At 51.7% G+C, this 57671-nt stretch carries 42 protein-coding genes (1 of these 42 only partly in view); 19 read left to right on the forward strand and 23 right to left on the reverse strand.

What is annotated here, in order from left to right:
* The first annotated feature begins 50 nt into the window (after positions 1-50).
* From NATSA_RS05675 to NATSA_RS05685, 3 genes are all read left to right on the forward strand, one after another.
* Positions 51-1676 carry a glycoside hydrolase family 10-like protein gene (locus NATSA_RS05675; protein ID WP_210511037.1) on the forward strand — a complete coding sequence of 542 codons (1626 nt, stop codon included), beginning with the start codon at positions 51-53 and terminating at the stop codon, positions 1674-1676.
* Between the two features lie 188 nt (positions 1677-1864).
* Positions 1865-3778: a family 10 glycosylhydrolase gene (locus NATSA_RS05680; RefSeq protein WP_210511038.1), complete on the forward strand. Its 1914-nt coding sequence runs from the start codon at positions 1865-1867 to the stop codon at positions 3776-3778.
* 73 nt (positions 3779-3851) lie between these two features.
* Positions 3852-5675: a sodium:solute symporter family transporter gene (locus tag NATSA_RS05685; protein WP_210511039.1), complete on the forward strand. Its 1824-nt coding sequence runs from the start codon at positions 3852-3854 to the stop codon at positions 5673-5675.
* Positions 5676-5863: 188 nt separating this feature from the next.
* On the opposite strand, the gene NATSA_RS05690 is transcribed toward NATSA_RS05685, so the two are convergent.
* The 3 genes from NATSA_RS05690 to NATSA_RS05700 all read right to left on the reverse strand — a co-directional run bounded on the left by NATSA_RS05690 (position 5864) and on the right by NATSA_RS05700 (position 12153).
* Positions 5864-7213 (reverse strand): T9SS type A sorting domain-containing protein, encoded by a 1350-nt coding sequence (locus NATSA_RS05690; RefSeq protein WP_210511040.1) that lies wholly within the window; start codon positions 7211-7213, stop codon positions 5864-5866.
* A 128-nt stretch (positions 7214-7341) separates the two neighbouring features.
* Entirely contained in the window at positions 7342-8892 is a 1551-nt protein-coding gene (locus NATSA_RS05695; protein WP_210511041.1) for a SusD/RagB family nutrient-binding outer membrane lipoprotein, read from the reverse strand.
* A gap of 51 nt (positions 8893-8943) precedes the next feature.
* Positions 8944-12153: a SusC/RagA family TonB-linked outer membrane protein gene (locus tag NATSA_RS05700; RefSeq protein ID WP_210511042.1), complete on the reverse strand. Its 3210-nt coding sequence runs from the start codon at positions 12151-12153 to the stop codon at positions 8944-8946.
* Positions 12154-12506: 353 nt separating this feature from the next.
* Here NATSA_RS05700 and NATSA_RS05705 point away from each other — a divergent pair, with 353 nt between their 5' ends.
* The 4 genes from NATSA_RS05705 to NATSA_RS05720 all read left to right on the forward strand — a co-directional run bounded on the left by NATSA_RS05705 (position 12507) and on the right by NATSA_RS05720 (position 17310).
* Entirely contained in the window at positions 12507-13775 is a 1269-nt protein-coding gene (locus tag NATSA_RS05705) for a hypothetical protein (protein ID WP_210511043.1), read from the forward strand.
* Positions 13776-13790: 15 nt separating this feature from the next.
* Positions 13791-15671, forward strand: a complete 1881-nt coding sequence (locus NATSA_RS05710) for a sodium:solute symporter family protein (protein WP_210511044.1) — start codon at positions 13791-13793, stop codon at positions 15669-15671.
* Between the two features lies 1 nt (position 15672).
* On the forward strand, positions 15673-16983 hold the full coding sequence (locus NATSA_RS05715; protein ID WP_210511045.1) for an acetylxylan esterase: 1311 nt from the start codon (positions 15673-15675) through the stop codon (positions 16981-16983).
* A gap of 126 nt (positions 16984-17109) precedes the next feature.
* Positions 17110-17310: a Sec-independent protein translocase subunit TatA/TatB gene (locus tag NATSA_RS05720; protein WP_210511046.1), complete on the forward strand. Its 201-nt coding sequence runs from the start codon at positions 17110-17112 to the stop codon at positions 17308-17310.
* 42 nt (positions 17311-17352) lie between these two features.
* On the opposite strand, the gene NATSA_RS05725 is transcribed toward NATSA_RS05720, so the two are convergent.
* From NATSA_RS05725 to hisG, 11 genes are all read right to left on the reverse strand, one after another.
* Positions 17353-18438, reverse strand: coding sequence for a tRNA-queuosine alpha-mannosyltransferase domain-containing protein (locus NATSA_RS05725; RefSeq protein ID WP_210511047.1), 1086 nt, complete (start codon positions 18436-18438; stop codon positions 17353-17355).
* An 18-nt stretch (positions 18439-18456) separates the two neighbouring features.
* Positions 18457-20478 carry an FAD-dependent oxidoreductase gene (locus tag NATSA_RS05730; RefSeq protein WP_210511048.1) on the reverse strand — a complete coding sequence of 674 codons (2022 nt, stop codon included), beginning with the start codon at positions 20476-20478 and terminating at the stop codon, positions 18457-18459.
* A 76-nt stretch (positions 20479-20554) separates the two neighbouring features.
* The gene (locus tag NATSA_RS05735; RefSeq protein ID WP_210511049.1) at positions 20555-21976 is read right to left on the reverse strand and encodes an alpha amylase family protein; all 1422 of its coding nucleotides are present in this window, start codon (positions 21974-21976) and stop codon (positions 20555-20557) included.
* Positions 21977-22195: 219 nt separating this feature from the next.
* Positions 22196-23782 carry a phosphoglycerate dehydrogenase gene (gene serA / locus NATSA_RS05740; protein ID WP_210511050.1) on the reverse strand — a complete coding sequence of 529 codons (1587 nt, stop codon included), beginning with the start codon at positions 23780-23782 and terminating at the stop codon, positions 22196-22198.
* 17 nt (positions 23783-23799) lie between these two features.
* Positions 23800-24408, reverse strand: coding sequence for a ribosome biogenesis GTP-binding protein YihA/YsxC (gene yihA / locus NATSA_RS05745; RefSeq protein WP_210511051.1), 609 nt, complete (start codon positions 24406-24408; stop codon positions 23800-23802).
* Positions 24409-24411: 3 nt separating this feature from the next.
* Positions 24412-25911 (reverse strand): amidophosphoribosyltransferase, encoded by a 1500-nt coding sequence (gene purF, locus NATSA_RS05750; protein ID WP_210511052.1) that lies wholly within the window; start codon positions 25909-25911, stop codon positions 24412-24414.
* Between the two features lie 155 nt (positions 25912-26066).
* Positions 26067-26681 (reverse strand): imidazole glycerol phosphate synthase subunit HisH, encoded by a 615-nt coding sequence (gene hisH / locus NATSA_RS05755; RefSeq protein WP_210511053.1) that lies wholly within the window; start codon positions 26679-26681, stop codon positions 26067-26069.
* Positions 26678-27655 (reverse strand): imidazoleglycerol-phosphate dehydratase HisB, encoded by a 978-nt coding sequence (gene hisB / locus NATSA_RS05760; protein ID WP_246481715.1) that lies wholly within the window; start codon positions 27653-27655, stop codon positions 26678-26680. The genes hisH and hisB overlap by 4 nt, the downstream gene beginning before the upstream one ends.
* 113 nt (positions 27656-27768) lie before the next feature.
* The gene (gene hisC, locus NATSA_RS05765) at positions 27769-28854 is read right to left on the reverse strand and encodes a histidinol-phosphate transaminase (RefSeq protein ID WP_210511054.1); all 1086 of its coding nucleotides are present in this window, start codon (positions 28852-28854) and stop codon (positions 27769-27771) included.
* 68 nt (positions 28855-28922) lie between these two features.
* Positions 28923-30251, reverse strand: a complete 1329-nt coding sequence (hisD, locus tag NATSA_RS05770) for a histidinol dehydrogenase (RefSeq protein WP_246481716.1) — start codon at positions 30249-30251, stop codon at positions 28923-28925.
* A gap of 40 nt (positions 30252-30291) precedes the next feature.
* Positions 30292-31161, reverse strand: a complete 870-nt coding sequence (gene hisG, locus NATSA_RS05775) for an ATP phosphoribosyltransferase (RefSeq protein ID WP_336244693.1) — start codon at positions 31159-31161, stop codon at positions 30292-30294.
* A gap of 173 nt (positions 31162-31334) precedes the next feature.
* Between hisG and lepA the strand changes: the two genes are divergently transcribed.
* The 8 genes from lepA to NATSA_RS05815 all read left to right on the forward strand — a co-directional run bounded on the left by lepA (position 31335) and on the right by NATSA_RS05815 (position 43041).
* A complete protein-coding gene (gene lepA / locus NATSA_RS05780) occupies positions 31335-33131 on the forward strand; it encodes a translation elongation factor 4 (protein WP_210511055.1) in 1797 nt (598 codons plus the stop codon).
* Between the two features lie 12 nt (positions 33132-33143).
* On the forward strand, positions 33144-33791 hold the full coding sequence (locus NATSA_RS05785) for a hypothetical protein (RefSeq protein ID WP_210511056.1): 648 nt from the start codon (positions 33144-33146) through the stop codon (positions 33789-33791).
* A gap of 24 nt (positions 33792-33815) precedes the next feature.
* Complete coding sequence (gene lepB / locus NATSA_RS05790; protein ID WP_210511057.1) at positions 33816-34916, forward strand: signal peptidase I; 1101 nt, start codon at positions 33816-33818, stop codon at positions 34914-34916.
* A gap of 186 nt (positions 34917-35102) precedes the next feature.
* On the forward strand, positions 35103-37715 hold the full coding sequence (locus NATSA_RS05795; protein ID WP_210511058.1) for a T9SS type A sorting domain-containing protein: 2613 nt from the start codon (positions 35103-35105) through the stop codon (positions 37713-37715).
* Positions 37716-37801: 86 nt separating this feature from the next.
* Complete coding sequence (locus NATSA_RS05800; protein WP_210511059.1) at positions 37802-38605, forward strand: universal stress protein; 804 nt, start codon at positions 37802-37804, stop codon at positions 38603-38605.
* A 35-nt stretch (positions 38606-38640) separates the two neighbouring features.
* A complete protein-coding gene (locus NATSA_RS05805) occupies positions 38641-40149 on the forward strand; it encodes a BCCT family transporter (protein WP_210511060.1) in 1509 nt (502 codons plus the stop codon).
* Between the two features lie 457 nt (positions 40150-40606).
* Complete coding sequence (locus tag NATSA_RS05810; protein WP_210511061.1) at positions 40607-41632, forward strand: porin; 1026 nt, start codon at positions 40607-40609, stop codon at positions 41630-41632.
* A 131-nt stretch (positions 41633-41763) separates the two neighbouring features.
* Positions 41764-43041: a serpin family protein gene (locus tag NATSA_RS05815; protein ID WP_210511062.1), complete on the forward strand. Its 1278-nt coding sequence runs from the start codon at positions 41764-41766 to the stop codon at positions 43039-43041.
* A gap of 133 nt (positions 43042-43174) precedes the next feature.
* On the opposite strand, the gene NATSA_RS05820 is transcribed toward NATSA_RS05815, so the two are convergent.
* The gene (locus tag NATSA_RS05820) at positions 43175-44593 is read right to left on the reverse strand and encodes a sodium/glutamate symporter family protein (protein ID WP_210511063.1); all 1419 of its coding nucleotides are present in this window, start codon (positions 44591-44593) and stop codon (positions 43175-43177) included.
* Entirely contained in the window at positions 44593-45798 is a 1206-nt protein-coding gene (locus tag NATSA_RS05825) for a lysophospholipid acyltransferase family protein (protein WP_210511064.1), read from the reverse strand. Before NATSA_RS05825 ends, NATSA_RS05820 begins: the two co-directional genes overlap by 1 nt.
* Before the next feature lie 191 nt (positions 45799-45989).
* Here NATSA_RS05825 and add point away from each other — a divergent pair, with 191 nt between their 5' ends.
* Positions 45990-46994, forward strand: a complete 1005-nt coding sequence (gene add, locus NATSA_RS05830; protein WP_210511065.1) for an adenosine deaminase — start codon at positions 45990-45992, stop codon at positions 46992-46994.
* A gap of 6 nt (positions 46995-47000) precedes the next feature.
* Here add and NATSA_RS05835 read toward each other — a convergent pair whose 3' ends face one another.
* Entirely contained in the window at positions 47001-48056 is a 1056-nt protein-coding gene (locus NATSA_RS05835; RefSeq protein ID WP_210511066.1) for an isoaspartyl peptidase/L-asparaginase family protein, read from the reverse strand.
* A gap of 137 nt (positions 48057-48193) precedes the next feature.
* On the opposite strand from NATSA_RS05835, the gene NATSA_RS05840 reads away from it, so the two are divergent.
* Complete coding sequence (locus NATSA_RS05840) at positions 48194-49087, forward strand: hypothetical protein (RefSeq protein ID WP_210511067.1); 894 nt, start codon at positions 48194-48196, stop codon at positions 49085-49087.
* A gap of 49 nt (positions 49088-49136) precedes the next feature.
* Here NATSA_RS05840 and larB read toward each other — a convergent pair whose 3' ends face one another.
* The 3 genes from larB to larC form a co-directional block, all read right to left on the reverse strand.
* Positions 49137-49883, reverse strand: coding sequence for a nickel pincer cofactor biosynthesis protein LarB (gene larB / locus NATSA_RS05845; protein ID WP_210511068.1), 747 nt, complete (start codon positions 49881-49883; stop codon positions 49137-49139).
* Positions 49876-50715, reverse strand: a complete 840-nt coding sequence (gene larE / locus NATSA_RS05850) for an ATP-dependent sacrificial sulfur transferase LarE (RefSeq protein WP_210511069.1) — start codon at positions 50713-50715, stop codon at positions 49876-49878. The genes larB and larE overlap by 8 nt, the downstream gene beginning before the upstream one ends.
* Positions 50716-50798: 83 nt before the next feature.
* Positions 50799-52145 carry a nickel pincer cofactor biosynthesis protein LarC gene (gene larC / locus NATSA_RS05855; protein ID WP_210511070.1) on the reverse strand — a complete coding sequence of 449 codons (1347 nt, stop codon included), beginning with the start codon at positions 52143-52145 and terminating at the stop codon, positions 50799-50801.
* Positions 52146-52498: 353 nt separating this feature from the next.
* On the opposite strand from larC, the gene NATSA_RS05860 reads away from it, so the two are divergent.
* Together NATSA_RS05860 and NATSA_RS05865 are read left to right on the forward strand one after the other, a co-directional pair.
* Positions 52499-53416, forward strand: coding sequence for a DUF362 domain-containing protein (locus NATSA_RS05860; RefSeq protein ID WP_210511071.1), 918 nt, complete (start codon positions 52499-52501; stop codon positions 53414-53416).
* Positions 53417-53441: 25 nt separating this feature from the next.
* On the forward strand, positions 53442-55181 hold the full coding sequence (locus tag NATSA_RS05865; RefSeq protein ID WP_210511072.1) for a 4Fe-4S binding protein: 1740 nt from the start codon (positions 53442-53444) through the stop codon (positions 55179-55181).
* 18 nt (positions 55182-55199) lie between these two features.
* On the opposite strand, the gene rlmN is transcribed toward NATSA_RS05865, so the two are convergent.
* The 3 genes from rlmN to NATSA_RS05880 all read right to left on the reverse strand — a co-directional run.
* Positions 55200-56297: a dual-specificity RNA methyltransferase RlmN gene (rlmN, locus tag NATSA_RS05870; RefSeq protein WP_210511073.1), complete on the reverse strand. Its 1098-nt coding sequence runs from the start codon at positions 56295-56297 to the stop codon at positions 55200-55202.
* A 126-nt stretch (positions 56298-56423) separates the two neighbouring features.
* The gene (locus tag NATSA_RS05875; protein WP_210511074.1) at positions 56424-57368 is read right to left on the reverse strand and encodes a hypothetical protein; all 945 of its coding nucleotides are present in this window, start codon (positions 57366-57368) and stop codon (positions 56424-56426) included.
* A 183-nt stretch (positions 57369-57551) separates the two neighbouring features.
* On the reverse strand, positions 57552-57671 hold the end of the coding sequence (locus NATSA_RS05880) for an OsmC family protein (protein WP_210511075.1). The gene runs 309 nt beyond the window's last position; only the last 120 of its 429 coding nucleotides appear in the window; its start codon lies beyond the right edge, outside the window; the stop codon is at positions 57552-57554.

Genomic DNA, 57671 nt, shown 5'->3' on the forward strand with positions numbered 1-57671 from the left:
CGGCACTTCCTGCACACAGTAAAAATCTTGGATCATAACATTTTTAACACATGAATCAAACGTTACTATGGTTAGTTGCAGCAGCAATCGCATTTGGCAGTCTTGCAGCCTGCTCTGAAATTGAAACACCCGATGACAGAATGGAGCTGCGCGGCGTCTGGATCACCAATGTGGACTCCGATGTGATGTTTGACCGGCAGTCAACTGCCGAAGCCATGGAGTATCTGTCGGAAAGAGGGTTTAATATTGTTTTTCCGGTGGTTTGGAATGCCGGATACACCCTTTATCCCAGTGAGGTTATGGTCGAATATTTCGGAGAGGATTACAGAATTGACCCTCGTTTCACCGACCCTGAACGTGACCCGCTCAAAGACATCATCGTTGAAGCCAGAAAGCACGGGATGGAAGTCATGCCATGGTTTGAATACGGATTTGCCAGTTCGCACGACGAAGGCGGGGGACATATCCTTGAATCGTATCCCCATTGGGCTGCCAAAGACAGTTCGGGCGTATTGCTGTCGAAAAACAATTTTGAGTGGATGAATGCCTTCCACTATGAGGTGCAGGAGTTTATTCTTGCACTCATTGCCGAGGTAATTGAAATGTACGACGTTGACGGAATCCAGGGTGACGACCGGCTGCCCGCTCTTCCTGCTGAGGGAGGCTATTCCGATTATACAAGGGAATTGTACAAGGAGGAATTTGGCGAAGAGCCTCCGCTCGATCCGCGCGAGGAGCCGTTCCTTCAATGGAAGGCAGACCGGCTCAGTGATTTCGGCGAGCAAATGTACGAGATGGTGAAGTCGTACGATCCCGAACTCAGTGTCTCACTCTCGCCAAGCATCTATGACTGGTCAAAGGACGAATACCTGCAGGACTGGACCGAGTGGGTGCGGCGCGGAACGGTTGATTTGCTCCATCCGCAGATATACCGATATGACATTGAGGCTTATCTGGACGAACTTGAGGTACAGCACAATTACTTCCTGGAAGCACTCGAAGAGCGTGATCCTGAAAGCGAACGCGACCATGAAATTTTTCATGCTCCCGGCGTTCTGATCAAGGTAGGTGACAATTATAACGGGCCTGAATATGTAAGGCAGGCCCTGGACCGTCATCATGAGCTCGGTCTCAACGGTGAAGTCTACTTCTTTTATGAGGGTTTGTTTGAAGAAAACGACAACCTGGGCGACAGTATTTATGCCCATCACTACCGAAAACCGGCGTTTCTGCCGCATCGCGATTCTGAGCGCAGGAAACCGTCCTACCGTTTGCCTCATGACTATGCCGATACGACAAACACCGGAACATGGCAGGTGTCCGAACACCCCGGAGCATGGGGCAACAGGCTGATGGTTTCAGATAATGCTGACGCATCGAACCGTCTGCGGCTGTTTGTCTCCGATGAAGGACACTATGACATCATGGTGCATGTTCCTTTTGATAATATGCCGGAAGAGAAGGTAACCTATGTCCTTGAGTTGCCCGAAGAACAATTTGAATATACGCTCGACACCTCCGGTTTGACACAGGGCGGCTGGCATATTCTGGACACCCGGTATTTTGCACAGGGTGAACGCTTTCATATGACAGTCAAACAATCAGAAAATTCTGCCGGAACAGTCTGGTTTGACGGCCTCATGTTTCAGCGTAATCACCATCATGCCATTCGCTGACAGACAGATATTGGCGGGACTCCGCCGAAACGCAATTCCCGAACATGACTGCAAACCGGCCCGGACAGGAAATCATCATATATCATCTCACAAACATCACCTCATAACTCTTTTTTGATATGCGGATTCGCTTTTTACCAACACTGTTGACCGCAGTTTTCATAACGGCGAGCCTCAGCCTGTTTCCTTTGAACACCTTCGCTCAGAACGCAGCGCCCGGGCAGACAGCCGGAGACCTGCCGGAAGAAGTCCGCGGTGTCTGGATCACCAATGTGGATTCCGACGTCATGCGCGAGCGGCGAAAGCTTGAAGATGCAATGGACTACCTGGCGGAAAACGGAATCAATGTGGTATTTCCCGTCGTCTGGAATCGCGGATTTACCCTTCATCACAGCGAAGTCATGGATACCACATTCGGATTTCCGCAGGTCGGGGAGTTCCGCAGGGCCGGACGCGATCCGCTTCGTGAAATAATGACCGAAGCACACAGAGTGGGCATGGAAGTCATCCCGTGGTTTGAATACGGTTTCGCCGGTTCCCATGGCGGCACCAATCACATTTTCCAAAGAAAACCCGAATGGGCAGCCCGGAATATTGATGGAGGCATTGCCATCCGTAACGGCTTTTTGTGGATGAACGGGTTCAAACCGGAAGTCCAGAATTTCATGCTTGATCTCATCAGAGAGGTCATGGAAAATTATGATATCGACGGGATTCAGGGTGATGACCGGCTGCCGGCCCTGCCGCATAACGCGGGCTACAGCGACTATACCGTGCAGCGTTACCAGGATGAGCACGACGGCGAAGATCCGCCTGAGGATATGGACGATCCGGATTTTATTCAGTGGCGCGCCGATATTCTGACGGAGTTCGGCGGACAAATTTATGATATGGTAAAAGATTATGATCAGCATCTTACCGTATCGATGTCACCGAGTATCTTCCCATGGTCCCGTGACAACTATCTTCAGGACTGGCCGGCTTGGATTGAGGCAGGACAGGTGGATATTGTGCATCCCCAGGCCTACCGGTACGAACTCGGTCAGTACCAGTCACTGATCAGACAGATGGTTGGGAGTACACCGGACTCGGAAACCGGCCATGTTCCACAGAAATACAAGCACAAAATTTCACCGGGCATCGTATCCGGCGTGGGCGGCAATCTGAATCCTCCCGATGTCCTTATCGACAAAGTCTCCTACAACCGTGAGTTTGGAATAAAAGGGGAGGTGTATTTCTTTTATGAAACCCTGCGTGCCCGCAATAACCATGCACTGGACAGTATCGCGGCGGTACATTATCAGGAAATGGCGACGCTTCCGACGAGAAACGGAACATTCCGCCGCGTTCCCGGCATCGTGTCCCACCAGGATAACCCGCTGCACGTCGTTCAGGGTGAGTGGGAAGCGGATGAGCTGGCCGAAGGTTCGGTGATGGGATCACTTAAGGCCGAAGCCGGTTTCGAATCGACAATTGAGTATTTCGTGGATGTCCCGGCCGAAGCGCACTACAGGGTATATACCTACATTCCCTATGAGGTGGACGGCAACAGTGAGGTGCGCTATGCAGCGGTTGACGCATCCGGAGATACCACTGCCGTTGTTCTGGATCAGAGCAGCGAGAATATTCAAAAACGCGGCTGGACACCCGTCGGAGAGGTGTATCTGCAAGAGGGGGAACAGCAGGTTGCCCTTCTGGAAGCCTCGGCTTCTTCCGGAGAAAAACCGGTATACGGAGATGCCGTTATGATCATTCTGGACCGAAAGCGCTCACCGGATGTCGAAATATCCCGGGATGTCGCAGGTGAACCCGATGACCGGCAGCAGGAAGTGCCGCAACAGGTGAGCCTTGAGCAGAACTACCCGAATCCGTTCAATCCATCCACCGAAATTCGCTTTGAATTGCCCGAAAGCGGCATTGTCACGCTTGAGGTGTATGACATGCTCGGGCGGAAGGTTACTACGCTCATCGATTCCGAGCATCATGGCCGTGGCGGCCACCAGGTCACATTCGATGCCACCGATCTCTCCTCGGGCGTGTATATTTACCGTCTTCAGACAGAACATGGTGTGCTCAGCCGATCCATGTCATTTGTAAAATAAGTTTGAGAAAATGCAGTGCTGTACACTTTTTTCAGCAGCCAGTTATTGTTCACATTGTTAAACAGGATGTGTTGTGCATACCATTGATCTTATTGTTATAGCCTTATATATGGTGGCGCTGGTCGCCATCGGACTGATTGCCAAACGGAAGGCCGGTGCCAGTGCGGACAGTTATTTCCTGGGCAACAGAAAAATGTCCTGGTGGATGCTCGGGTCATCCGGCATGGCTTCCAACCTTGATGTCTCCGGGACGCTGATTATTGTAGCGTTTATCTATGCCATTGGAATCCAGGGATTGTTTATCGAGATTCGCGGGGGTGTGGTCCTCATCATGGCATTTCTCATGATATTCATGGGAAAGTGGAACCGCCGCGCGCAGGTGATGACCGTTGCCGAATGGATGAAGCTCCGGTTTGGAAGCGGCCCTCAGGGCAATCTCGCAAGGCTGCTCTCGGCAATTGCCAATATCGCTTTTGCTATCGCGACCATCACCTATTTTGCCCAGGGCGCCGGAATCTTCCTGGGAAGTATTCTGGATATTGACCCGCGGCTGGCATCGGTCATGATGATATTCGTCGCTTCTATCTATACCGTTGCCAGTGGTTTGTACGGGGTTATCTACACGGACGTATTCCAGGGGTTCCTGATCTTTTTTACGATTATCTATGTCTGTATTCTGGCATTCGTTCAGTTCGATCTGCCGGAGGAGTTTCTGGTGTCGGTACCCATGCTTGACGGCACATTCAAGTCCATAGAAACAAGCTTGTCAGACTGGGGACAGATTATTCCAAGCTGGACCATGGACCTGCCCGGTGAATATGCCCGCTACAACCTGTTTGGCATTGCCATTTTGTTCTATCTTTTCAAAAGCACTATTGAAGGAAGCGGGGGCACCGGCGGATATCAGATTCAGCGTTACTTTGCTGCAAAAAGTGACAGGGAAGCAGGTCTGCTGAGTCTTTTCTGGATCGGACTGATGGCATTCCGCTGGCCTTTTGTGGTAGCTATTGCCATGCTCGGGATTAACATCGGGCTTGGCGGAAGCGTGATTGCCAATCCGGAAGAGGTGCTCCCGATCGTGATTATGAATGAACTGCCTGTTGTCATCACAGGTTTGCTTGTTGCCGGACTGGTTGCAGCCGCCATGTCGACGTTCGACTCCGTGGTCAATGCCGGCGCCGCCTACTGGGTGAAAGATATCTATCATCGCTTCCTTAACAGGAGGGCTTCCGAGAGGCAGCTCGTCATTCAAAGCCGCGTATCATCGGCGGTATTGATCCTGGTCGGACTGCTGATGACCTTCTTTTTCCGCAACCTCAATGACATTTGGGCCTGGATTACCATGGGACTGGGGGCCGGACTGATTGTCCCCCAGATCATTCGCTGGTACTGGTGGCGGTTTAACGGTTACGGATTTGCTTTCGGCACACTTGCCGGGATGATTCTTGCCATAGGACAGCGACTGGTTGCCCCTGAAATACCGGAGTATATGTCGTTCATATTTATTGCCGGCGGGACGTTTGTGATTTCCATTACGGTGACCCTGCTGACCACACCAACCGAGAGCACCGTGTTGACCAAATTCTACAAAATCACCCGGCCCTTCGGATTCTGGGGCCCGGTCCGCAGCTGCTTCCGCTCGCAGGACATTCAGAAGATCAATGCGGAGAACAGGCGCGATATCCTTGCCACATTCATTGCCGTACCCTGGCAGATCATTCTGTTCCTTACCCCCATGTCCTTCATGACACAGCAGTGGGGTAACTTTTTTGCACTTACTGCCGTACTGCTGGTGCTTTCTGTCGGACTCTATTTCGCATGGTTCCGTCACCTGTCAACCATAGACCGGGGACGTGAGGAAGAGCCGGTTCCTGTCAGCAAAGCTCCTCTGAAGTAAATTCCAGGTACTGAATTACCGGTGCTAATTTACCGGCGCCAATTTATTTGTTCAAAGGTTCAAGGCACAAAAAAAGCCATCCCGCATATTCAGGATGGCTTTTTTATGAACTCTCAGCCGGATTCCCTCCAGACTCGCTGCCCGGGGAACGACGGCTCGGATTACTGTTTATTCATCAACAGCGGACATTACTTGATCAGCATCATGGTGCGTGTCAGTGTCTGGTTGCCGGCCTGAAGCTGGTATATGTAAGTGCCGCTTGACAGGTGAGATGCATCAAATTCCAGGCTGTGCGAACCCGCATTCTGCATGCCAGCACTGATGGAAGCAACTTTCTGCCCCGTAATCGAATACACGTTAACTGCTACATCTGCAGCACGATCAAGCGTGTAGGTAATGGAAGTGGTTGGGTTGAACGGATTGGGATAGTTTTGCTGAAGCGTTATGCCGGCCGGCAGATCCCGCACCGCTTGTTCGGCGGAAGTTTCCATTGCCCCGATGCCGAGCTCGAAATACATCAGCGGATTATTCGACGACATGACAACGGCATTACCGCTTCGTGTGAAGTGTACAAATCCGGTAAGCTGCACATTCTCTACAGCCTGCTCAGCCGGAAAGATCACAAGGTGGCGAAGAAACGGATCGTCCACATCGGAGACATCAACCACGGAGAAGGGAGTATCCGGGTAACGGGGGCCGGCAATGATAAAGCTGCCCATGTCGGTCTCGATATAGTCTATGTCATAGTGATCCCGGTTGATTATCCCTTCATCGACACTGGCAACAACCTCCCCGGTTTCGATATTGACGATGCTGGCCTCAATTCCGGCACCGTTGGTCCAAACGGTATTGCTGCTGCCGGGTATTTCCCCGAAACCATTGCCGAAGCCGAAGCTGCCCATGTCAAACTTGTCCTTGAACTCAAACTGGCCGTCATTCCATTCCATCACCAGAATGTTGGGGTTTTGAAAGCCGGACACGAGGGCCGTGAGGTTTTCACCTTCACCGATGACGCCGAACCCCTGTCCCCACTGACCAAACTGACCTGCATTGGGCATGTTCCTTGCCTCGTTGTAAACGACGACCGGATCCGACGATTCGTCTTCCCACATATAAATACGGATGGCAGCTTCCATGACCTGGTTAATTCCGAAAATACGGCCGTCCCGGGTCGTGGTCACTTCAATAAGCTCCAGAGTTACATCGCCGCCTCCAACTTCTTCGGTCATGGGCAGATAATCAATGAAGGAGCCGTCTTCTGAGTCAATAATGGCTACCTGGGGATCGCCGTCGATTACAGTCGGGATCAGAATATTGCTTGTCCCTTTGTTGTAGGTCCCGCCCTGATTGACATAAGCAGGGTCACCGTCCTCGTTGAAGTCATAAAGAAACTCAACATCCGCAGGCATGATACTCCAGACGGGATCGATGAGTTCAAAATCATCAGCAACGGTTTGTGCGGATGCAGATAATGTTAAACCCAGGACAAGTGCAAGGCTGATGCCTGTGCGTTTAAAAGTGGTAGTAAGATGTTTCATAGGGTCTCCGGTTTGGTATTTTTGTAAGGTTTCGTTTCCGGCCATCTGATCCTGAAGGGAGCCGGATGGTCGATTTGGTGATAATGTGGAAAGCAGGCAGCCTCGCTGGCTGCCTGCCGCAATCGATATTACATTTCATCTACGGTGATATCGGGATTGGCATCCCACCACATGCGGCGTGTCGGATGCATGCGGAAGTCAGACGGATCGCCGCCCTGACGTTCTATCGCTTCTCTCAGCTGATCAGGATTCAGACCCTGCTCTTCACTTGGGTAGCGTACCCTGCGGGGCAACTGTCCGTCAGTTTCTCCGCCACCCGGAGCCATGATCGGATAGGGCTCGGGATAACCGGTCCGGCGCATCTCTGCCCATGCTTCCAGTCCCTGTCCGTAAAGAGCCAGCCATTTCTGGGTCATGATCTGCTCAAGCTGCTCGTTGAAGCTGCCACCGGAATTATATGCCACTCCCGGCTGACTGATATAGTCATCGATTTCATCCTGGGTGATCTTGTCATCATCGAGATCGCGTTCAACATGATCTATGAGCCGGTTCAGGTGCTCCATATGTGCCCGTATTCCCTCTTCGTAATGAGACGCCGGGCTGCCGGTGCCCCATCCGCGAAGAGCGGCTTCGGCCTCAAGAAACTTGACCTCGGCGTAAGTAATGAACGGGATGGGGGTGTCCTGCTGCACGAAAACAGCACCCTGAGTTGAATAGTTGCGGTCGGGATGGTCACCCAGCTGACTGTCGGAAAGACCGTTGGGCAGGCCGGCATACTGTCTGCGGACATTCGGGCGGGCAAAAATGCGCAGCCTGGGATCATCATGTTCGGTAAGCCGGTCTATCATGTGCTCACTGACACGGTATTCGTCAAAACTGAATATCCAGTACATGGGGTTTTCATGGACAAGATCACCTGTGCCGCCTCCCGGGTCCATTTCAAGCATGGCATTGTCATTGTTGCTTGTCATGATCAGACCTTCGGAAAGAACTTCATTGACATGTTCCTGAGCAAGGCCCGGATCGGCATAGGCAGTTCTCATGGCCAGCCGCAACCGCAGGGAGTTTCCGAACCGCCGCCACTTGTCCAGGTCATCGTGGAAGAGGACATCGGCGTTTCCGGTGCGGTATTCCAGTCCTTCATCAAGCTGATCCACCGCATCGCGCAGATCCTCAAGAAGCGAGCGGTAAATTTCTTCCTGGGAATCGTATTTTGGCCGCAGATTCCCCCTCAGGGCTTCTGAAAACGGTACATCACCAAAAAAATCGGTAAGTCGGTGCATGGTGAATGCCCGCCAGATACGCGCCTGCGCATTCAGATTCGCCAGCTCCGGATCATCTTCGGTAAACCGGATCGCTTCGGCAATATTGATACCGAAATTGGAGTAGGATGCCGCCCAGAAAGAGGTCAGCCAGTCCTGACGCGTTTCATAGCGGTCCGTTCCCCAACCGGTCTGGGTGTTGGCAAAGTACTGGGAATACCGGTTCCCGTGCAGATCTTTCCCCCTCTGATAGACATCGTAACGAAGGGCGCCATAAACTAGCCCCCGGGTGAAAAGCATGTCCGGGGGTACTTCGGTAACTGTTGTGGGACTGGTATTGATCTCCTCGAACTGATCGGTGCAGGCCCCGCTCATCAGAAAGAGAAGAAGTATGCCGGTGATAACTTTGTATTTCATAATGATTGATCGACGTGTTTAGGAAAATGGTGGTGTTTGCTGCCCCGGGCTTTAAATACGGACATTAATATTAAAGCCGACGCTGCGGGTTTCCGGAAATCCGAAAGCCTCGATTCCCTGAGCGTTTCCGATATTGAAGCTTCCCTGGGCAGGACTGAAACCGGGTGTGTCTTTGTAAATGTAGAACAGGTTCCGTGCGATGGCAGAAACTTCCAGAGCAACAATGGGCAGCCGCTCAACAATATGCGGTGGCATGAAATAGGAAACAGCAAGCTCCCGGAACCGGACATAAGTGGCATCATATATGAACTCTTCGGTAACCGGCGAATAGCCTCCGACGTTACTCCAGTAGGTCTGTGGGTTTACAGCAATGTCGTTTTCAACCCATACGGTGTTGCCGTCGGCATCAGTAGTTTCAATGACTCCGTCAGCAACGAAACCCCGTGGTTCGGCATCAGGATTGCCGTCAAGCTCGGCCTGATACGCATACCACTCGCTCCGGCCTTCAAGCGTGATTTTCGAGTTTCCGCGTTGTGCCATCAGGGCATTGGTCAGTGAATAAACCTCCCCGCCATAAGAAATGTCGATCAGGGTGCTGAGACCGAAATTTCGGTAGCGCAAATTGTTGCTGAACCCGCCGGTCCAGTCCGGATTGAAATTGCCAAGGACATGATCACCGTCATCAACTACCGGAATCCCGTTGTTGTCAATAATCCGGCGCCCGTCTTCATTTCGTTTGTATCGGGTACCGACAATATCACCAAATGGATCACCGACAGAAGCCCGGACAATGGCTCCGTCAATGCTGCCCAGAAAGTAATTGGTCACATCCTCATGCAATTCCCGGATCTCGTTGCGGTTTACACCAAAGGTGATTCTGGAATCCCAGCGCCAGCCGGTGCGGGAGTCTAAAGGGATACCGCTGACAACGGCTTCAAATCCACGATTCTGGATTTCACCGGCATTTACTGTCGCGGCATTGTGTCCGGATGCTTTTGTCACCGCAACACTCAGAATCTGATTGCGGGTTGTCTCGGTATAGGCACTCATATCCATGGAAAGGCGGCCTTCGAAAAACCTGAGATCGAGTCCGATTTCATACGACCGGGCAATCTCCGGCTTTAAATCAATGGCGGGAAGTGTTCCCGGCCCCTGTGCAAACGGCTGACCAAAATGTCCGGGATTCACCGTATAAACAAAGTTGGTGAGATAAGCCGGACCGCCGGCGCCAACCTCTGCCGCGGAAAGCCGCAGCCGGCCAAATGTGAAGGTTTCCGACTCCAGCCCGAAAGCCTCACTCCAGACAAGGGTAGCCGACAAGGAAGGGTAAATAAAAGGCAGGTTGTCAACCGGAAGGGTGGATACCCAGTCTACCCGATTCGTTGCCTCCAGAAATGCATAATTGCGAAATCCGATTTGTGCTGACCCGAAAACCGAATTTTCCCTCTGCCGGCTGATGCCGAAGATGTTGGCAACGGTCTCGGCATTGCTGACACTGTAAAACTCCGGAATATTCAGTCCGATTCCGCGATGACCGACTTCCTGAACATCAAGGTTCCTGTAGTTCCCCCCAACGTTCATTTCCAGAGTCCAGTCGTCTGCAAGTGCACGGTCTACTGTGACAATACCGGTGACATTAAACTCCTCAACCGTACGCGTACGAATGGTGAAAGAGGGCTGGTCTTCGTAAGGTGTGTTCGTTGCTCTCCGGTGCTGCCGCGTTTCCTCAAAAAAGTCAAGCCCGCCGCGCACCATCACACTCATCCAGTCGGTAACATTGTAGTCAAACTGGGCAAAACCGTATGCACGGTCCCGCTCATCATCATTGATATTCAGATTATAGGCCCAGTATGGGTTCATGTTTCTTGTCGAGCGCTGCCCCTCATCACGGAGCCAGGCGCCATCCCATGTTCTTGCAAGGCCATCGGCTGTCCTGAAGTTCTCAAGATCTTCCAGACGCTCACTGCGCGGCATCCGGACAAGCGCCTTGACCGGGTTGTCAGGGTCGCGAGCCTGCGGCGGGCGGTTGAACCCGTCCTGGTTGACATAGCTGAACCGGCCTTCGGCACGCAGCCTGTCGGAAAATTGCTTGTGGGCCCGGAGAGAGATGCTGTTTCTGATGACTTCACTGTCGGGATAGATCCCCTGATTGGTCATATTGGTATAGGATAACCGGTATCCGTGATCGGTCCCTCCGCCGGTCATGGTAATGGTCTGGTTGCTGGTAACTCCTGTGCGGAAAAAATCCTGCACGTGATCTGACTGTGCCGAGTACGGGCGGACTTCCCCCGTCCAGTTACGGACCATGATATTGTCAGACATCCGGGGACCCCAGCTGTTCTCTTCGGTGTTGTCGATGATATAGAAGTCCTCGTCGGCATTGTAGTCATTGAATGTGCCGCCGGAGCCGCGGCCGAACTCGTTTTGAAAATCCGGAGTGATTGCAGGTCTTTCAAAGGTCACGTTGGATGTGTATTCAACCCCGATGCCGTCAACGCCTCGGCCGCTTTTGGTAGTAATGATTACCGCGCCGTTGGCCGCCCTGGATCCGTATAGTGCCGCGGCATTGGGACCCTGAAGAATGTTGATGGATTCTATATCATTGGGGTTGATCTGGTTCAGTCCGGTGCCGTAATCAAACCCGCCCCATTGTCCGGCACTCATTCCGCCTGAGTTGTCGATAGGCATACCGTCAACGATGATCAGCGGCTGGTTGGCATCGCCCGGCCGCAATGACCGGTGTCCCCGGATGATAATCCTTGCGGATCCGTCAGCTCCGGTGCCGAGTCCGGTAATGTCAACATTGGCAACCCGGCCCTGAAGTGATGTCATGGGGTTCATGTCATGTGTTCGGAGAAAATCTTCGGAATCGATCTGCTGAACGGTATATCCGATAGATTTCTCCTGGCGTGTCATGCCCATTGCCGTGACCACCACATCATCACCTTCAAACACCACCGGACTGAGCCGCACGTTGATGGTGGTTCGGTCAGCGATTCTGACATTTCTTGTCTCGAAGCCGATGAATGAAAAGACAAGCCGCCCGGCGTCTTCCGGTACTTCAAGTTCGTAATTTCCGTCTGTATCACTTGTGGTGCCAATTGTCGTTCCCTCCACAACGATGTTGACACCCGGCAGCCGCGATTCATCTTCAGCGTCATAAACGGTACCGGTAATAGTACGGGTTTGTGCTTCAGCAACTGATGTCCAGGCCAGAATAAGACAGAGGATTAAACCGGCTGAGTACGTGCGTTTTTTCATAGTGAGATGGTTGGATATGGTAAAAATTGCAAAGACTTGGTGAAAAATTGTTAAATCGCATACAGATGCATATTGCGGCCTATGACAGGATATGGTGTCCCTTGTAAATAAACGCGGTTTGTGACCCGCGGAACCGCTTACATATTTTAATGTTTATTAATGAAAATGTCTACAATTTTTGTATCTGTGTTCTGTTGTTTTACATTTTTTGCGGTCAGACCTTTTCGGGTGAAAGAGTGGGGGACGGGAAAAACTTTGTCAGACATAATTTGTCTGATTTCATATATTGGCCATTGGAATTCATTTGATTTGCCATTAACCAGGGACAAAATTCCTCTCAAAATTTTTTTGCCATGAATGCCTTATCCTGCAAACACAGAAAACCCTTTCTGATCACGATGCTGGTTTTGATGATGTGCGCATTGCCATTTGCTTGTGATGTTACTTCATCTGATGATGATCCTGACGATGATGCTCCCCCGCTGCAGCCGCCGGGACCCCGATTCATGGGTGCCTCGTCCGGTGACCTGCTGACATTAAATGATTTCGAACTCGGAGAACTGCCGCGTATCCCATACCAGCGTATACCCAGAGAGGGAGCCGCGCTTGCCTTTTCCGACATGCCGGAATATTTCAGAACCGGCGCAGGCATCGCCATGCAGGAGTCGCTGGAACCCGGTCCGAATCGCCTGTATGTCTATCATGTGATCGGACAGGGAGAAGGCTCGGGCGTAATTACATCCGTGCTGGAGAATACGGGATCGGAGACAATGAACGTAGAGTTCAAGGCCTATGCTTTTCCCGAAATTTCCGGAAACTACCTTCATATCGGGAAAACGGGACTGGCCGACTTTTTCAACAGCAGGTATCTCAACGGGGATGTCCCCTCATCCTTTACCATAGAACCGGGTGAACGCAGGGTCATTGATGAGGAAATGGATTCACAGACATCATCCTACCCGCAGCTGGTCCACGGATTTTATGAGTTTGAAATTGACCAGCCGGGTGAGGTGAGTGTTCTGATGCGCCGTGAAGGAGATGACAGCGGGGAAGCTGTTGATGAACTGGAGCTGCTGCCCAGGCGCCTTCCCGGACATTCAAGCAGTGGTGCCGGCCGCGGGCTGTTTGAGGAAGCCGATTTCGACATCATAAATGATGATGAATTTATCCTGGACAGTGGCGATGGCGTCCAGAAACTGGTTGTTGCTGACGGCAATGATGATCCCTGGGTCAAAGGATGGGACAGCATCGCCGGGGATGAATATGAAAACCGGGGCAATTACGGAGTGTTCTATCACCTGTCGATAGAACGAAAAAGCAGTGACAACCGCGGAATCGCGGTCTTGATGGGCAACCGCTATGCCGTCGGACCGGATGATGAAGACAATCCCTGTATGAACCAGTCCGGCGCCGTGTTTGTGGATGCCGGGGCCGATCCGCGCGGCGTGGTGCAAATTCCGGAGGAAGAAACCTTCTTTAATACCAAAGGGGAATATGTCCTGCTTCAGGCCTACCGTCCGCTCGATGAAGGGGAAACCGATACCATCAATATTATTTACTCTCCGCCGGGTGCATCCTGCCTGCCGACCCCCATTGTTTTTGTGCCATTTGAACGTGAATAAAACCGGGTTTTATCATTGTATCTCCATACCGTTGACATCGTCATCATCATTGTCTACTTCGCAGGCATTTTAGGTCTGGGCTTCTATCTCTCGAAACTGGCATCCAAAAACCTGGATGCCTACTTTTTGGGAGGCAATAAAATACCATGGTACTACCTCGGCCTGTCCAACGCATCCGGGATGTTTGACATTTCCGGAACCATGTGGACCGTCTCCATACTGTTCATTTACGGTCTCAAAAGTGCCTGGCTGCCCTGGCTCTGGCCTGTATGGAACCAGGTCTTTCTGATGATTTTTCTTGCCATCTGGCTTCGCAGGTCCAATGTGATGACCGGTGCCGAATGGATCAAAACCCGGTTCGGGGACGGGCAGGGCGCGCAGCTCTCCCATATCATCGTGGTCGTTTTTGCCGTCATCACCGTTATTGGATTCATCGCCTACGGATTTGAAGGCATCGGTAAATTCAGCAGCATATTTTTTGCCTACGACCTGTCGTTTACCTTCCTGGGAATGGACTTTACCTCGGAAGAGGGATACGGCCTCATTTTTATGGGTCTGACAACGCTTTATGTCATCAAGGGCGGTATTTACAGTGTGGTCGGAACCGAAGTGCTCCAGTTTTTTATCATGACCTTCTCCTGCATCGTCATCGGGATCATCGCCATGATGACCGTGAGCCCTGAGCAGGTGTATGCCTTTGTCCCGGAAGGCTGGGATGAATTCTTCTTTGGCTGGCGGCTCGACATGGACTGGTCGGGAATAATGAACTCGGTCAATTACCGCATCGAGCAGGATGGATTTGAACTCTTTGGGTATGCACTCATCCTCATGATCCTCAAGGGCATTATGGTCAGCATTGCCGGACCCGTTCCCAGTTACGACATGCAGCGTGTTCTCGCTACGGGAACGCCCAAAGAGGCAGCAAAAATGAGCGGACTGGTCATCCTTGTACTCTTCTTTCCCCGCTATTTCATGATCGCCGGTCTCACCGTTCTGGCTATCATATTCTTCAGTCCCGAACTCAGCGCCATGGGACATGATCTCGATTTTGAGATGATCCTTCCCTATGCGATCAACAACTTTATTCCGGTCGGATTCATGGGAATCATGCTGGCCGGACTCATAGCAGCGTTCATGTCTACCTTTGCGGCATTCGTCAATGCCGCTCCCGCATATCTGGTCAATGACATCTACAAAAAATACATCAATCCAAATGCCTCCGACCGGACATATGTCAGGCTAAGCTATGCCGCATCGCTTACGGTTGTCATCGTAGGTATACTTTTCGGATTTGTGGTGGAGACCATTCATGAACTGACCGTCTGGATTGTCGGCGGCCTCTACGGCGGGTACATTGCTGCCAATCTGCTCAAATGGATATGGTGGCGGCTGAACGGATACGGCTACTTCTGGGGGATGCTGGCCGGTATTGTAGCTGCTCTGACAACACCCACCCTTTTTCCCAACCTGACCGCCCTGTTTGCTTTCCCAATCGTTTTCGGATTTTCACTCGGAGGCACCATCATAGGTACACTGCTTACTCCCCCGACCGAGTCAGCCGTGCTCAAGCGATTCTATACGGATGTGCGCCCGTGGGGATGGTGGAAACCCGTTCAGGAGGCGTGCATGGCAGAAAACCCGGCCATCAAGCCGAATACGGACTTCAAACGCGACATGTTCAACTGTGCCGTCGGTGTGGCCTGGCAAATGGCCATGGTGGTCATGCCGATATACCTGGTACTCGGTGAATATGGAAAAATGGGTGTGAGTATCGCCGTTTTTGCAGCCACTTCCGTAATTCTCAAATTCAACTGGCTCGATAAAATTGAAGACTACCCCGAAGGCACCCAGCTCAAAGAAGATGAAATACGCGGGCGGATGAAAACGGAGGATTGAAATGAAAGCCAGCAAAGACCATAATTTGCTGTTGCCGGGATTGTTCATTTTGACATTTTTTTTGCTTCTGCCGCTGCCGGAGGCAAACGGAGAAGACGCTTTCCGCTATATCGATGCGCTGTTTGACCCGGCACTTGATGGCGGTGAGCCGGAACTGATTTTGTTCCCGGCGGATGATGCCCCTTTGCCGGTACCGGTCTGGATCCGCGCATACGTTCTTGACGATGATGACCAGCCGGTCACCAGGGCCTCTCAGCTGCTGACCGTAAGCGACACGATGCGCTATACATTACCGGTGGAGTCCGGCCGTGAAATTGTCGGTATTTCCGTCCAGAAGGAGGAAGAGTCAGAATCGCCCTGGTTTGATTTTCGCGCTCTGTATCTGGACGGCAGTCCGGTCATTGATTACAATGCCGAAGAGGTGAACACCAGGCCGGACGATTTTTACAGGTACTGGGAGGATGCCCGTGAGCGGCTCAGTCAGACAGACCCTCAGCCGCAAATAGAAGAAGTCCCCGATTTCGAATCGGAAACCGGACGCCTTTACCGGGTTACACTGCAATCCTGGGACGATGTGCCGGTCGTAGGATGGTTTGTCGTTCCGGAAGATGCAGGTGAAAACGGCAAGACCTATCCTGCCATTCAGATCATGCCGGGATGGGGAGCCGAGCAGCCGCCTATGGACCGTACGGCAGAAGGCTTTGTGACCTTTTCGCTTAACCCCCGCAGCCACGGACCAAGCAGGGAGTATTTCGAAACTCCGGTAGCACATCATCTCTGGAATATCGATCAGCCCGAAGAGTACTACTACAGGGCGGCATATATGGACGGTGTGCGCGGACTGGATTTTCTGAGCGACCGTCGTGAGGTTGACGCCGAACGTATAGCCGTGGAAGGAGGCAGCCAGGGCGGTGCATTTGCCATTGCTCTCGCCGGACTGGACAACCGGGTTGCCGCAGCTGTCGCCAATGTCCCGTATATATCCAATATCCCTGATTATATCCGGTTGTCGACCAGCGGATCCGGCGGAGAGTTTCTGGAAAAGGTCAGGAACCCCGAAAACGGAGAAACAGCAGCCCGGTCACTGGCATACATTGATGCCGCCAATATCGCATATGATATCAATGTGCCGACTCAGATTATCGTCGGTGAACAGGATGTGGTTACACCCCCGCTGAATGGCGTTGTTGCCAGAAACCGTATTCCGGAACACGTGCCTGCCGAACTGCTGCGGGAATTTTCTGCCGGACATGAAATCACAAATTTTATGAGAGAATCCAACCTGCGCTGGTACAGGGAGCATCTTAAATAATTAAGTCCTTTATTTTAAGGTTCACTCCCAAAAAATGATTATACTGATTACATTGATGCGTTTTATCTGCATGTAAAGCAGAAAGGTGCCTCGCAGCAGCAAACAAATTATAGCAGTGGAAATATTATGGGTTTTTTAGGTGGATTTGAATGGCTGATAATTATCGTAATACTCATATTTCTTTTCGGCGCCAGAAAAATACCGGACATGGTCCGCGGTATCGGCCGCGGGATTTTCGAGTTTCGAAAGGCTGTAGATGAAGGAAAGAATGATAAAAACGAGGAAAAGGAGAGTCACCAGGATGCCGGGCGTAATCAGAAGGATTAGAATGAAAATCCGGAATGAAGCGGGCATATTCTGAAAATTTGCTCATAACCGGAACAGCTGACTCCAGCGCTTTCGCAGATCCGGTCCCGTCCATGATGAAACATCCAAAGGGTCGGGCATATTGCCGGTCAGCCATTTTTCCATTTTGTACGCCAATGCCTTATGATCTCCCGGCGGATAACGGTACTGCACCGGGTACATTTCAGGATAACACAAATGGTCGGGAACCAGAGGGCGGACTTCCGCACTGGCCGCTTCCAGCATGGCAAGTCCCTGGAATTCATGTATGGCTGAACTCACAGCTATTGAAGCCCGGCTCAAAATCTGGCGGTAGGTCTCCGAATCAGCTTTCTCATCTGCGATAATGTAATCCGGGTAGGATGCGCGAAGCTCGAGCAGGGCCGGATGCGGCTTCGAAGAACGGTCACCAAGCAGCGCCAGACGAAAAGACACTCCTTTTTTTGCAAGCAGGCGGACGGCTTTTAAAAACACCTGGGGGGCTTTGTCATATTCCCAGCGATGGTTCCAGAGAATCAGTGCGGGATCTTTTTCGGGTGCCGGTGAAACAGGGGCGACCGGAATCGGCAGCACACTGCACTTCGGCTTCAGTTTACGGCAAATTTTGTCGGCATCGACCTCGGACTTTTTCTTCAAAAGCCCGCGAATTCCTTTCAGATATGTTGTGCGGTTGAACTCCGAGTTAAAAAACAGACGATCAGCAGCCAAGCCTGAATAGATCTGCACCATTTTATGATCCAGGGACGGTGTCTGACGTTCGTTTTTGGGATAGGCAAATTGATTTTCATGAAAATAGCACCAGGCAGGAACATCCGACAGTCCTGGATTTATCCCTTTCAGGCATGCAAGATCAACCATGGATGTGGCCAGGATCAGATCAGGTCTGGAATCCGGAAGTTGGTCAATCCAGGACAGCGGATTACTCCGGATGCGCCACCGGAAGTGCTGCCCCGGCAGTTCCAGCAGGTGCCACCGGACATTGTCATGATGTGTCGTTAGCCAATCGGCCCAGCAGCCATGACTGTCAGCACGATAGGCAGACAACAGCCAGACTGCAGGCTTGCTGTCTGCCGGTTTGTTCGGGAAATTTGTGCGCTGTCCATCATCCACTATTCCGCAAACCTGTGTCTATCTGTCGTAACGGTCCGGTACGATGGATACCGGCAGATTCTCAAAAGGGTTGAAAGCCTGATCCACGACTTGTGCAAATGCCTTTCGGGTAATCGCTTCATCAGGCTGAAATGTATCGCCAATAACCCAGTTATCGGTCCAGCCGGACTCAACAGCATATGCAACGGCAATGCTGGTGGTCTCGTCGGCGATGTCGTCAAAACCATGCGCATCGGAGTCCTGCGGACTCGGTGATCCCAGCATCTCCCAGACGGTCTGTATCATTTCCGCCCGTGTTGCCGGGTTTTCATCTTCCTCCCAGGCGTAGTGGTCAAACGCATAATCCTCGGTGGCGCGGCCAAGAGCCCCGGCTGCCTGCTGGCGTGTCATAATGCTGTCGGGATAGATCCAGGTCTGGTTGGCCCATTCGAAGGGAACGCCTTCTCCTTTGAGCACGCCGCTGAGACCGATGCGCTGAATCGGCTGGAAAAACCATTCCTCAGGTGTTGTATCAATGAATGGCAGGGCCCAGCAATCGTTGTCAAGAAGGTGCTGCTGCAGTTCACGGACCGAAAGATCGCGGGGCTCTATGTTCTGCCGGACAGCCATTGCCGCGGCGGCACCGGCAGCCTGACCGATGGTCATCACGGCCGGCTGCAACCTGCTGGATCCGTTTGCAATACTGCTCACGGAAATACTCTTTTCAGCAACCAGCAGTCCGTCCGTATCTTTGGGTATCAGACTTCCCAGGGGGATTGAAAACGAGGGAATGGGCGGAAAAGCATCATAATGCGTTTCGAATTCGTAAGGCTCGCGGTCACCTTCTTCCAGCAGTTCTGCAGGAGGTGAAGGATTGAGCTCACGGTGATGGTCCAGAGGATAGTCGCCGACACCGATGGCGGTCTGATAGAGGTCATTTTCCACGGCATAAGGATCGATGAGCTCGTTCATGGTAAGCATGGTCAGGCCGTCCAGCCGCCGGGTTTCCCTGTGATAGGGGCTGTACGGAAACAGATCTTCGGTGCTGTATTCGTCATCGGCAAATCCAAGGTTGCTGTACCCGCCTTCGGTCTGGACGAAGTAAATGAATTGCCGGGTGCGGTTTTTCGCCTCTTCATAGAGCAAGCGGCGCTCTTCGTGCTCCATTTCCAGCACATTCAGGTAATAGTCATTACCCTCCAGCGGCCAGTTGATCAGGTACTTGTCATTCGGAAGCTTTGCATACTCCAGCATCCGGTCGCAATCCACACCGTCAAAAGTCTCGGGATCGGCACTCAGCTCCTTGCAGGCTCCTTCAAAAATAGCGGGCTGATAGTTGGGAGGACGCGGAATGGTCATATCGGCATCCGGGCCGTAATCTTTCAGGATGGCGGTGTAGGTCAGGTCCTGAATGATGTCATTGCCGTGCGTGGGGGCTATTTCCTCCCCGGTCCGGTCGCGCGGATCCAGTCCGATAAAATAATCAGCTCCGGCCCGTGCCATCAGGTCGCCGTACTCGGAAGCATCAATGCTTATGCGGGCTTCCACAATCAGCCGGTCCCCGTCCTTGCTGTAAAATGAGGCACCATGCACTCTGCCGGCATCGGCCATGGCTTCGTCAATATAATATCCATGATACCGGGTGATATTGGGCAGCTCATCCATCATTTCATTAAAGAACTTGTTTCCGATATGGGGTTCGAAGAGCGTGTTGCTAACCCAGCCGGTTTCCACCTCGTCTGCTCCGCCGTAATGGTCACGAAGCATCTGCCTGAACTCTCCCCAGATACCGGATGGCAGATTGTGATTGCCGTCGGTTGCGCTTACACCGGAGGAAGTGAGCATGCCGCCCAGCCAGGGGGTCGGTTCTACCACAACGACATCAATACCGTCACGGGCCGCCTGAATGGCAGCAGTCACGCCGCTTGTACCTCCGCCGTAGACAAGCAGGTCGGTAGTTACGGTTTCCCCTTCAGCCGCCGTGTCATCGCGATCGGGTGATTCGCAGGCAGTGAAGCCGATGAGTGAAATAATCAGAGTAAAATAGACAATGTTCCGCATGGCTTGAGATTTGGTAAAAGGATAAAGTTGAGTTTGAATTCTGAATATGTCTGGAAAGAGGCCGGGCAAGTTTGGGTCAGTGCGAGCCGTTCATACCCTCTTCAAGGACATCCCACCAGTCATAGTTTATGATGTGGATGATGTCAAATATCATAAGCCCGTCCGACTCTTCCCGGCACTTTCGGGATGCCCGCACAAACTGATCCGGATGCTCATCATATTGCTCCACATAAAGGCCGCAGTATATCGGAGTGTCTCCCATAACGACCTCCCGGGTGATCCGGGCTGACCCCTGTACGGAATACCAGAAATCCAGAGTGGTGCCCATGCCGGCTTCATGGCGCTCGACCTCCTCCTCATTCAGGGCTTCGACCTCCTCTTCCGTCACTTCAAAGAAATAGTTTCCGGTAGTGAAAAGATCGAGCAGCGCGGCAAAGCCGTATTTACGATAATCTTCGTTTGCCCATTCGTATTCCTCAGACGGGTCATACTGCTGACTGGCGTAATTAACGCCCACTTCATAATAGACCGGGTACCAGGCACCCGTGTAATTGCCGAAAATGATGTCCGGATCGGTTTCTTTGGCGACTTCGCGCGCCCGCTTCATAAAGTCGTAGATCACCGATGTCCGCCATGCCAGCCAGTCCTGATATTTGGGTCCGGGCTCCCGTTTGTGTTCGGCGCCATTGTCACCGTTGTCCGGATGCTCTTTTTCCACCCACTCGTAGATATCTTCCGGAAACCGCTCAAGTCCCGTGCCGAGGTATTCTTCAAAAGCCTTTCGGGAAACATCGCTGAAATCACTCTGGATTCCGTCAAAGCGGACCCGGTCAAGTATCACTCCGTCAAAGTCGTACATTTCGATGATTTCCCGCATCACATCCAGGTTGAACTGCTGCACATCAGGATGAGACGGAATCAGCATGGCCGAATACTTTTCGTCAAAATCGGTAATGGGGCGAAAACCGTCAGGCGTATAATTGATGGCCTGCCAGTCCTCCTTATCCGGATCATCATATACCAGGCCGGTGTTATGGAAGTTGTGTCCGCCGACAAACACGTTAATCGAGAAATGGCTGGTCAGGCCCCGTTCGCGGGAGGCGTCAATGAAATACTGCACCACATCCGCATCGGTGTCCCGGGTGTAACCGCTTTGGTGATGGGTGGTCATTTTCGGGGCGTATTCGCTTTCGTAGAGAACTTTTCCGGAAATGGGTTTCAGGTCAAGCACCACATCGGTAACCCCGGCATCGCGGGAACGATCGAGATAATAGTCGATCGAGTCGGGATAGCTCAGCCATTCAAAATTGGCGGATGCATCAAACCAGAGGATGTTGCGTCTTGGTGCTTCTTCAGCAGGGCCATCAGAAATGGCATGTTCTTCACCGATATGTTCCTGGTCTGAATCGTAGGTGTCTTCAGCGTCACATGCTGATAAAAGCGCTGCCAGTGCGAATGTTGTCAGGATGGCAGTGCCTGCCGTAACGAATTTGTTCATGCAGCAATGATTTATGTCCCTATGTCAATTGGCAAGTGTAAATACAGCAAATATTATAATGACATCGGACATTATTTCCAATGAAAAACGACGGGGTCAGCAGCAAGGCAACTGACCCCGGTAAAAGCTGGAGACAAAGCTGTCAGTGATGATTCAGACACTCATCCGGAGAAGCCGGCCAACCGGAAACGTAATTCACCCGGTGAACCGGCCTGCCGTTCAGAGGCTGATGTATTTTACCACGTTCACACCGTCGATGTCATCAATGTACTCCAGATCGGTATCGTCCAGCTTGGTGTCCACCGTAAATGCCGTTATGGCCTGGGCATTTTTCAGATCCCTGCCGAGACTGAGTGAGGCGATGTTGATATCGCGCTGGGCAAGCGCACCGCTGGTGGCCGCAAGCATACCCGGCTGGTCAATATTGCGATAGATGATGATTTCACCTTCGAGATTGATTTCAATACTGAACCCGTCAATGCTTACAATCCGATAGTCGCCATCACCGAACGGAGTGGCTGAAAGTTTTCTGTAATCGGCACTGCTGCCCAGGTCGACTGTAATCAGGTCGGAGTAGGTCTGCGGCTCCTTGCTTTGTGTTTCGGAGAGTTTCAGACCGCGCGACTCGGCATGAAACCGGGCATTGATCAGATTGACCACATCATCCACACTGCCTTTTAAAAAGCCGCTGAGCAATGAGTCGGTGATCACCTGGGAGTGGCGTGCACAGGTTCCGGAGTAGGTAATGGAAAGTTCATTGATATGCCGCGGTGCAATCTGCGATAGCAGCCGGCCAAAACGCTCCGCCAGCTCCAGAAACGGTTGCACCTCCTTGTTGGTGCTCAGTGCGATCGACTTGCCGTTGATGCTTCCCTCAAAGCCTTTCTGTTCGATGGCATCAGCGATTTGTGCGGCAATTTGTTCGGCTACCTTGCCTTGCGCCTCCTGGGTGGAAGCCCCGAGGTGCGGCGTGCATACAATGCCCGGATGTTTCAGAATTTCGGCAACCTCCTCGGAGGGTGGTTCCTGGCTGTAGACATCCAGGGCAGCCCCTTTGATGATGTTCCGGTCGATCAGTTCGGGGAGGTCTTTCTCTTCAAAAATTCCGCCACGGGCACAATTGATCAGGAACATTCCCTGTTTGATTTTTCCTGCGTTTTTAAGACTGATCAAACCGCGTGTCTGGTCCGTAAGGGGAGTGTGTACGGTGAGGTAATCCGCCTGAGCGAGAATGTCATCGATTTCCATCATTTTCACGCCCATTTCATCGGCGCGCTCATGTGTGGTGAACGGATCGTAGCCGATCACATTCATTCCGAAGGATTTCATGCGGGCCGCAACATTTGACCCGATTTTTCCAAGCCCGATCACACCCAGGGTTTTCCCGTGCACCTCGGTTCCGAGATACTTTTTCCGGTCCCACCGGCCCTCTTTCAGGGAAGCCACAGCAGCCGCTATGTTGCGCGATACGGCAAGTATAAGCCCGCATGTGTGCTCGGCCGTGGAAATGGTATTGCCGTCAGGTGTATTCATGACCAGCACACCGGAGCGGGTGGCTGCATCCAGGTCGATATTGTCAACACCTACACCGGCTCTGCCCACAACTCTTAAATTTTTTGCCTTTGCAAGCAGGTCGGCAGTTACTTTGGTTGCGCTCCTGACAACCATGGCATCATAATCCCCAATAATGCTTTCAAGTTCATCCGGAGGAATTTTGCCTTTGTCGGTGACCTCGAAACCCCTTTCTTTAAGTATTTCCCCGCATACGGCATCTACGCCGTCAAGTAATAATGCCTTGTAAGCCATTAGATTATAATTTTTGGTTATGGTTTGATTGCATCCTGCATGAAGTCCATGGCAAATGCAAAAAAGTCATCAATAGTTTCCGGTGTCTGCGCTGATACTGTAAACACAGGCACCTCAATATTCATGTTTTCAAGCAGGGCCGAAACAGCGGCTTTTTGCTGAAGTACCCTGGTTTTCGAAATTTTATCAGTTTTGTTCAGGATAATGCAGAATGGAATGCCGTTTTCGGCCAGCCAGAACATGAACTCTTCATCAAGCACCGATGGCTTGTGACGAATATCAACAATAACAACCACCAACTCAAGTGTTTTTCGCTCCAGCAGATAGCGCTTCATCTCACGTCCCCACCGCGCCTGCTCTTTTTTGGAAATTTTGGCATAACCGTATCCCGGCAAATCAACCAGATACCAGCTGTCATCGATCACATAGTAGTTCAGATTGCGGGTCTTGCCCGGCGAATTGCTGGTATGCGCAAGCCGTTTGCGCCGTGTCAGGGCATTGATAAGTGATGACTTGCCGACATTGGAACGCCCGGCAAAACAGATTTCGGGTTTATCGCCGGCCGGACAGTGATCCAGGTCCGGAGCACTGAGCAGATATTCGGCTTTTTTGACAGGTTTGGCCATGAGTCAGTAGTACTCGTTTTCCTCTTTCAGCATGCGTGAACTGACGGGTACAGGATACTTTCCGGTAAAGCATGCGGTGCAGAATCCCCGTCCTTCGGGGTTCGCTTCACGGACAGCGTCAACCAGTCCTTCGGGTGACAGATAGTGGAGGGAATCTGCTCCGATGGAGCGGGCGATATCCTCAATATTGCCGCGATGAACATTGGCGATCAGCTCTTCCGGACTCGGAAAATCCATGCCGTAATAACAAGGGTGCATAATGGGAGGTGAGCTGACCAGAAAGTGGATCTCTTTCGGTCCGGCATTGCGGATCATATTGACCAGGTGCGCTGATGTGGTTCCGCGCACAATGGAGTCATCGACCAGAAAAACAACACGGTCTTTCAGCACACCTTTGACCGTATTGAATTTGGTGCGGACTTTTACATCCCGCGAGGCCTGTCCGGGTGCAATGAAGGTGCGTCCGACATAATGGTTCCGGATGAGCCCGATCTCGTACTTGCAGTCATTGCCCTGTTTTTGATTTTCGTGGGCATACCCGAGGGCGGCCGTATTGCTGGAGTCGGGCACCGATATGACAATGGGCACCTTGTCGGTCCGGGTAGATGTCACATCAGGTATGGGGAACTCTTTGGCCAGATACTTTCCGATTTTTCTGCGGACTTTATCGGTGTTTTCACCGAAAATGCGGCTGTCCGGACGCGAAAAGTAGACATATTCGAATATGCACTGGCTGTCGCCGGTTCCGTGTATGGGTTCCAGATGCAGTGAACGCGGCATTCCGCTTTCCATCGTCTGCCGGTCAATAATGAGCACTTCGCCCGGTTTGATGTCACGGATCAACTCAACCTGGTTTATGTCAAACGCACAGGTTTCGCTGGCTACAACCCAGCTTTCATCCTTTTTGCCGAGTACCAGCGGACGAAATCCGTTGGGGTCTCTGACGGCGATCAGTTTTTCATCGGTCAGAAGCAGAAGACAATATGCTCCTTCTATCTGGCCAAGTGCGTCCAGAATCTGATCAAGCTGGGTCGATTTGTCACTGTGTGATATCAGGTGGAGAATCAGCTCGGTGTCGGATGTGCTTTGAAAAATGACACCGCGCTCTTCAAGCATCTTCCTCAGTGCTGCCGCATTGGTCAGGTTCCCGTTGTGGGCAATGGCCAGGTTGCCGTTTTTGTAATGCACCCGAAAAGGCTGAATATTCTGCGCATTGGCGGCGGCACCGGATGTGGAATACCGGTTGTGTCCGATGGCAGCATGTCCGAGGAGCTTCTCGGTAAAGATTTTCTGGTTTTCAAATACATTCAGAACCAGACCGAAGCCCTTGTGCTGGGGCATGACCGGAATACTTTTTTCCGGATCGAACCAGGAAGTTACAATACCAGCTGATTCCTGTCCCCGGTGCTGCAGTGCATGAAGTCCGTAATAGGTGTGTACGGCAGCCTCGGGATGGTTGTAAATCCCGAAAATTCCGCAATAATCGTGAGGTTTGTCGGACATTCCGAACAGAGGGTCAAGTGTGTACAGTCAAAGAAATAAAAGATACAAAATGATGCTTCCAAAATCCGGACAGAATAGCACCATTTGTGATTCATCCGTCAGCAGAAACAAACCATTCCTCACAATACAGAAACGACGCACAGAAGCAGATTCTGTTATTGTTTTTTCTCAGAAATCCTTCCGTAAACGAGATCCAGAAAATTGCCCAGAAGCTGCTCACCCGGCTGACCGGATTTTTCCGGATGAAACTGGACCCCCATAAAGTTGTCCCGCACTGCTACAGCTGCAAATGGCGCAGTGTAATGTGAAACGGCAACCGTATGACCGGTAACCGGTGCATAATAGCTGTGCACGTGGTAAAAGTGAGTATCAGGTGCAATATTATGCATTATCGGATGGGGATTGCTGACGGTGACCTGGTTCCAGCCCATGTGAGGAACTTTACCAAGATCAGGTTTGAATTTTATCAGCTTCCCCGGGATGATCCCGAGTGTGCGTGTCGGCCCTTCTTCCGTCTCATCGTACAGCAGCTGCATGCCGAGGCAGATTCCCAGTACCGGTTTGCGCGTCTGCTGAAGCCAGCTGTCCAGGCCGTTTTCCTGCAAATCTTTCATGGCAGAGCCTGCATGGCCCACGCCCGGAAAAATCACGGCATCCGCTTCATCAAGCACCTTTGTATTATTGGTAATGCGGTACTGAGCCTGCAGTCGCTCCATGGCATTGGAAACCGATGCCAGGTTGCCGGCCTTGTAATCGATGATGGCTATCATAACAGTCCTTTGGATGAAGGGAGAATATCGCGATAGTTCTCGTTGCGGTCAACCGCCTGACGAAGACTCCGGGCCAGAGCCTTGAAACAGGCTTCGATCTTATGATGATCGTTTTCACCCCGAACTGCAACGTGCAGCGTCGCCTGCAAAGCCATGGCAAGCGAATGGAAAAAATGCGAGGTCATTTCCGTCGGGAAGTCTCCCACTTTTTCGCGCCGGAACTCACCTTCAAAAACAAACCATGGCCGTCCCGACAGATCGATGGCGACCAGAGAGCGGGTTTCATCCATGGCCGTGACAAATCCGTATCGACCGATACCTCTTTTGTCTCCCAGCGCCATGCCGATGGCTTCCCCCAGGGCGATGGCGGTGTCTTCGATGGTGTGGTGCTCGTCAATCTCCAGATCACCTTTGCAGGTAATGTCAATATCCATATAGCCATGCCGGGCAATTTGTTCCAGCATGTGATCATAAAAGGGGAGCCCGGTGTCGATGTGCGACTCTCCCGAACCGTCCAGATTGATTTTAATCGAAATATCGGTTTCGCCGGTTTTGCGTGAATGTGAAGCGGTGCGATAACCCCCGAGCAGGTACGCAGCCAGCTGCTCCCATCCGTCGAATTCCAGTCCGCTGTAATATTCATCCGGACCGGCAGTTCCGGGGTGCGACGGATCCTGATCTTCATTGCGTTCCGGTGTCTCCAGCAGCAGTTTCCCCTGATCGCTGACAAATACCCGTATGATTTCGCAGTTTTTCAGCAGGTCATCCTGCCGGTAGGCATTTACAAACTGGATGTTTTCCTGGTAGAGCAGCTCGGCGACGTGCTCACCAAAGTCATCCGGATTTCCGGCAGGCTGAATACCGCTGTCGAAAAGTTTTCGCAGGGCGACAATGGAACCGGACCTCATCAGAAAGCCTTCCCTGTCCGGAGCCAGTGCTTCAGAATCAATAATCAGCAGTGAGCGAATTGCCATAGAAGTATAATGTCGGATTTACAGAACTTGTTAACGGCAAACCGGATGAGAATCAGATACCGGTACCGGGAAAATGTTTTGAATCGTATTCATGTTTCAGCGTTTTCACCTTTTCAGCGTTCGAGTGACCCGCGGTTGTTGAACTCCTCGATAAGCCGGTCATTCTCCGCGGGGGTGCCGACAGTAATACGCAGTGTGTTTTTACAGTGCAGCTGGTCGCCGCGATAGCGTACGATAACCCCACGTGCTGCCAGGTGATGACACCACGCTTCGGCATTCCGGAACCGCATGAGCACAAAATTGGCATCCGAGGGGAAAACGGTTTCCAGGTCCGGGTGACCGGACAGTCCGGAGACCAGCCGCCGGCGCTCAGACAGGATTTTCTGCACATTTTCCTGCATCCGTCCGGCATGGTCGAAAGCGGCAAGCGCAGTATCGGCTGTCAGCCTGTTGACATTGTAAGGCGCTTTGACTTTCATCATCCATTCAATGACAGCCGGATGAGCCAGTGCCGCACCCATCCGTATGGCCGCCAGACCGAAGGCCTTGGACAGTGTCTGAAGAATCACAAGATTGGGGTACTGCTCCATCAGCGGACACAGGGAGCCGTGTTCGCTGAAATCAACATAGGCTTCATCCATGACAACAAGCCCTTCAAATCCATCCAGAACCTGCCTGATCTGTTCCTGCGACAGCACATTTCCGGTGGGATTATTCGGAGAACAGAGCATGATCAGTTTGGTCTGAGGCGAGACCCGGGACAGTACCGAACGGGCATCAAGCTCAAACTCCGGAGTCAGCCCCGCCTCAACCACGGATACATTATTCACCCGCGCGGCCACCTTGTACATGCCGTATGTTGGTGGTGTAATGACTATTTCGTCGTTGCCGGGTTCACAGAACACACGCATGAGGATGTCAATCGCCTCATCACTTCCCACACCTACAAAGACCTGTTCCATTGCTATACCGCGGAATTCAGCCCATTTGCGGCGAAGATGGTCAAGCCGGGTATCGGGATAGCGGTGCAGCGGCTCTTCGGTCGGGATCGCCGGGCCGAAGCTGTTCTCGTTGGCATCAAGCAGGATTCCTTCGTGAAAATCATCCCGTGCCGCATGATAAGGGGTGAGGGTCCGGATGTTCGGTCGTACCCATGGATCGGGATTGAATTGTTCCGGTATCGGTTTCTGATCGGGCATAGGATCGGGTCTATTCTGTGCTTTTTCGTAATTCCGGAGCCGCTGAGCCGGCCGGTTTATCAGATTTGTTATGTGTCATAACTGCCTCTTGCCGGGTTGTCTGCTTTCAGCCGGATGTCCACCGCGTTTTTGTGCGCATCAAGGTGTTCCACTTCGGCCATTTTCATAACAGCCGGACCGATAGCTTCAAGTCCTTCGCGGCTAAGCTGTTGAAATGTAATGTGCTTCAGAAAACTGTCCACGGAAACGCCGCTGTACATTCTGGCATACCCGTAGGTCGGCAGGGTATGATTGGTACCGGATGCGTAGTCGCCGACACTTTCGGGTGTCCAGGGACCCAGAAACACGGAGCCGGCATGCTGAATACCGACGGTGTAGGCTTCAGGCTGATCAACCTGCAGTATCAGATGCTCAGGTGCGTACCGGTTAACAATTTCCAGCGCCTGATCCATATTTGCTGTGGAAACGGAAAAACTGTGATTCAGTGCTTTGCGGGTGATATCAGCGCGGGGCAGTTGCTGAAGGTGCCGCTCCACAGCTTCGCGGATACGTTCAGGACCCATATCGCCGACCGTGACCAGTACCACCTGGCTGTCCTCACCGTGTTCGGCCTGCGACAGCAGATCGGTTGCTATAAAATCGGGATCGGCATTTTCATCGGCAACCACCATCACCTCGGACGGCCCTGCCGGCAGGTCCATGCTGACCATCGCCTCACTGTTCTGAAGCAGCATTTTGGCTGTCGTTACAAACTGGTTGCCCGGCCCGAACACCTTGTCCACCTTACGAATACTTTTGGTTCCCCATGCCATTGCCGCGATGGCCTGAGCTCCCCCGGCCAGATAGATCCGGGGAATGCCGGCGAGTGCCGCCGCCAGCTCAACTTCAACCGGCGGTCCGCCGTTTTTATCCGGCGGGGTGGCAATAATTTTGTAGGAACTTCCGGCCAGCGTTGCTGGAACACCCAGCATCAGCGTTGTTGATGGCAGCGGAGCAGTTCCACCGGGAATATAGAGTCCGACCGATGCAACCGGTCTTGACTCCCTCCGGCAGATGACCCCGGGCATGGTCTGCACTTCAATACTTTGCGGAATCTGAGCCTTGTGAAACTGATACAGATTATGCCAGGCAAGCTCAAAGGCTTTCCGGACATCATCATCAACGGGAATATCATCCGGTTTCCGTACGTCCCGGAGCAGCGGATCCGGGCGCACACCGTCAAATTTCTCGGTCAGCCTGAGCACGGCCTCGTCACCGTTTGTCCGCACATCATCTATAATATCCTGCACTGCCCGTGTGATATCAGCTTCATCCATGCGGGGACGCCGGCAGAGCTGCTCCAGCTTTTCTTCATCCAGTGCTTCGTAGTTCCAGTTTTTGAGCATGCTGAACTCCATACATTCATAGCTCTGACAGAATTGACACGAACGCCGCCTGTCAGACGATCATATTTTCAATGGGCAGGATTACAATTCCGGACGCACCGGCGCTTTTCAGCTCCTCCATCACTTCCCAGAAACGGTCGGTTGGAATTACCGAATGGATGGCAACCATATCATTCTCCGCAAGAGGAAGCACGGTCGGACTTTTCAGGGAGGGGATGATGTCACAGATACGCTCGACGGCACCGGAGGGTGCGTTCATCATTATGTAGCGGCTTTTTTCCGCCTGCTGACGGGCGCCGATCCGGCTCAGCAGCTTTTCGATAAGCTCGCTTTTGTGGGCATCAATGGGCTGATTGGTCTGAATCAGTTCGGCCTGACTGTTCAGAATCGTTTCAAGTTCAACCAGTCCGTTCGTTTTCAGGGTTCCGCCGGTAGAAACGATATCGGCAATGGCATCGGCCACGTTGAGTGTCGGAGCAATCTCCACAGCGCCGGATATTTCGATCGTTTTGATCCGGATGCCCTGTTTTTCGAAATGGTCTCTGGTAAGCACCGGATAGCTTGTGGCTATGCGGCATCCGTCAAGGTCTTTGAGCGTTTTAATTCCGTTGTTTTTTGGTACGGCAACCGATAGCCGGCATTTGCCAAATCCAAGGGCCCGCAGACCGGTGACATCGGCCTTGCTCTCGGCCGTTACATTATGTCCGACAAAACCGAGCTCGCAGATGCCGTCCTGAACATATTCCGGGATATCATCATCGCGGATCAGCAGCAGTTCCACATCGTAATTGCGGCAGGGGACCAGTATGCGGTTTTTATAATTGTCGAACTCAAGCCCGATATTCTCAAGCAGATTGAGTGTTTTCTCGGAAAGCCGCCCACCTTTTTGAATGGCAATCCTGAGTGAAGAATTGTTGTTCACCAAAATAATGTCGTCTTAAGGTTTCTGATTACAGCCAAAGATAAAAATATGAGAGGTCATTTATATATGTTTTTCCGTATTTCAGCGTTTTAGCTTCGTACTGACCTTACAGTTTGACTGGAAATTTCGTAATTTGGCAAGCTTATCAGCAGACTGGAAATAACATATTATTGATGAAGAACATTCGGAATTTTTGCATTATCGCTCATATTGATCACGGAAAATCGACCCTGGCCGACCGGCTTCTGGAACGTACCGGGGCCATTACAGAGCGTGAAATGCAGGAGCAGGTACTCGATGACATGGATCTTGAGCGGGAGCGCGGGATCACAATCAAAAGCCATGCCATCAAAATGGATTACAAAGCAGATGATGGCGAAAAGTACGATTTAAATCTGATCGACACCCCCGGCCATGTCGATTTTGCCTACGAAGTATCGCGTGCACTCAAGGCCTGTGAAGGAGCGCTGCTGATTGTCGATGCCACCCAGGGTGTGGAAGCACAGACCATTTCCAACCTGTACCAGGCCATTGACCAGAACCTTGAAATTATTCCGGTAATCAACAAAATCGATCTTCCCGGTGCGGATGTGGAAGGTATGGCCCAGCAGGTCATCGACCTGATCGGCTGCGAAAGGGACGAAATTATCCCGGTATCCGGTAAAACCGGCGAAGGGGTTGATTACCTGCTTGAGGAGATTGTGCGCCGGGTGCCGCCACCGACCGGCGATCCTGAAAAACCGCTCAAAGCGCTAATTTTTGACTCGGTTTTCAACTCCTACCGGGGCTCTATTGTCTATGTGCGCATCATGGACGGAGTTCTGAACAAGGGTGACAAGATCCGGTTCATGGCTACCGGCAAGGATTACGAGGCGGATGAGATCGGCTATCTGCGCATCAAACCCACTGAGTCTGAAACCATGTCGGCCGGAGAAGTGGGCTATATTATCGGAAATGTAAAGTCGCTGGAAGACACCAAGGTCGGTGACACGGTCACTTCCCATGCCAATATGGCCAAAGAGCCGATTCCGGGCTACAAAGATGTGAAACCCAAAGTCTTCAGCGGACTGTATCCCACAAAAACCGAAGATTTTGAAAGTCTTCGCGCGGCACTGGAAAAGCTGCAGCTCAACGATGCCTCCCTTCAGTATCAGCCCGAGACCTCGGCGGCCCTGGGATTTGGTTTTCGCGCCGGTTTTCTGGGAATGCTGCACATGGAGATCATCCAGGAGCGTCTCGACCGTGAGTTCGACATGGATATCATCACCACCGTACCCAATGTGGAGTATGTGGTGCATACGGTCGACGGAAATGAGATTATTGTCGACAATCCCACGGAAATGCCGCCGCCGGGGAAAATTCAGGAAATACGCGAGCCCTACATCAAGGCCCAGATCATTACGCCGGCCGAGTATATCGGACCGGTAATGAAACTTTGCCAGGAAAAGCGGGGCATATTTATTAATACGCTCTACCTGGACACCAAACGGGTGGATATCACCTATGAACTGCCGCTGGCGGAAATTGTTTTCGATTTCTACGACAAGCTGAAGAGCCAGACGCGCGGTTATGCTTCGCTTGATTACGAGCTGATCGGCAATCGCAAGGGGCAACTGGTCAAACTGGATATACTGCTGAATGGGGATCCGGTCGACGCGCTCTCCTGCATTGTACACCGGGACAAGGCGTACGAATGGGGCAAGCGGCTGTGCGGAAAGCTCCGCAAACTCATCCCGCGGCAGATGTACGAAGTGGTCATCCAGGCGGCGATCGGGTCCAAGATCATCTCAAGGGATACGGTCAGGGCATTGCGCAAGGATGTGACCGCCAAGTGTTACGGCGGTGATATAACGCGCAAGCGGAAGCTGCTGGAAAAGCAGAAGGAAGGAAAAAAGAGAATGAAGCAGGTGGGAACGGTGGAAATACCACAGGAGGCATTTCTTGCCGTGCTTTCGATGGATGAGGATTGACAGGTGTGCAGGATGACTGATTCTATAGTGAAGATGCGGGTGCTGATGAGAAGGTGTATACTGGTTCTGATTCTGTTGCCGGTTGTGATTGCGGCCGGAGAGGCGGCGGGCGTGCCGGGTGGCGGGGGTTTGGAGGGCCAGCCGCGGGATTTGCTGGATGAGCCGGAGATCGTCAAAGTGGAGACGGCCGACCGTGCCTCGTTTCAGCGGCGGTTCGGTGACGTGCAGTGGACCGGTGCCGGTTTTGAGGGAAGTACGGTCATCGACCGCATTCCGACCCGGGAAATACGCGCGCGGCTTCAGAAAGTATTCGGTGATCCCACGCAAAAACTCAAGCATCTTGTGGATGGCGATAATTTCCGGCCCGGTCACTATATTCAGTTCGAATACTGGTTTGTGATCAATGACGAGATACCCATGATGGTGCTGGATATTGACGGACCGTTCGGCAACGGGCTGGTATTTGCGGGAGCAAGCCGTTATGTGGATCTCATGCCCGAAATTAAACGCACCCTGTCGGGAAAGCTGATGGATATCAGCGAACTCGGCGAGTATGAAGATCACTACTTTGAAATTAATGACCGGCAGTGGTATCTGGTCCGGTATAAGGACGGCTCTTTTGAGGAAGAAGAAGTTTCACGACCCGGCACACTGAAATAATCGGAATTTAAACGGACTACAGCATTGGCAGGAAAGAAAGACGAAAACAAAAAGAAGCGGCAGGAGCGCAGGCGCGCCCTTGAGAAAAGGAACAGGCAGGATACCAACAAGGCCAAATCCTGGGCCCGCGAATGGATAGATGCGCTGCTTTTTGCCGCCGTAGCAGCACTCATCATCAGAGCCCTGTTTCTGGAAGCATTCCGCATTCCCACGCCTTCCATGGAATCCACGCTGCTGACCGGGGACTTTCTGCTTGTCTCCAAAGTTCATTACGGCGCACGGACTCCCATGACGGTCGGAATCCCGTTTACCGGGGTGTATGTCCGCGGACTCGATGTTCCTTCTTTTCGTCTGCCCGGATTCATGGACGTGCGAAGGGGCGATATTCTGGTTTTCAACTATCCTGTGGATGAGGAAGCGGTATCGCAGAAAACCAATTACATCAAACGCGCGGTCGGCATTGCCGGGGATACCATCTCCATCAGGGATAAAGTCATCTACGTCAACGGCGCACCCGAAGCCGAAGAAGATACCTACGAACAGCATTATCAGGTTGAGGTACGGGAGCGGCTGCGGCTGAGTCCCAGCAAAGTCCGTTCTGCCGGAGCTGAAATACTGCAGTCGTCCGGTGACCGGTACCGGATCAACATGACCGCAGAAGTTGCCGAAGAGATGGCTCAGTGGCAGGAAATTGACTCCATCGAGCCAATGGTTCTGCCGGCATCATTCAACGATTTTGCCCGCCAGCCGTTTACTTTTGCCCGGGGTTTTCAGGGAAATTACCACCACATGCCTGAAATGATCATCCCCTATGAAGGCCAGAATGTCACGCTATCCGAGAACAACTGGCATATGTATCAGGATATCGTGACCCGCTATGAAGACAATACGGTCTCACGTGACGGTGACTTGTTTGTTATCAACGGGGATACCACCAGTGAGTATACCATTCAGCAGGATTACTACTTCATGGTCGGCGACAGCCGTGATAACAGCGAAGACAGCCGTTTCTGGGGATATGTGCCTGAAGATCATATTGTCGGCCGGGCCTGGATCATCTACTTTTCCTGGGACGGTGAGCGATTTCTGCCGCGCATCCGCAGAATGCTCAACAGAATCAATTAGCAGCCCGCACGGCATCCCTTTTTGATTTTTCATCAGGATAGTCTTATCATGTGATGTAAGCGCTTACAATTATTGTTTGTGCCTGCCAGGTCAGAGGTGCGAGGCCGATAAAGCACTTTCCGGCAAGTCATCAACCTGCCTGCATGCCGGTTTAGTACGAAAATGTGATACAAAACTATTTCTCCTATGCAAAAGACCATTACTTTTACAGGCAATTCCGCATCCGCCGCCATTATACTTTTCATCTTGCTGTTCGCCTTTGCACAAACAAGCCGGGCAGATTCAGGCCGGTCACCGGACGATTCGCATCAGAATACAGAATCCGGAAATCCGCCTGTCTATATCGCATTCCACTGGCATATGCATCAGCCCATCTACTGGCCGTATGAATCCATCGTTGAAACCGAAAACCGGGGATCTTACAGTTATTCTCTCAGGCATGATGTGATGGGTGCCCGGACCGGTCCATACACTGACTGGCCATCCAATGCTGTCCGGATGGGTGACGATGCGGATATGCCGCACTTCGGGGCGCAGGTCAGTTTCTCCGGCTCACTCATTGAAAATCTCGAAGCCGCCCGGGAAGCAGGATGGGGATTCGACAACTGGGTTGCCCCGTGGGAGGAAGCAATTCAGCTTCAGACCGAAAAAGGAAATCCGCGACTGGCGATGACCGGCTTCGGCTATCATCATCCGCTCATGCCGCTCATCGGAAATGAGGACATCCGGCGGCATATTCAATGGCACCGCGAAATCATGTCCGAAATATTTCCGGGAGAGTACTCAAAAGGAATCTTTCCGCCGGAAACGGCCTTTGCCACCCGCATCATCCCCGCGCTGAAAGATGAGGGATTTGAGTGGGTGATTGTTGACAACCTTCACTTCGAGCGGGCATCGGAAGGAGCTCCGCTGACTGACGAGAGCGGGGTAAAACGTCCGAACAAGGCGGATGTCCGGAACCCGAACCCCGGTGACTGGAAGCAGCTGCACGGCCTTTGGGCACCGACACCCGTTTCCACGCAGTGGGCCCATCAGCCCAGGTATGTTTCATGGACCGATCCGGAAACCGGTGAGTCCAGCAAAATGATTGCCGTACCGGCTTCCCGCTATCTGGGCGAAGAGGACGGCCGCGGTGGTTTCGGCGCCCTCCAGTACGAAGAGGTGATGAGTCAGTTTGAAGAGGATAACACCGATCCCGACCAGCCGATCCTCCTGGTTCTTCATCATGACGGTGATAACCACGGTGGCGGCAGCGAAGCGTATTACAATCACAATTTTCAGAGTATGGTCGAATGGCTGCAGGATCATCCGGACCGCTTTCGCGTCACTACTATCCAGGATTATCTGGACCGCTATCCGCCCGATCCGGATGATGTGATCCATGTTCAGGACGGGAGCTGGCTTGGGGCCGACGGCGGTGATCCCGAATTTCTGAAGTGGCTGGCTGATCCGGGTGATTTTCCCGGCACCGATGAACCCTACAGCCCGAACCGCAATGCCTGGGGGATTCTCACAGCCGCAAAACATATTGTGCAGGCGGCCGAGGCGGCTGACCCGGATCATCCGGATACAAAACGCGCCTGGGAATATTACCTGAACGGACAAAGCTCGGATTACTGGTACTGGGACGGAACCGAGATGTGGGATTCGCATCCTGCCAGAGCGGCCAACCTTGCCGTCGGCAAGGCGCTTCCGCTGGCTGAAAGCGCCGATGATGTCACCGGTCCGGCCATTTTTCTGCCCCAGCGTGAACCATACAATCCGGGCGGAATTGAGTGGGAGGGACAGGGTGTGATGCCCTCCGATTTTGAAATATGGACGTTTGCATTCGACCTTAGTGGCCTGGAGAGCGTGAAGTTGAAGTACCGAGTGTCTGATTCCGACGAGATATCCGGTGATAACCTGACTTATGACGGAGGCCCCTCTGTTGGCGAATGGCAGTCTGCAGAGATGTCCGGTACTTTTACAGAGTCGATTACCGACCCGGAGCCTCACTACAAGGCGGAAGAGTTTCGTGCAGAAATCAGCGGCGTGGAAGAGCAAATGGTGGATTACTATGTCAAGGCCACGGACGTGCATGGAAATACATCGAAATCGATAATTCAGCATGTCTGGGTAGGTGAGTACTCCCCGGATGACGATCCTGCCAACGGCGCGCCCGATCCGGACGGACCGGTGACATGGGAGCCTGCAGAGCCGGAACCGGATGAGATCGTTACCATAACGGTCCGGGATGCGGATACGACGGCAAACCTCCACTGGGCTGTCAATAACTGGACTCTGCCGGATGAGGACTTCTGGCCTGCAGAAACGGTGGCATGGGACGACGGCAATGCCGTTCAGTCGCCGATGTCAAGAACAGATGAGGGTGACCTGGAGATACAGCTCGGACCTTTCCGGCATGATGATCAGGAAGTAACCAATATATCCTTCGTGATCAGCTATGATGACGACAGCTGGGATAACAACAACGGTAATGACTATTTTATCTCAATTCAGCGTGATGTGTCGGCGGATGAACCGTCTCAGGAAGCACTTGCCTTTGAGCTGAAGGAAAACTATCCCAACCCGTTCAATAATGAAACGGTAATACCTTTTTCACTGGATGAGGATGGGCATGTGAGTCTGACCATCTACGATGTCCTGGGCAGAAAAGTTGCTGCACCGGTGGATGAGATGCGTTCATCGGGACACTATCAGGTGCGGTTCGATGCATCCGGGCTTGCCGGGGGTACGTATGTGTACAGGCTCGAAAGCCATGGCAGGGTCCGCACCGGCACGATGATGCTCTTGAAGTAAGTTTGCAGAATCTGCAAATTAGTCGAGCGCTTCATTTTCCGGCGCCTGTCATTTTTTAAATATTATTTCACGATACTTCTGTTGCGATGCTAGAAAAAACGCTGCTGCCACTGAGCCTGAAAGAACCGGAGCAGAACCTGGAACACCTTGCCGGGTTTATTTCCCATTTCGGCACAAAAAAGGTGTATTTGTGTCATGTGGTTTCGCGCAGAAGTGCCGGACAGATGCAGGAGATTGAGCAGAAGCTGGAATATCACGCCGGCATCTTCCGCAGCCGGGATATGGATGCTGAAATACTGATCCGGGAAGGAACGATTGCCAATGCGGTCTGCAAGCTTACCGGTGAGCTGGATGCGGACTATCTCAGCATCCCCTGGAAAAAGAAAAATGTCATTAAACGGGCAATTTTCAGCAGTCCTGATATCGATTTGCTCCGAATATGCAGTTTCCCGACACTGATATACAGGCCACCCGGATACCTGGACAGCGGGAACAAACCCGGCACCATCGTCTATGCTACGGATTGCAAGGAGACAGACCAAAAAGTACTTCCATACTTGAATACGGTTCCCTTTCATGCCGAAAAACTTTACTTCCTGCATGTAAGGGCCAGAGCACCCGATCCGGATACCGAAAAAAAGCGCATAGAAGAGCTCACGGAAAAGCTGGACCGTCTTGCCGACCAGTGCCGGGACAACTATCCTGAAGTAAAACCGCTGATCGCTACCGGATCTGTCCGTTCATTGATACCCAGGAAGTCACGAACCGCGGGAGCTGATCTCATCGTAATCGGCCGCAATGAAAAAAGCAGTCCGATGAACAAGATGCTGGGTTCTAATGCCGAGTCATTACCCCATCGGACCAACACTCCGATTCTCATTATCACCTGAAATATAGTAACCAACGAACCATGAGTACCTGTTTTATGGACAGACTGAAAAATAATATCGTCTTTGTGATTTCCCTGTTCATGGTACTGGTTTTTGCCCTTCCGGGGGTACTGTACCCGGATCAGTTTTTTTCATTCGCCACATATGTTCATGAGCATATCATAGCACTGTTCGGTTGGGGATACCTGATTGCTGCCTTCCTGTTTCTGGTATTCTGCCTCTATCTTGCTTTCAGCAAATATGGTGCCGTAAAACTTGGCAAACAGCACGAAAAACCTCAGTTTTCATACTTTGGATGGTTCAGCATGCTTTTTGCCGCAGGAATGGGGATCGGTCTGATTTTCTGGGGTGTCGCCGAGCCGATGAGCCACTATCTGAATCCCCCTGAGCATATTGAAGAACGGTCAGGTGAAGCGGCAGGTTTTGCCATGCAGTACAGCTTTTTCCACTGGGGAATCCAGCCATGGGCCATTTACATCACAATGAGTCTGAGCATCGCATATTTTTCCTTCCGCAGGGGGATGCCGCCGCTGATCTCCAGCTGTTTTTATCCGCTCATCGGTGACCGTATTTACGGACCGCTGGGGTATGTAATCGATATTCTTGGCGTATTTGCCACAATCTTCGGTATCGTAACATCCCTCGGGCTCGGTGCCATGCAGATCACGTCCGGTCTCGGTGAGGTGTTTGCCTTTGAAGCCGGGTATATGTCCACCCTGACGGTCATAGCCGTTGTCACCGTTCTGTTTATGATATCGACACTTAGCGGTGTGGACAAGGGCATTCAGATACTCAGCAAAACCAACATCGTACTCGCTGTTGTACTTCTGTTCTTTATGCTCCTGGTGGGTCCGACGGTCTATATTTTCAATATCTTTACTCAGACTATTGCTGATTTTGCTTCCGGCTTTCTGACCATGAGCCTCTCTACCAATCCGTTCGAAGGGTATGAATGGACGCAGGCATGGACCCTGTTTTACTGGGCATGGTGGATAGCATGGGCGCCGTTCGTGGGACTTTTTGTTGCGAGTATTTCCAGGGGACGGACCATCAGCGAGTTTGTCGCCGGGGCACTGACCGTACCTGTATTGCTGACCTTCATCTGGTTCAGTGCGTTCGGCGGTGCAGCTTTTGATCTGGAGCTGACGCAGGGAGCCGATATTGCCGAGTCCATTGCCGGCGATGTCTCGGTCGGGTTGTTCCTGCTCTATGAGCATTTTCCCCTTACATCCATACTGAGCATAATCACCATCCTGCTGCTGTCGGTGTTTTTCATAACCTCCGCTGATTCGGCAACATTTGTACTCTCCATGATGACATCATCAGGAATGCTGAATCCGCCTGCATACAAAAAAATCATCTGGGGTCTGGTCATCTCCACTACGGCAGCCATTCTGCTTTATGCCGGTGGCCTTGAGGCTCTTCAGCAAATGGCAATAACAGCTGCTCTTCCGTTTACGGTGATCATGCTGCTGATGTGCGTAAGCCTGCTTCGCGGTCTGCGCTATGAGTTCCGGGTTGAGGGCGGACCGGACCAATCGTAATTATTGCAGTATGTGAGCCGAAGGTGGGAGATTCCTGATGATGCTCCTGATGATGCGTAGTCGCATCATATCACAAGGGTATGGCATATCATCTGTCATACATACAATCAGTTTCAAAAGTAGCCATACTGGTGGCGGAATGTCGCCGATAAACTGGCGAAATCTCACCCCCTGTGGCGGTATTTCACCAGCCTCACATGCCCCCGGATTGAACTTTCCTCCAAATATCCGGTCAGAGCCCTGCGGACAGTGTCCGGTATTCATGGCATAATTTTTGAATACAACGGATTGGCAAAACTGTTGCCGGTGCATCAAAACATTTCCTGCAGCATAATTCCCGATCATCAATTCTGTCTCTGAACCAGTCACAGTGACTATTGGTCATACACTGTCACCCGTGCAAATACGGTGGCACTGCAGACAACAGCGTACACCCCCGAAACGAATAACCATATCTATGAAAAGCCTGATTTTGTTTTTTTCTGTATTGCTGCTTGGCTATATATCAGCTCAGGCAGAGGACAGAAGCGAGCCTGTTGCCGAAATGCTCAATGAGAAACTCAAGTCGGAAGCGTTCAGCCTTGGAATTCTGATCCAGGCCCAGGGGGCGTACTCATTCGAAAATACGGATTTTAACGGGGGCCGGGCATGGGACCTTGGCTCCACACGTATTGATTTTCGTGGTACCGTAGACAGAAACTTCCAGTATCGCGTACGGGTCTACTTCCTGAGCCAGCAGCAGAATATTGACGCCCGTGTCGGGTATCGTTTTTCAGACAACTTCAGAGTCATCGCCGGAGCGTTCAAGCCATATCTGAGCCGAGACCTGGATCCGAGTCCGGCAAATCTGGATATGGTCCGCCGCGCCCGCCTTGTCGGTGCCATGATGAACACACTGGAAATCGGATTTTCAGCACTCGGCAATATCGGAAACTTCAAGTACCGCCTTGGAATGTATAACGGAAAGGGAGCAGCCGATATCGCCGAACAGAACGACAACAGATTTCTTCACACCTCCCGGTTTGCCTATGAGCTGGAACCGGCGGACGGACACCATATCGAACTGGGTGTGAATGGTGCCATAAACAGATCACTGGACGAACCTGTCGGAAATACCGGGCTCACATCGGTTTCCGACCGGGTGCTTTACGGCGGATATCTTGAATACGACAGCGACTTGCTGTTTGGAACTGCTGAATATCTTCGCAGTGATTTTGATGCAGTGGAATTTGACGAACAACAGGAGAGTATAACCGGTTTTTACACCACACTGGGAGTGAAAATGGATCCCAGAAATGAACTGCTTGTAAGATGGGATCACCTGTCTCTTGACCTGTCCGATGACGAGTCAGACCGGATATTGCTGGGATGGAACTACTATCCGACCAGCCTGATCAGCTTCCGTTTCAACGCCCTTGCCGAATTCCGGGCAGATGAGAGTGCACAATTCGGGCTGACCGGCGTATTTCAGTACCACTTCTGATCTGTTTTGCACTGCAAAAGGCAATGTTCACCCGGGCGGAAGGCCGGCTGTTATTGTACAATACGATCTGGTGGAAATTGGCGTTACTGGTTAATATGTAGAAGGTTATCAGAGACCAAACCCTGTAAGCCATGAAAATCTCCAGCCTGACGCCATTGCTCACTGCCGTATTATTTTTGACATTTTTTTCCTGTGAAGTGATCGATTCCCAAAGCGATGAAGGAGAGCCGGAAGTTTTCGAGCGCCGTGAGCTGCCGCGCGAACTCAGCAGTCCTGAACAGAAGCTTGTCAATGGGTCGGGAGCGTTCGGATTTGAGCTCTTGAACCGTATCACGGACTCCGATTCAGGCGAAAACCATTTTGTTTCCCCCTTAAGCATCGCCCTGGCTTACGGAATGCTGCTCAATGGCGCCGAAGGTGAAACATTTGACCAGATCCGCGAAGTACTGGGCTTTGATGAGCTGGACCGGAATGAAATCAATGAAGCAGCGTATAATCTGATTGCCCTGCTGCAGGAATTTGATGATCAGGTCATATTCAACATTGCCAACTCTGTCTGGTACCGGGATACATTCGACGTTGAACCCGGGTTTCTGAGCACAAACCAGGAATTCTATAATGCCATCGTTGAAAAAACCGATTTCAGCGATCCGGCAACCGTTGACAAGATCAACTCATGGGTGGAGGACAAGACCGAAGGACTGATTGACTCCATCGTTGAGGAGCCAATCGACCCGCTGACCGTTATGTATCTGATCAACGCCATCTATTTCAACGGTGACTGGACCCATCCCTTTGATCCGGAATTAACCAGCACAAAACCATTCTTCCTTGCCGACGGTACCGAGTCTGAGGCAGAAATGATGCACCTGGAGGCGACCGAAAATATGGAGCACTTTGCCGGAGAAGACTATCAGGCGGTGAATCTTCACTATGGCGATGCCGGATTTGTTATGACACTGGTGCTTCCCGATCCGGGAATCGATGTGGAAGAGTGGCTGAAGCAGACCGACTGGGAGGAGTGGAAGCAACTTACCGGCTCATTCAACAAAGTAACCCTTGAGCTGGAAATGCCGAAATTTGAGAAAGAGTATGAAGTGGACGACTTCCCCGAACTGCTTGAATCCATGGGCATGGTTGATGCATTTGATCCGTCACTTTCCGACTTCAGCCTGATCAACCCCGATCAGGAGGATTTACATGTCAGTGATTCCCGGCACAAGACGTTTATCAGTCTGGATGAAGAGGGCACGGAAGCGGCAGCGGTAACTTCTGTCGAAATATCCAGAACCAGTGTGCCACAGCATGTGGAGATTCGGTTCGATCGTCCGTTTTTTTACATGATCCGCGAGGTTGAGTCCAATACGCCGCTCTTCATGGGGATAATGAACGACCCGGCTGACACGTAAGTACGGGAACCCGGAAGATCTCTCCTGATTTGCGGACATTTTGATGTGACTGAAACTTGTCAGGATCAGGATTCGGAAACGATACACAACCCGGCCGCATACGGTTTCTGAATTATAATGATGCATCCGGCGATTACCCCGAATCCGATGCTTTCTGCTCCTCAGTTACCTCATCTTTGTCTGCATTGTTCAAATACCGCCAGCCGGTCAGCAGCATAATCAGATAAAAGAGCAGTGCCATCATGATCACAAAAAAACCGCGGTTCGGATCATCAAAATAGTAGACCGGCGCATTGACGAGAATCAGCACGGGGAATCCCAGAATCAGAGCAAATCCCGAGCCGTAAACAAGATTGAAACTGGCCGGCGACTTCATACCGGAGTCCAGAATGCGAAGCAACAGAAGTCCGGACTGTATCGTACCTGTCATATTTCCAAAAACCGAAGCAAATCGTTCAAGCCGGTAGGTCCGGAACGCGTGATACATCAGGCGGCGCACAACCCACCATGTCGCAAGCGCCACTGTTACAGATATAAGAAGCAGGGGGATCCAGTATGTCATGACAACGGCAAGACTGATCGCCGCGACCGATGCAACAATCATGAAATCCATGAAAAGATTTGACACGCGGGTCATGGTAATGTCGTCTATAACATCCGCCACACCAGCATAATCCAGTACTTTGCGAACAGACAAGGCCAGGATGGATGCGATCACAAAATGGAAAGACCAGAGTGTATGTACTTCCTGTTCGGCACCGGCGAAGGTCATCCCCGCTTCAATCACCCTGAGCAAGCCGTATGTTATAATATACACCACTCCGACAAGTCCAAGATGGAGGCTTAGTGATTCAATAATCTCGGGAGAAGTGGTTTGTTTTCCTCCGGATGGACGCTCTGACCGGGGTATGGTGCCCTTCCGAAGCTCATCACTCAGTTCATGCCCGGCATCCAGAAACGCAGCCTCCCCGCGTCTGATGCCCCGCCGGATCAGCCAGATTCCGACAGTGTATGCCACAAGAAACCCGGCCGCGGCGAACGTCAGTCCCACCACGCCACCCGACTCAAATCCGTACTGCTCCCAGTTTTGTCCGAACGTGTACGCCACTCCGGGGTTCATTCCGAAAGCGAGAGGCGGCAGCAGTCCGATCCCGGCAAACAGATCAGGCATGAACAGATATATCAGCGCAAAAGCTATGGCAAGTCCGATAAGTGCCTGGATCAGATAGGTGATAATGAAGACTGTTCCTGTTTTAACGGAGCTGATTCCCAGTTTTTTCTGGGGTGTCCGCAGGGCAAGCGCGATGAACAGCAGGGCAAGCAAATGATAAACATAGGTTCCAAGTCTGTCGGTGGACAGCGGGATGAGATCCAGGCCGTTGGCTCCGGCAGCCAACCCGATCGCCCCGGCGATCAGGTTCGCAGGAATGAGATTACGCTGAAAAAGTGCGATTTTGTTCCGGAGCAGTATCGCCAGACAAAGCAGCAGCCCGATCCAGGCAAAGTCGATAAAAAAATCACCAGCCGTGATGTCAAGATTCCAGGATGGCATCAGAACACCCCCTCATGTGTTTTCACCGCCTGCTCGCCTGATTGCAGCCGCCGGATATACAACTGCCATTGCAAGGCGCTGCGTTTGCCAAGGGTGATCAGAAATGTATCACCGGACGTAGTCAGCATCAGTTTGTGATTCTTTTCGATGGATATGAACTGTATGTCCTCAACCGGCAGACGTCTGCGGTCTGATCCCCACCTGATTTCAATGTGTGAGGTGGTCAGGCGAATATGGGCGTGCCGGGGATTTTGCAACCTGTGTTCATCTGATATTCGGTTGACTGTACAGGGAGTGTCAGGGATTACGATATTTCGGTAGTCCCTGTACAGCGGCATATCGTTTATCCGGTCAAAAATTTCCGTTACGTGAGCTTTGCGCCCGCTGCCGTCTTCAAGTTCAGAACAGGCATTCATCAGCAAGCGGAATTCCGGTGCCCTCCGGCTCAGCAGCTGTATCCCGTCAGGGCTGTAAACCGCATTCTGCACGCCGGTTTCGGGACAGCGGTACAGGATGCGCTGAATGCCGGCTGCCGGTTTTCGGGCGGCATAGGGCAGCACCGGTTCAGGCGGATCATTTTCATCTATGGCAATGGCGTTATGGCACGCCCGCGAAAAAGAATCATAGTCATCAAAATGGCCGGGATGAAGGGGTGGCAGCCAGCGGATATCCATACGGTTTCGCCGGGGATGATCGGCCCATCGCGGCCAGGAAAGATAGGAGCCATGGATTTGAACAGGATGAACAGGGACGTTCATCTTCCGGAAGAGTTTGATGGTGGCTTCAATCAGAGGCTTGGGCCGGCCATCCCACCGCCGGCCGCCTTCGGGAAAAATGAGGATCATCCTGTTCCGTTCAAGCATCTTCATCACACTGCGGATGACTTCCGGTTCGGGGACATATTTGCTTGTGGGTATGACACCGGCGCTGCTCATGAACAGCCTAGGCAGGGTCTTGAAAAACTGATATCGGGTCATGACACCGGTGGTCGGCTCCCCGGTCATCTCATAATTGATCAGAAACGGATCAAAGTTGCTGGAGTGATTGGCAAAGATAAAACACGGACCCGTAACAGGCATGTTTTCATGCTGAACTATCCGCGGATGATTGTAATACCGGACGACAGGACGTATCACGCTCCGCATGAAGCGGAAAGCCGGCATTGAAAATCCCCGTTCGTTTTGTCTTGGAAAAAATGATGCCACCGGAATAAAAATAACAGGTTGCTGAGCGGTTTACGGTTGTACCGGAATGATATCATGCCGCTGTGCGGTTTAATCAATTACCAGGTACAGCGTTAATTATACTTTTTTTTTCGTAGAAACTCCCGCTTGTCTTGGTAGAATAAAACTTGTTACTTTTAATACCCTTTCAATGTCAACAGAGCACCTTCGAAATGAATGTTACTGCCCTTCCCAAAGTTGAGCTGCATCTCCATCTGGACTGTTCGCTGAGTTATGATGTCATTTCGAAGATCAATCCCTCGGTTACACCCGCTCAATTCAGAGATGCTTATGTGGCTCCTCCGAAATGTGCCAATCTGGCTGATTATCTCACCAGGGCATTCCGGGCTGTGGAACTGATACAGACCGAAGATCATCTCCACCTGGCTACATCAGATCTGTTCGATCAGCTTAAGGCCGAGAATGTGATTTATGCTGAGATTCGCTTTGGCCCATTGCTCCATACTGCCCGGGGACTTTCTTCATACAAAGTAGTAGAAACGGTCAATGATGCTGTAGAGGAGGGGATGCAGCGTACGGGTATCCGGGCCGGACTGATTTTGAGTACACTTCGTCATTACAACGAAGATCAAAGCATGGAGACGGCTGAACTTGCCGCACAGTTTCTGAATAAAAATGCAGCCGGGTTCGATATTGCCGCTGATGAAGCAGGGTATCCGATTGACAATCACATCAGTGCGTTTCGGTATGCAAGGAAAAACGGAATTCCGCGCACAGCACATGCCGGAGAGGCAAAAGGTCCTGAGAGTGTCTGGGAGACGCTGGAATATTTCCGGCCCGACCGGATAGGACACGGCGTCCGCAGTGCTGAAGACCCCGGCCTGATCGCTCATCTTTGTGAGAACAATATTCACCTTGAAGTTTGTCCGACCAGCAACATTCAGACCGATGTCTTCGACCGGATTGAGAATCACTCGGCCGACAAAATGTATCAGTCCGGGGTGTCAATGAGTATCAACACGGACAACAGAACGGTCTCCAATGTCACACTGGAGGAAGAGTACCAGGTCATGAGATCACATTTCGGGTGGGGTCTGGAGCACATCCGGCGGTGCAATCTGGAAGCTGTTCATCATGCATTTACAACTCCGGAAATCAAAGCGGAGCTGCAAAGCACCATTGAGCAGGCCTATCCAGTGGCTGACGAATCAGCCTGAGTACATCTATTCCCAGATGGCAACTTCAAACAAACCTCCGGAATCAGCGGCTCCGCGGAACATGCCGGGTGAACTGAATTCCATAACAATATTTCCGTTTTTATCAATGGCTATGATGCCCCCGTCACCCTCCTCCAGCTTTTCCCGGATCACAATACGGGAGGCTTCTTCCAGCGATGCCCCCTGATACTCCATGATGGCGCAAACCTGATAGGCGACCGCATTTCTGATAAACTTTTCCCCGTGTCCGGTTGCGGAAACGGCACAGCTGTTGTTGTCGGCATAGGTTCCGGCCGCAATGACAGGAGAATCGCCTATGCGGCCCGGTTTCTTGTTGGTCATACCGCCGGTAGATGTTCCGGCTGCAAGGTTTCCGTCGCGGTCCAGCGCCGCTACTCCGACCGTACTGAATTTGTCTTTTTGGTCGTCACTGTGATCAAGAATGACGGAAGCCTGCTCTCTTGCATTTCTGAGCTGTTCCCTGCGCCGATCGGTACTGAAATAGCTGTTCTCAACCCGTTCCACATCGGTTTCATCGGCAAAAAGCTCTGCTCCGTCGGCTGCAAACATGACGTGGCGGCTCTCCTCCATGACTTTCCTCGCAAGGGATATCGGGTTCCGGACGGTACGCACACCTGTGACCGCACCCGCATCCAGATCTCTGCCATCCATAATGGATGCATCCAGCTCATGGCGCTCTTCACTGGTGAAAACCGCACCTTTGCCGGCATTGAACCGCTCATCATCCTCAAGAATTCGGATGACCTGTTCTACGGCATCCAGACTGCTCCCGCCGTTATCGAGCAGATCCCGGCCGGTCTCAAGCGCCTTTTCCAGTGATGCCAGGTAGCCGTCTCTGACGTCCGGGTCGATGTCGCGGTCAATAACTCCGGCGCCGCCATGCAGAACAATGGCAAAGTCTTTGCGTTCCATATCTGTTGCGTATTCGTCGTTATCGTTTGATGAGTTGCAGCCGGTAAGTGACACAGCCAGAAAACAGACACATCCGGCAAGGATGGCCGGCAGAAACGGAATTCTGAAAGAAGAAGTATGTACAGTCATGGTATATGGAGTTTATCAACGGGTTGTTTGACCGGAAATATAACATTGTCCGCAGAAATTTTGTAAGATATTGCCGTACAGGATATATTCTGTCAGCAACCTTTATCAGCAACAAAAATTTAAAACAACAGGGACATATGAAGGAACAGGACAACCGGACCATAAGCATGTTTTCACAAACCGGAAAAATAAGCAGTACATTCTCACTCCTGGCAGTTGGCTTGATGACGGTATGTCTGGCATTTGCGGCTGCCGGATTTACGAATAAAGCATCCGCAGAGACACAGGAAAACAGCACTGTCTACCTCCAGATAGATTATTATGCGGTTCAGCCGGGACAGCAGCAGGACTTTGTCACACTTATGGATGAGCTATGGAAGCCGGTCCAGCAGAAACGCATGGAGCAGGGTGACATCACCGCATGGCATGTTTATGATGCGCTGGTAACCGGGTATACGGCAGACTATCAGTTTGTCACAATTACCACCACCGATGATTTTTCGGCGCTGTACGGCGAACTTCAGGATGAGCTGGTTGCAGCGGTCCATACCGGTGATGATCCGGAAACGCTGAAAAAACAGATGTATGACGGTTTCACCAGGGTGAACAGCGAAATCTGGAGCATGGACGGTGCTGCTCTGCCGGAGGGGGCGTCCGGACCCGAAGGAAAATACATCACCAAGAATTACATGGACGCCCGAGATGCTTCCGGTGAACACGAAGCGATGGAACTGGATTTCTGGAAGCCAATCCATTATGTTCGGATCGATCAGGATATTCTGAACAGCTGGGTGATGTATTCCATGGTCAAGCCCGGCGGTGCATCACGGGAATATACCTACAGCACCATAGATTACTATGATCGTCTTGGTGACATAGAAGGATCGGTGGGAATGGAGCTGGCGCGAATAGCGCACCCCGATCTGACGGATGATGAGCTTTCCGATTATTTTGCCCGGACTAGTGAGTCGCGCACGGCCTACAAGACGGAAATGTGGCGGGAAGTGGTTTCTGCCGGAAAGCCAAACTGACCGGAGTTTTGACCGTTTCTCACTTATGCCCGGCGGACATCCGGTCTGTTCACAGCTTGTTGATCATGCCAGCGAGATAGCCGGCCCCGAAACCGTTGTCAATGTTGACGACACTGACGCCGGCTGCACAGCTGGTCAGCATGCCAAGCAGGGCGGATAATCCCGAAAAATTGGCTCCGTACCCGATACTTGTGGGTACGGCTATCACCGGTTTGTCAACCAGTCCGCCAACCAGACTTGGGAGGGCACCTTCCATTCCTGCAACAACGACGACAACCCGGCACTTCCGGATATCATCAAGATTGTCATACAGTCTGTGCACTCCGGCAACGCCCACATCAAAAAATCGCTCTACACGGTTGTCAAAAATTTCTGCCGTAACGCAGGCTTCTTCGGCAACCGGTAGGTCTCCGGTACCGGCTGTGACTACAGCAATGGACTCAGCGGTTTTTTCCGCAGGTTTTTTGCGGATGGTCAGGCAGCGGGCCAGTTTGTGATATTGGATATCGGGTGAGAGGTCGCTGACGTACCCGGACACTTCCGGATCGACGCGTGTCGCCAGTATATTGCTCTCTTTGGAAATCATGAAGGAGATGATCTCACGCAGCTGTTCCGGTGTTTTACCCTGACCGAAAATTACTTCAGGATAGCCGGTCCGGATTTCCCTGTGATTGTCAATTTTGGCAAAGTCCAGATTTTTGTAGGTCAGATCGTCAAGATGCTCCATGGCCCGGTCGATATCCGTTGACCCCTCCTGAACATCCTCCAGCAGTTTTTTCAGTTTTTTCTTATCCATTGCTTTTTTTTGCAATATTCTGATCCATGCTCCCTGTCTTGTACCCCTGCAAATCCACCGAAATATACGTAAAACCGATGTTTTTCAGTTGGGAAGTAATTTCGTCTGCCATTTCCTGTTCCAGCAGTTTGCCGGTCAATTCCTGGTTGACCTCAATGCGTGCCAGGTCATCATGCTTGCGCACGCGCACCTTCCGGAATCCGTGATCAATCAGAACACGCTCTGCCTGCTCGATCATGCGCAGATCTTCATCGCGGACATAGGTGTTGTAGGGAATCCGGGTAACCAGGCAGGTGTTGGCCGGTTTGTCCCAGTCGGGCAATCCCATGTTGCGGGACAAAAGCCGGATTTCATCTTTCGTCAGGCCGGCTTCCTGCAGGGGGGAGCGGACATTGTGCTCTTTAATGGCTTTTAATCCCGGTCGGAACTCTCCCGCATCATCTGCATTGGTGCCATCAGCAAGGGTGTCGAAATTCATTTTGGCGGCCTCTTCACGGAACCGGGCAAAGGTGCTGGATTTGCAATAATAGCAGCGGTTCGGAACATTATTTCGAACTTCCTCATCCACCGGAAGTTCGATCTCCTTGTGACGGACACCCAGCTCGCGAATAATGTCCCGGGCTTCCTTCAGCTCCCACTCCGCAAAATAAGGTCGTTTCATGGTCAATGCGATAACATTGTCCGTTGCATCTTTGGCGGCTGCAACCAGGAAAGTGCTGTCAACCCCGCCGGAATAGGCGACGGCAATACTTCCCATATCTTTGAGTATCTGTTGCAGTCTTTCATATTTACTGTCGATGTCATTTTCGATTGCAGGTGAAGATGATTTCATAACGGACTCTTGTTTTGTATGATGTTGCCGCTTCCGGACTTGAATTTCGGTGGAGTTTTCATTTTTCTTAACCGAGGTTGACGTTACTGCGATTTCTCAGTGGTATGGAAGGTTTCCCTGGTATTTTTTTCAAATTCGGCATGGATGATCCGGCATACCTCCATTATCGGTAATTGATGTTGCTCAGCCAGCTTTCTGCAGTCTTCAAATTCCGGTTTCCATTTGAGAAGTTCGCCGTTGTAAAAGCACTTTTTTATGATAACACTGCCCAGCGAAGATGAAAAAGTAACGCTTTCCCGCTCCAGTTCAGTACGGTTCACAGGATAGGTCCGGACACCGATCGTGGTTGTTTCTTTCAGTATAACCGCAATCAGCTCTTCTTCCAGTTCCGGTTCACAAAGCACGGTCAGCAATGTGCCGGGCCGGCCTTTTTTCATGACCGATGGAGTAAGAAAGGCATCATTTGCTCCTTTTTCAATCAGCATTTCAAGCACAGGCGGATACCACTCCGGATTCATGTCATCCAGATTGCACTCGATTACCATTTTCTGATTTTGCCGTTTTGCGCCGGCGCCGGCCTGCAGGGAATCAGCATCTGCAGACGGGCCGGATGGCCTTGCTATTATCAGCCGCAGGATATTCGGCACCTCTGTATCACGCTGACCGATTCCGTATGCCGTTTTTTCGGGTGTAAATGCCGGATTTGAAACAAATTCATTCACATTGGCGGCAATTATGGCAGCGCCGGTGGGGGTTGTTGCTTCGTGGTTTGTCCCACCCAGTTTTACAGGAATGTTTTTCAGGATTTCGGATGTTGCGGGAGCCGGAACGGGCATGGTGCCGTGAGCACATTTAATCATTCCTCCGCCAAGCTCAACGGGTGAACTCAGTATGCGATCGGGTGCAAGGTAGTCAATGCATATGGCAGCACCGGTAATATCCACTATGGAGTCAACAGCCCCGACTTCATGAAAGTGCACATCGTCAACGGACATGCCGTGAATCTTTGCCTCGGCTTTGGCTATGAGCTGAAACATCTTCATTGCCCGCTCTTTCGTTGATGCCTTCAGACCGCTTTTGCTTACAATCTCTTCGATATCCTTCAGGTTTCTGTGAACATGGTTATGGCCATGACCATGTTCATGATCGTGCCCAAGACCGTGATCATGAGCGTGCCAATGTTCATGATCATGCCCATACTGCTGCCCGGATGAGTTTCCAGTCTGCTGATCATCATCGATAATAACATCAACCCTTGTGCCTTCAATTGATTTGCGCTTGTCCCTGGAGAAATTGAGTCTGAATCCATCCAGGGGCAGTTTGTTCAGCTCACTCACCAGGTGATCCGGATCAACACCCGCATCAATCATGGCTCCAAGGTGCATATCACCGGAGATGCCGGCAAAACAATCATAATAAAGTATTTTCATAGCTGTGATAATGACCTCTCATCAGTAAATACCGGTTCATCTGTCAGAGAGACAACATGATTTTGTTATCCCGCATTTAATTTTATCTTATATTTAACGGAAAGGCTAATATAATAATGTTATTAAAAAAAGCCGGATTATCACTGCTTTCCGTGCCCGCTGGATCTGATGTATTAAATATTTCCTTATATGCAGGCCATGGAAGGCAATTACTCCTGATGAAAAAACCTGTGGAAGATATGCGACGCAGGTTTGAAATAAGCTGGAATTATTTAAAGCAAAAGTGAGCAACTGGATTCATAGCACAGTTCGCCATCTCCTTGCACCGACTGAAGAAAAAATTATTTAAACACATGCAACGCAGAGACTTTCTCCTCAAAAGTATTGGCGCCGGGATTTTCGTCGGTACAGCCGCATCCTTTGGCGGTGTAACTTCGCTTTTCTCAAAATCAAAAGTCAGTCTGCCTTATGACCTGGTCGCTTTGCGTGGCGGCGGAGCAGCTGAAATGTTTGATAAAGGCATTGCTGTTCTTGGAGGAATGTCTGCATTTGTGAGCAGCGGGCAGACCGTTGTGGTCAAGCCGAACATCGGATGGGACCGGCCGCCTGAAATGGGTGCAAATACCAATCCGGCACTCGTCGGCCGGATCGTGGAACACTGTATTGAAGCCGGAGCCCGGCGCGTATACGTATTTGATCACACTTGTGATGAGTGGCGCGCGTGCTACCGCAATAGTGGAATTGAAAAGGCTGCGTCTGATGCCGGAGCCCGTGTGGTACCCGCCAACTCGGAACGGTATTACGAGGATATTTCCATCCCGGGAGGAAAACGCCTGACGGAAGCCAAAGAGCATGAGCTTCTCCTGGAATCCGATGTCGTAATCAACGTGCCTGTCCTGAAACATCACGGCGGCACATCCATTACCGTATCCATGAAAAATCTGATGGGCAATGTCTGGGACCGCAGATACTATCATCAGAATGACCTGCATCAGTGCATCACAGACTACACGACCTACCGCAAGCCTGATCTGAATGTGGTCGATGCCTATCGTGTCATGATGCGCAACGGTCCGCGCGGCGTTTCCGAAGAGGATGTTGTCGTCCGGGAGGCACAGGTGATTTCCACCGATATGGTTGCCGCGGATGCGGCTTCAAGCCTCATATTCGGTAAAGAACCCAAAGAAGTGGGACATATACGTCTTGGTCAGGAAATGGGTGTTGGCACACTTGAACTCGACGACCTGAATATTAACAGGCTTCGGTTGTAGCGAGCATCATTTACAGCGAGTTGTCATGCGCCCAAAAATTCTGAAAATTTCCAGGGTTATCGTCTCCCTTTTCTTCCTGACGATCACAGCCTTTCTGTTTGTCGATTTTGCGGAGACGTTGTCCGCGTCTCTGATCAACGGTGTGACTTGGATCCAGTTTGTGCCGTCCCTGGTGAAGTTTATCACACTGACCGGATTCCTGACACTGGGTTTCCTGGTTGTAATTATTGCTACACTTCTTTTTGGGCGGATCTATTGCTCCACCGTCTGCCCGCTGGGCATCCTGCAGGATGTCAGTTCTCGCATATCCCGCTTCTATACGGAAAAAATCCGCAGGCGCCGCAACCGCTATCGCTTTGCAGAACCCCAAAACCTGCTGCGATACAGCCTGTTGGGCATAACGGCGGTTACGTTTGCATTCGGAAGCGTGTTTTTTCTCAATCTGCTGGATCCGTTCAGCCTGTTCGGGAAAATGTTTTCCGGTCTGGTCCGCCCGGTGTATTACGCGCTGAACAATATAACGGCAGATATCTTTTATGCATTCGGGCTGTACACGTTTTACCACGTTGAGACCCGGCAGATGACCATCCTGCCTTTGATATACCCCGCCCTGATGCTGATGCTGGTTGTCGGTCTTTCTCTGATGCGCGGACGGCTCTACTGCAACACGGTCTGCCCGGTCGGTACCCTGCTTGGAATCATCTCCAGATATGCAATGTATCGCATCGAGATCAATGATGAGCTTTGCACCCGCTGTGCCGACTGTTCACTCAACTGCAAAGCACAGTGCATCGATCTGAAAAACAACGAAATTGATTTTACCCGGTGCGTAGGCTGTTTTAACTGCATGGACATCTGTTCGCGCCAGGGTATCGATTATCAGAACAAATGGTTCCCTTCCCGGAACAAAGCGCCCTCGGAAGCAGTGATCAGGGAGGTTTGCGACGCGGATGATGCAGATTACGCCGGTGACGCCGGTGACGCCGGAAATGCGGCAATACCGGAAACTTCGCCGGAAAAAGACCCTGCCGCCCGTGCTTCTTCCGACAGCGGGCGACGCAGTTTCCTGTTTGGGCTGACATCCTACTTTATCGGGTTTTCTGCTGCATCACGTGTTGTGAGAGCGAATGGCCTTCAGCAGGAGCCTGATATCCGTGATGACCTCGATGTGGAGGTTACCAAACCAACTACCATCCCGGAGGACAAACAATTCCCCATTTCTCCGCCGGGTTCAGTAAGCCTGGAGCATTATAATGATGCCTGTACCGCCTGCCAGCTGTGCGTGAGTGCCTGTCCGACCAGAGTGCTGCAGCCATCATTTCTGGAACACGGATTCACGGGCATGATGCAGCCGAGGATGGATTTCCATGCCAGTTTCTGCAACTTCGACTGTGTTGTTTGTACCGAGATTTGTCCGACCGGTGCGATTCAGCCCCTGACCATGGCAGAGAAGCACCTGACTCAAATTGGGGTGGTGCGGCTTGAGCTCGACAATTGCGTGGTCAAAACCGAAAATACCGCGTGCGGAGCCTGTGCAGAACACTGTCCCACCCAGGCCGTGCGGATGGTTCCTTATCAGGACGGGCTGACAATTCCCGAGATTCTGGTCGAGCATTGTGTCGGATGCGGGGCATGTGAATATATTTGTCCGACCCGTCCGTACCGTGCGATCTACATCGACGGTAATGAAGTGCACGTCAAAGCGGAGCCGCCGGTTATTGAGGAGCTGGATTACGAAGAACCCGAGGAGGATTTCCCGTTTTGAGTATCAGGGCGGATTGTTTCAGCTGAGCACTTTTTTATCGATGGTTTTGCCTCTTCCGTCCTGATCCTTGATGGCAAGCTGACCGCATCCGGCATCGATGTCATCCCCCCGGCTTCGCCGGACAGTTGCCCGGGCTCCCATCCGGCTCAGACCGGACATGAAGCGGTTGAGCCGGTCTTCCTTTGCCCGCTGCAGTTCCACACCCTCAACATCATTGTACATGATGATATTGATTTTTGACGGCACCCAGCGTGCAATCTGTGCCAGTTTGCGGGCATCGTCCGGACTGTCATTGAACTGGTCAAAGAGCAGGTATTCGTACGTGACGGGTTGATGCATGATGCTGTGGTAATGCTCAAGCGATTTGCGAAGTGCCGACAGGTTCAGACTTTCATTGATGGGCATGATCTGATTTCGTTTTTCATCGTCGGCGGCATGGAGGGATATGGCCAGGTTCCAGGGGCGTCGTTCGTCGGCATATTTCGTAATGAAGCGGGTCAGTCCTACCGTGGAGATGGTTATCCGTCGGGGGGAGAGATTCAACCCGAGAGGGTCACACAAGATTTCTGCAGAATCGACTACCGGCTGATAGTTGTGAAACGGCTCGCCCATGCCCATGTAGACGATGTTGGTGATCCGTTTGCCATATTCTTTTTCCGCTATCTGGTTTATGGACAGCACCTGGCCGGTGATCTCGCCGATGGTCAGGTTGCGGAACAGCCCCATTTTCCCGGTAGCACAGAAACTGCATCCGAATATGCATCCCACCTGGGAGGAAACACAGACCGTCAGCCGGTCAGCCACCCCGTCATCAAAAAACTCGGGTATGAGCACCGCCTCCACAAGCTTGTCGTCATGAAGCCGGAAGAGGCACTTGATTGTTCCGTCAGCCGAGCGGTTGACACTGGCAGTCTGCACCCCTTTGATCTCTGCCATTCCGGAAAGCTGATTGCGCAGCTCTTTGGGCAGATTGGTCATTTCATCAAATGAACCCGCATTTTTTTGATGTATCCACTGAAACAGCTGGTCGGCCCGGTACTTTTTCAGGTCAAGACTGCTGCAGAATCCGGACAGTTGTTCTTTGTTCAACTCGGACAAATTGATGCGGGATGTCATTGTAAGTTTCTGATTTTTTGACTGGTAATAACGGCTGTGTTGCGTTTACAGCCGTTCCGCAGAACGAACGCGGTTTTGTGCCGTATGTTGTCTGACCGTGCCGTAATGAAGCCGGCATCATGCATATCAATCATGTATGATCAGCTCTGCGTTGAAATAATCGATTGTAATGTGTGCACTTCTGAAAGCATCCGCACCAAGAGCTCCTGTGACCGGTTCGTCGGTAAATTGTGAAAACCAGTCCGCGAATGCGTCGTCATTTCTGACGGCAAAGTGCACCGGTCCGGCAGTGTACGAACCGATCTGTATCTCCGGAACTTTGATCAGGTCACCGTTATAATTGATGTCGACATCGTCAAAAACATTCCAGTCGGGATTTTCCTCACGCCATTTCCGGAACTGAGATTCGGAAATGAGTCCGGCTGGAAAGATATGGTCCGGATGGTCCAGCTGCTCTTTGCCGCTTTCATCCAGAATGATATTGCTGCCGGTCTTCAGGACCAGCGAGAGTGTATCACTGCCGATGACAACGGGTAATCTGGCAAAATGGTAACGGCGGTCTCCGTCTTCTTCGGCAAAACTGATCGGAATGGTTTCACCCGGATCCAGATTTCTGGCATCTTCATCGGTGGGTTGCACATAGAAGGTTTCTTCCGGAAAGTTGATCGTCCATGTGCGCATGGCAAACCATGTGCTTCCGAGGATACCGTTGCCATGCTTGAGAATAACTCTGTGGTGCGGCGGTTTTCGGTCATCGGAACGCAATGGAATCAGACCGTCGGAGATGATTGGTGAAGGTATGTAATGATCATCAGCAAAAGGAGGTAAAAAGGCGGCTTCCTGCTCGCGGTCATTGATAATGGCGCTGGTGGTGGTCAGTTCAAGACGCCTGGCAGTATCTTCATACATGAGGCTGCCATCAGCAGTGTCTGTAAAAAAACGCAGCGTGTCCCCATCCTGGCTGACCGGCTCGACAAAAATCAGTCCGTGCTGGAAATGAGCCGGCATTTTGACAGGATGGTCGATATCAATAAAACGGGCTTCGGCCATGCCCGTCCAGACAGCCGGCATAGCAACCAGGGTTGAAAAAACTAAGGCACGGATTGTCAGAAAATAGCTGGGCATAAGTCATCTTGGTCTGCCGGGTGTTCTTTGATCTGTCTAAAAATAAAAAAAGCCGGTGATATTCCGGCTTTTTTTAATCTGATGGTAGCGTTGCTGTCCGGTCTGCTGTGCAGAACCGGAATTACAGTTCTAATTTTTCAAACGTGCCGTCAGGTTTATTTTGGCCCCTGCAAGGACTTTGGAGACGGGACATCCTTTTTTTGCACCCTCGGCCAGTTCCTGAAACTTGCTTTCATCAATGCCCGGGAC

This window comes from Natronogracilivirga saccharolytica, from assembly GCF_017921895.1.
Taxonomy (GTDB): domain Bacteria; phylum Bacteroidota; class Rhodothermia; order Balneolales; family Natronogracilivirgulaceae; genus Natronogracilivirga; species Natronogracilivirga saccharolytica.

What these genes read in the sequence shown, in the direction of transcription:
- NATSA_RS05795 (WP_210511058.1), top strand. Translation starts at nt 35,103, where the DNA reads ATGCAAAAGACCATTACTTTTACAGGCAATTCCGCATCCGCCGCCATT.
- NATSA_RS05810 (WP_210511061.1), top strand. Translation starts at nt 40,607, where the DNA reads ATGAAAAGCCTGATTTTGTTTTTTTCTGTATTGCTGCTTGGCTATATA.
- hisH (WP_210511053.1), bottom strand. Translation starts at nt 26,681, where the DNA reads ATGATAGCCATCATCGATTACAAGGCCGGCAACCTGGCATCGGTTTCC.
- larB (WP_210511068.1), bottom strand. Translation starts at nt 49,883, where the DNA reads ATGGATAAGAAAAAACTGAAAAAACTGCTGGAGGATGTTCAGGAGGGG.
- NATSA_RS05875 (WP_210511074.1), bottom strand. Translation starts at nt 57,368, where the DNA reads ATGCCGGCTGTCTGGACGGGCATGGCCGAAGCCCGTTTTATTGATATC.
- larC (WP_210511070.1), bottom strand. Translation starts at nt 52,145, where the DNA reads ATGAAAATACTTTATTATGATTGTTTTGCCGGCATCTCCGGTGATATG.
- NATSA_RS05820 (WP_210511063.1), bottom strand. Translation starts at nt 44,593, where the DNA reads ATGCCATCCTGGAATCTTGACATCACGGCTGGTGATTTTTTTATCGAC.
- NATSA_RS05805 (WP_210511060.1), top strand. Translation starts at nt 38,641, where the DNA reads ATGGACAGACTGAAAAATAATATCGTCTTTGTGATTTCCCTGTTCATG.
- add (WP_210511065.1), top strand. Translation starts at nt 45,990, where the DNA reads ATGAATGTTACTGCCCTTCCCAAAGTTGAGCTGCATCTCCATCTGGAC.
- hisD (WP_246481716.1), bottom strand. Translation starts at nt 30,251, where the DNA reads ATGGAGTTCAGCATGCTCAAAAACTGGAACTACGAAGCACTGGATGAA.
- larE (WP_210511069.1), bottom strand. Translation starts at nt 50,715, where the DNA reads ATGAAATCATCTTCACCTGCAATCGAAAATGACATCGACAGTAAATAT.
- NATSA_RS05720 (WP_210511046.1), top strand. Translation starts at nt 17,110, where the DNA reads ATGGGTTTTTTAGGTGGATTTGAATGGCTGATAATTATCGTAATACTC.
- NATSA_RS05690 (WP_210511040.1), bottom strand. Translation starts at nt 7,213, where the DNA reads ATGAAACATCTTACTACCACTTTTAAACGCACAGGCATCAGCCTTGCA.
- NATSA_RS05835 (WP_210511066.1), bottom strand. Translation starts at nt 48,056, where the DNA reads ATGACTGTACATACTTCTTCTTTCAGAATTCCGTTTCTGCCGGCCATC.
- rlmN (WP_210511073.1), bottom strand. Translation starts at nt 56,297, where the DNA reads ATGACATCCCGCATCAATTTGTCCGAGTTGAACAAAGAACAACTGTCC.
- NATSA_RS05675 (WP_210511037.1), top strand. Translation starts at nt 51, where the DNA reads ATGAATCAAACGTTACTATGGTTAGTTGCAGCAGCAATCGCATTTGGC.
- NATSA_RS05840 (WP_210511067.1), top strand. Translation starts at nt 48,194, where the DNA reads ATGAAGGAACAGGACAACCGGACCATAAGCATGTTTTCACAAACCGGA.
- NATSA_RS05865 (WP_210511072.1), top strand. Translation starts at nt 53,442, where the DNA reads ATGCGCCCAAAAATTCTGAAAATTTCCAGGGTTATCGTCTCCCTTTTC.
- NATSA_RS05860 (WP_210511071.1), top strand. Translation starts at nt 52,499, where the DNA reads ATGCAACGCAGAGACTTTCTCCTCAAAAGTATTGGCGCCGGGATTTTC.
- purF (WP_210511052.1), bottom strand. Translation starts at nt 25,911, where the DNA reads ATGTCCGACAAACCTCACGATTATTGCGGAATTTTCGGGATTTACAAC.
- serA (WP_210511050.1), bottom strand. Translation starts at nt 23,782, where the DNA reads ATGGCTTACAAGGCATTATTACTTGACGGCGTAGATGCCGTATGCGGG.
- NATSA_RS05730 (WP_210511048.1), bottom strand. Translation starts at nt 20,478, where the DNA reads ATGCGGAACATTGTCTATTTTACTCTGATTATTTCACTCATCGGCTTC.
- lepA (WP_210511055.1), top strand. Translation starts at nt 31,335, where the DNA reads ATGAAGAACATTCGGAATTTTTGCATTATCGCTCATATTGATCACGGA.
- NATSA_RS05700 (WP_210511042.1), bottom strand. Translation starts at nt 12,153, where the DNA reads ATGAAAAAACGCACGTACTCAGCCGGTTTAATCCTCTGTCTTATTCTG.
- NATSA_RS05815 (WP_210511062.1), top strand. Translation starts at nt 41,764, where the DNA reads ATGAAAATCTCCAGCCTGACGCCATTGCTCACTGCCGTATTATTTTTG.
- NATSA_RS05715 (WP_210511045.1), top strand. Translation starts at nt 15,673, where the DNA reads ATGAAAGCCAGCAAAGACCATAATTTGCTGTTGCCGGGATTGTTCATT.
- NATSA_RS05735 (WP_210511049.1), bottom strand. Translation starts at nt 21,976, where the DNA reads ATGAACAAATTCGTTACGGCAGGCACTGCCATCCTGACAACATTCGCA.
- hisC (WP_210511054.1), bottom strand. Translation starts at nt 28,854, where the DNA reads ATGCCCGATCAGAAACCGATACCGGAACAATTCAATCCCGATCCATGG.
- yihA (WP_210511051.1), bottom strand. Translation starts at nt 24,408, where the DNA reads ATGGCCAAACCTGTCAAAAAAGCCGAATATCTGCTCAGTGCTCCGGAC.
- NATSA_RS05705 (WP_210511043.1), top strand. Translation starts at nt 12,507, where the DNA reads ATGAATGCCTTATCCTGCAAACACAGAAAACCCTTTCTGATCACGATG.
- hisB (WP_246481715.1), bottom strand. Translation starts at nt 27,655, where the DNA reads ATGGCAATTCGCTCACTGCTGATTATTGATTCTGAAGCACTGGCTCCG.
- NATSA_RS05695 (WP_210511041.1), bottom strand. Translation starts at nt 8,892, where the DNA reads ATGAAATACAAAGTTATCACCGGCATACTTCTTCTCTTTCTGATGAGC.
- NATSA_RS05785 (WP_210511056.1), top strand. Translation starts at nt 33,144, where the DNA reads ATGACTGATTCTATAGTGAAGATGCGGGTGCTGATGAGAAGGTGTATA.
- NATSA_RS05800 (WP_210511059.1), top strand. Translation starts at nt 37,802, where the DNA reads ATGCTAGAAAAAACGCTGCTGCCACTGAGCCTGAAAGAACCGGAGCAG.